Source organism: Synechococcus sp. J7-Johnson, from assembly GCF_024345795.1.
GTDB lineage: Bacteria > Cyanobacteriota > Cyanobacteriia > PCC-6307 > Cyanobiaceae > Regnicoccus_A.
This window is the reverse complement of sequence record NZ_JAGQBU010000016.1, coordinates 1-55234: the sequence shown is the minus strand read 5'-3', so window position 1 is coordinate 55234 and position 55234 is coordinate 1. Positions and strand designations below refer to the sequence as shown.

Annotated in this window: 58 protein-coding genes (1 of these 58 cut by a window edge); 34 read left to right on the top strand and 24 right to left on the bottom strand. The window is 65.0% G+C overall.

What is annotated here, in order from left to right:
• On the top strand, positions 1–103 hold the 3' end of the coding sequence (locus KBY93_RS09730) for a hypothetical protein (protein WP_255094147.1). Its footprint begins 305 nt before the window's first position; 103 of the gene's 408 nt are visible here — the last part of the coding sequence; its start codon lies beyond the left edge, outside the window; the stop codon is at positions 101–103.
• A 6-nt stretch (positions 104–109) separates the two neighbouring features.
• On the opposite strand, the gene KBY93_RS09725 is transcribed toward KBY93_RS09730, so the two are convergent.
• The 6 genes from KBY93_RS09725 to KBY93_RS09700 all read right to left on the bottom strand — a co-directional run bounded on the left by KBY93_RS09725 (position 110) and on the right by KBY93_RS09700 (position 5811).
• Entirely contained in the window at positions 110–505 is a 396-nt protein-coding gene (locus KBY93_RS09725) for a L,D-transpeptidase (protein WP_255094146.1), read from the bottom strand.
• A gap of 16 nt (positions 506–521) precedes the next feature.
• Positions 522–1865, bottom strand: coding sequence for a SufS family cysteine desulfurase (locus tag KBY93_RS09720; protein WP_255094144.1), 1344 nt, complete (start codon positions 1863–1865; stop codon positions 522–524).
• Positions 1866–1870: 5 nt separating this feature from the next.
• On the bottom strand, positions 1871–3112 hold the full coding sequence (locus KBY93_RS09715; RefSeq protein WP_255094143.1) for a SufD family Fe-S cluster assembly protein: 1242 nt from the start codon (positions 3110–3112) through the stop codon (positions 1871–1873).
• An 11-nt stretch (positions 3113–3123) separates the two neighbouring features.
• On the bottom strand, positions 3124–3912 hold the full coding sequence (gene sufC, locus KBY93_RS09710) for a Fe-S cluster assembly ATPase SufC (protein ID WP_255094142.1): 789 nt from the start codon (positions 3910–3912) through the stop codon (positions 3124–3126).
• A 79-nt stretch (positions 3913–3991) separates the two neighbouring features.
• Complete coding sequence (gene sufB / locus KBY93_RS09705; RefSeq protein WP_255094141.1) at positions 3992–5434, bottom strand: Fe-S cluster assembly protein SufB; 1443 nt, start codon at positions 5432–5434, stop codon at positions 3992–3994.
• Between the two features lie 5 nt (positions 5435–5439).
• Positions 5440–5811, bottom strand: a complete 372-nt coding sequence (locus KBY93_RS09700; RefSeq protein ID WP_255094140.1) for a ferredoxin-thioredoxin reductase catalytic domain-containing protein — start codon at positions 5809–5811, stop codon at positions 5440–5442.
• 306 nt (positions 5812–6117) lie between these two features.
• Here KBY93_RS09700 and sufR point away from each other — a divergent pair, with 306 nt between their 5' ends.
• A complete protein-coding gene (gene sufR / locus KBY93_RS09695) occupies positions 6118–6786 on the top strand; it encodes an iron-sulfur cluster biosynthesis transcriptional regulator SufR (protein ID WP_255094139.1) in 669 nt (222 codons plus the stop codon).
• Positions 6779–7168 (top strand): hypothetical protein, encoded by a 390-nt coding sequence (locus KBY93_RS09690; RefSeq protein ID WP_255094138.1) that lies wholly within the window; start codon positions 6779–6781, stop codon positions 7166–7168. Before sufR ends, KBY93_RS09690 begins: the two co-directional genes overlap by 8 nt.
• Here KBY93_RS09690 and KBY93_RS09685 read toward each other — a convergent pair.
• Positions 7134–8033 (bottom strand): DMT family transporter, encoded by a 900-nt coding sequence (locus KBY93_RS09685; protein WP_255094137.1) that lies wholly within the window; start codon positions 8031–8033, stop codon positions 7134–7136. The genes KBY93_RS09690 and KBY93_RS09685 overlap by 35 nt on opposite strands.
• Positions 8034–8088: 55 nt before the next feature.
• Here KBY93_RS09685 and KBY93_RS09680 point away from each other — a divergent pair, with 55 nt between their 5' ends.
• The 7 genes from KBY93_RS09680 to KBY93_RS09650 all read left to right on the top strand — a co-directional run bounded on the left by KBY93_RS09680 (position 8089) and on the right by KBY93_RS09650 (position 14333).
• Positions 8089–8715 carry a phycobiliprotein lyase gene (locus tag KBY93_RS09680; protein ID WP_255094136.1) on the top strand — a complete coding sequence of 209 codons (627 nt, stop codon included), beginning with the start codon at positions 8089–8091 and terminating at the stop codon, positions 8713–8715.
• 114 nt (positions 8716–8829) lie between these two features.
• Positions 8830–9591 (top strand): phycobilisome rod-core linker polypeptide, encoded by a 762-nt coding sequence (locus KBY93_RS09675; protein ID WP_255094135.1) that lies wholly within the window; start codon positions 8830–8832, stop codon positions 9589–9591.
• Positions 9592–9790: 199 nt separating this feature from the next.
• Positions 9791–10903, top strand: coding sequence for a DUF4912 domain-containing protein (locus KBY93_RS09670; protein ID WP_255094134.1), 1113 nt, complete (start codon positions 9791–9793; stop codon positions 10901–10903).
• Positions 10903–11076 (top strand): hypothetical protein, encoded by a 174-nt coding sequence (locus KBY93_RS09665; protein WP_094556404.1) that lies wholly within the window; start codon positions 10903–10905, stop codon positions 11074–11076. Before KBY93_RS09670 ends, KBY93_RS09665 begins: the two co-directional genes overlap by 1 nt.
• A 66-nt stretch (positions 11077–11142) precedes the next feature.
• Positions 11143–12594 carry a phosphatidylserine/phosphatidylglycerophosphate/cardiolipin synthase family protein gene (locus KBY93_RS09660; RefSeq protein WP_255094157.1) on the top strand — a complete coding sequence of 484 codons (1452 nt, stop codon included), beginning with the start codon at positions 11143–11145 and terminating at the stop codon, positions 12592–12594.
• The gene (locus tag KBY93_RS09655) at positions 12591–13808 is read left to right on the top strand and encodes an FAD-dependent oxidoreductase (protein ID WP_255094133.1); all 1218 of its coding nucleotides are present in this window, start codon (positions 12591–12593) and stop codon (positions 13806–13808) included. Before KBY93_RS09660 ends, KBY93_RS09655 begins: the two co-directional genes overlap by 4 nt.
• 39 nt (positions 13809–13847) lie before the next feature.
• Positions 13848–14333: a hypothetical protein gene (locus tag KBY93_RS09650; protein ID WP_255094132.1), complete on the top strand. Its 486-nt coding sequence runs from the start codon at positions 13848–13850 to the stop codon at positions 14331–14333.
• 32 nt (positions 14334–14365) lie between these two features.
• Here KBY93_RS09650 and KBY93_RS09645 read toward each other — a convergent pair whose 3' ends face one another.
• Positions 14366–14701 carry a hypothetical protein gene (locus tag KBY93_RS09645; RefSeq protein ID WP_255094130.1) on the bottom strand — a complete coding sequence of 112 codons (336 nt, stop codon included), beginning with the start codon at positions 14699–14701 and terminating at the stop codon, positions 14366–14368.
• Between the two features lie 181 nt (positions 14702–14882).
• Between KBY93_RS09645 and KBY93_RS09640 the strand changes: the two genes are divergently transcribed.
• Entirely contained in the window at positions 14883–16538 is a 1656-nt protein-coding gene (locus KBY93_RS09640; RefSeq protein WP_255094129.1) for an alpha-D-glucose phosphate-specific phosphoglucomutase, read from the top strand.
• 15 nt (positions 16539–16553) lie between these two features.
• Here KBY93_RS09640 and KBY93_RS09635 read toward each other — a convergent pair whose 3' ends face one another.
• The 6 genes from KBY93_RS09635 to KBY93_RS09610 all read right to left on the bottom strand — a co-directional run bounded on the left by KBY93_RS09635 (position 16554) and on the right by KBY93_RS09610 (position 26115).
• Positions 16554–16844, bottom strand: coding sequence for a hypothetical protein (locus tag KBY93_RS09635; RefSeq protein ID WP_255094128.1), 291 nt, complete (start codon positions 16842–16844; stop codon positions 16554–16556).
• A gap of 1 nt (position 16845) precedes the next feature.
• Entirely contained in the window at positions 16846–20121 is a 3276-nt protein-coding gene (locus KBY93_RS09630) for an efflux RND transporter permease subunit (protein ID WP_255094127.1), read from the bottom strand.
• A complete protein-coding gene (locus tag KBY93_RS09625; protein ID WP_255094126.1) occupies positions 20118–21242 on the bottom strand; it encodes an efflux RND transporter periplasmic adaptor subunit in 1125 nt (374 codons plus the stop codon). Before KBY93_RS09625 ends, KBY93_RS09630 begins: the two co-directional genes overlap by 4 nt.
• Before the next feature lie 76 nt (positions 21243–21318).
• Positions 21319–21603: a hypothetical protein gene (locus tag KBY93_RS09620; RefSeq protein WP_255094124.1), complete on the bottom strand. Its 285-nt coding sequence runs from the start codon at positions 21601–21603 to the stop codon at positions 21319–21321.
• Positions 21603–25010 carry an efflux RND transporter permease subunit gene (locus tag KBY93_RS09615; protein ID WP_255094123.1) on the bottom strand — a complete coding sequence of 1136 codons (3408 nt, stop codon included), beginning with the start codon at positions 25008–25010 and terminating at the stop codon, positions 21603–21605. Before KBY93_RS09615 ends, KBY93_RS09620 begins: the two co-directional genes overlap by 1 nt.
• A gap of 13 nt (positions 25011–25023) precedes the next feature.
• The gene (locus KBY93_RS09610; RefSeq protein ID WP_255094122.1) at positions 25024–26115 is read right to left on the bottom strand and encodes an efflux RND transporter periplasmic adaptor subunit; all 1092 of its coding nucleotides are present in this window, start codon (positions 26113–26115) and stop codon (positions 25024–25026) included.
• A gap of 98 nt (positions 26116–26213) precedes the next feature.
• Here KBY93_RS09610 and KBY93_RS09605 point away from each other — a divergent pair, with 98 nt between their 5' ends.
• A complete protein-coding gene (locus tag KBY93_RS09605) occupies positions 26214–28481 on the top strand; it encodes an AAA family ATPase (protein WP_255094121.1) in 2268 nt (755 codons plus the stop codon).
• Between the two features lie 62 nt (positions 28482–28543).
• On the opposite strand, the gene KBY93_RS09600 is transcribed toward KBY93_RS09605, so the two are convergent.
• Positions 28544–29233 carry an alpha/beta hydrolase gene (locus KBY93_RS09600; RefSeq protein ID WP_255094156.1) on the bottom strand — a complete coding sequence of 230 codons (690 nt, stop codon included), beginning with the start codon at positions 29231–29233 and terminating at the stop codon, positions 28544–28546.
• 84 nt (positions 29234–29317) lie between these two features.
• Positions 29318–29830 carry a hypothetical protein gene (locus KBY93_RS09595; RefSeq protein ID WP_255094119.1) on the bottom strand — a complete coding sequence of 171 codons (513 nt, stop codon included), beginning with the start codon at positions 29828–29830 and terminating at the stop codon, positions 29318–29320.
• 65 nt (positions 29831–29895) lie between these two features.
• On the opposite strand from KBY93_RS09595, the gene bcp reads away from it, so the two are divergent.
• Entirely contained in the window at positions 29896–30363 is a 468-nt protein-coding gene (bcp, locus tag KBY93_RS09590; protein WP_255094118.1) for a thioredoxin-dependent thiol peroxidase, read from the top strand.
• On the opposite strand, the gene KBY93_RS09585 is transcribed toward bcp, so the two are convergent.
• Together KBY93_RS09585 and KBY93_RS09580 are read right to left on the bottom strand one after the other, a co-directional pair.
• The gene (locus KBY93_RS09585; RefSeq protein ID WP_255094117.1) at positions 30311–31111 is read right to left on the bottom strand and encodes a type III pantothenate kinase; all 801 of its coding nucleotides are present in this window, start codon (positions 31109–31111) and stop codon (positions 30311–30313) included. The two genes, bcp and KBY93_RS09585, sit on opposite strands and share 53 nt — an antisense overlap.
• A gap of 3 nt (positions 31112–31114) precedes the next feature.
• Complete coding sequence (locus KBY93_RS09580; RefSeq protein WP_255094116.1) at positions 31115–31864, bottom strand: phosphoadenylyl-sulfate reductase; 750 nt, start codon at positions 31862–31864, stop codon at positions 31115–31117.
• A gap of 75 nt (positions 31865–31939) precedes the next feature.
• On the opposite strand from KBY93_RS09580, the gene KBY93_RS09575 reads away from it, so the two are divergent.
• The 7 genes from KBY93_RS09575 (at position 31940) to KBY93_RS09545 (ending at position 40084) form a co-directional block, all read left to right on the top strand.
• Positions 31940–33181 carry an NAD(P)/FAD-dependent oxidoreductase gene (locus KBY93_RS09575; RefSeq protein ID WP_255094115.1) on the top strand — a complete coding sequence of 414 codons (1242 nt, stop codon included), beginning with the start codon at positions 31940–31942 and terminating at the stop codon, positions 33179–33181.
• The gene (locus KBY93_RS09570) at positions 33178–33840 is read left to right on the top strand and encodes an HAD-IA family hydrolase (protein ID WP_255094113.1); all 663 of its coding nucleotides are present in this window, start codon (positions 33178–33180) and stop codon (positions 33838–33840) included. Before KBY93_RS09575 ends, KBY93_RS09570 begins: the two co-directional genes overlap by 4 nt.
• Entirely contained in the window at positions 33837–35483 is a 1647-nt protein-coding gene (gene hflX, locus KBY93_RS09565; RefSeq protein WP_255094112.1) for a GTPase HflX, read from the top strand. Before KBY93_RS09570 ends, hflX begins: the two co-directional genes overlap by 4 nt.
• 11 nt (positions 35484–35494) lie before the next feature.
• On the top strand, positions 35495–37309 hold the full coding sequence (locus KBY93_RS09560) for an SLC13 family permease (protein ID WP_255094111.1): 1815 nt from the start codon (positions 35495–35497) through the stop codon (positions 37307–37309).
• Between the two features lie 100 nt (positions 37310–37409).
• Positions 37410–38045, top strand: a complete 636-nt coding sequence (locus tag KBY93_RS09555) for a peroxiredoxin (RefSeq protein ID WP_255094110.1) — start codon at positions 37410–37412, stop codon at positions 38043–38045.
• Between the two features lie 165 nt (positions 38046–38210).
• Positions 38211–38915 carry a TrkA family potassium uptake protein gene (locus tag KBY93_RS09550; RefSeq protein ID WP_255094108.1) on the top strand — a complete coding sequence of 235 codons (705 nt, stop codon included), beginning with the start codon at positions 38211–38213 and terminating at the stop codon, positions 38913–38915.
• Between the two features lie 20 nt (positions 38916–38935).
• Positions 38936–40084, top strand: coding sequence for an anhydro-N-acetylmuramic acid kinase (locus KBY93_RS09545; protein ID WP_255094155.1), 1149 nt, complete (start codon positions 38936–38938; stop codon positions 40082–40084).
• 16 nt (positions 40085–40100) lie between these two features.
• On the opposite strand, the gene KBY93_RS09540 is transcribed toward KBY93_RS09545, so the two are convergent.
• Positions 40101–40430 (bottom strand): ribbon-helix-helix domain-containing protein, encoded by a 330-nt coding sequence (locus KBY93_RS09540; RefSeq protein WP_255094107.1) that lies wholly within the window; start codon positions 40428–40430, stop codon positions 40101–40103.
• A gap of 92 nt (positions 40431–40522) precedes the next feature.
• Between KBY93_RS09540 and KBY93_RS09535 the strand changes: the two genes are divergently transcribed.
• The 3 genes from KBY93_RS09535 to KBY93_RS09525 all read left to right on the top strand — a co-directional run bounded on the left by KBY93_RS09535 (position 40523) and on the right by KBY93_RS09525 (position 41637).
• Complete coding sequence (locus KBY93_RS09535) at positions 40523–40852, top strand: hypothetical protein (protein ID WP_255094105.1); 330 nt, start codon at positions 40523–40525, stop codon at positions 40850–40852.
• Positions 40853–40992: 140 nt separating this feature from the next.
• Complete coding sequence (locus tag KBY93_RS09530; protein WP_255094104.1) at positions 40993–41115, top strand: hypothetical protein; 123 nt, start codon at positions 40993–40995, stop codon at positions 41113–41115.
• A gap of 264 nt (positions 41116–41379) precedes the next feature.
• Entirely contained in the window at positions 41380–41637 is a 258-nt protein-coding gene (locus tag KBY93_RS09525; protein ID WP_255094103.1) for a hypothetical protein, read from the top strand.
• A gap of 27 nt (positions 41638–41664) precedes the next feature.
• Here KBY93_RS09525 and KBY93_RS09520 read toward each other — a convergent pair whose 3' ends face one another.
• On the bottom strand, positions 41665–41841 hold the full coding sequence (locus tag KBY93_RS09520; RefSeq protein WP_255094162.1) for a hypothetical protein: 177 nt from the start codon (positions 41839–41841) through the stop codon (positions 41665–41667).
• Positions 41842–41939: 98 nt separating this feature from the next.
• On the opposite strand from KBY93_RS09520, the gene KBY93_RS09515 reads away from it, so the two are divergent.
• From KBY93_RS09515 to KBY93_RS09505, 3 genes are all read left to right on the top strand, one after another.
• Positions 41940–43703 carry an ABC-F family ATP-binding cassette domain-containing protein gene (locus tag KBY93_RS09515; RefSeq protein ID WP_255094102.1) on the top strand — a complete coding sequence of 588 codons (1764 nt, stop codon included), beginning with the start codon at positions 41940–41942 and terminating at the stop codon, positions 43701–43703.
• Between the two features lie 158 nt (positions 43704–43861).
• Positions 43862–44077 (top strand): hypothetical protein, encoded by a 216-nt coding sequence (locus KBY93_RS09510; RefSeq protein WP_255094160.1) that lies wholly within the window; start codon positions 43862–43864, stop codon positions 44075–44077.
• Positions 44078–44209: 132 nt separating this feature from the next.
• A complete protein-coding gene (locus KBY93_RS09505) occupies positions 44210–44482 on the top strand; it encodes a hypothetical protein (protein ID WP_255094159.1) in 273 nt (90 codons plus the stop codon).
• 95 nt (positions 44483–44577) lie between these two features.
• On the opposite strand, the gene KBY93_RS09500 is transcribed toward KBY93_RS09505, so the two are convergent.
• Complete coding sequence (locus tag KBY93_RS09500) at positions 44578–45717, bottom strand: trypsin-like peptidase domain-containing protein (RefSeq protein ID WP_255094100.1); 1140 nt, start codon at positions 45715–45717, stop codon at positions 44578–44580.
• 297 nt (positions 45718–46014) lie between these two features.
• Here KBY93_RS09500 and KBY93_RS09495 point away from each other — a divergent pair, with 297 nt between their 5' ends.
• The 3 genes from KBY93_RS09495 (at position 46015) to hrpB (ending at position 49668) form a co-directional block, all read left to right on the top strand.
• Positions 46015–46323: a DUF2973 domain-containing protein gene (locus tag KBY93_RS09495; RefSeq protein ID WP_255094098.1), complete on the top strand. Its 309-nt coding sequence runs from the start codon at positions 46015–46017 to the stop codon at positions 46321–46323.
• Positions 46324–46404: 81 nt separating this feature from the next.
• Entirely contained in the window at positions 46405–46788 is a 384-nt protein-coding gene (locus tag KBY93_RS09490) for a hypothetical protein (protein WP_037979909.1), read from the top strand.
• Positions 46789–47073: 285 nt separating this feature from the next.
• Complete coding sequence (gene hrpB / locus KBY93_RS09485; protein WP_255094097.1) at positions 47074–49668, top strand: ATP-dependent helicase HrpB; 2595 nt, start codon at positions 47074–47076, stop codon at positions 49666–49668.
• 1 nt (position 49669) lies between these two features.
• Here hrpB and KBY93_RS09480 read toward each other — a convergent pair whose 3' ends face one another.
• A complete protein-coding gene (locus tag KBY93_RS09480) occupies positions 49670–50401 on the bottom strand; it encodes an HAD family hydrolase (RefSeq protein ID WP_255094096.1) in 732 nt (243 codons plus the stop codon).
• Positions 50402–50686: 285 nt separating this feature from the next.
• Between KBY93_RS09480 and KBY93_RS09475 the strand changes: the two genes are divergently transcribed.
• The 5 genes from KBY93_RS09475 to KBY93_RS09455 all read left to right on the top strand — a co-directional run bounded on the left by KBY93_RS09475 (position 50687) and on the right by KBY93_RS09455 (position 53099).
• Positions 50687–50833 (top strand): chlorophyll a/b-binding protein, encoded by a 147-nt coding sequence (locus KBY93_RS09475; protein ID WP_006172180.1) that lies wholly within the window; start codon positions 50687–50689, stop codon positions 50831–50833.
• Positions 50834–51020: 187 nt separating this feature from the next.
• A complete protein-coding gene (locus tag KBY93_RS09470; RefSeq protein WP_255094158.1) occupies positions 51021–51203 on the top strand; it encodes a hypothetical protein in 183 nt (60 codons plus the stop codon).
• Positions 51200–52402, top strand: a complete 1203-nt coding sequence (gene xseA, locus KBY93_RS09465; RefSeq protein WP_255094095.1) for an exodeoxyribonuclease VII large subunit — start codon at positions 51200–51202, stop codon at positions 52400–52402. The genes KBY93_RS09470 and xseA overlap by 4 nt, the downstream gene beginning before the upstream one ends.
• A complete protein-coding gene (xseB, locus tag KBY93_RS09460; RefSeq protein ID WP_255094094.1) occupies positions 52399–52659 on the top strand; it encodes an exodeoxyribonuclease VII small subunit in 261 nt (86 codons plus the stop codon). Before xseA ends, xseB begins: the two co-directional genes overlap by 4 nt.
• Before the next feature lie 77 nt (positions 52660–52736).
• Positions 52737–53099, top strand: coding sequence for a DUF2834 domain-containing protein (locus KBY93_RS09455; RefSeq protein ID WP_255094093.1), 363 nt, complete (start codon positions 52737–52739; stop codon positions 53097–53099).
• A gap of 544 nt (positions 53100–53643) precedes the next feature.
• On the opposite strand, the gene KBY93_RS09450 is transcribed toward KBY93_RS09455, so the two are convergent.
• Complete coding sequence (locus tag KBY93_RS09450; RefSeq protein ID WP_255094092.1) at positions 53644–53979, bottom strand: glypican; 336 nt, start codon at positions 53977–53979, stop codon at positions 53644–53646.
• The gene (locus KBY93_RS09445; protein ID WP_255094090.1) at positions 53963–54997 is read right to left on the bottom strand and encodes a YihY/virulence factor BrkB family protein; all 1035 of its coding nucleotides are present in this window, start codon (positions 54995–54997) and stop codon (positions 53963–53965) included. Before KBY93_RS09445 ends, KBY93_RS09450 begins: the two co-directional genes overlap by 17 nt.
• Between the last annotated feature and the right edge of the window lie 237 nt (positions 54998–55234).

Here is a 55234-nt window from a genome sequence, read left to right as displayed (position 1 = left end):
CCTCCTCTCCCCCGACCAGTCCACCCTCACCGACGTCACCTATGCCGGGTCGCCAGATCAGGACAAGCCGTTCGTCCGCAAACGTTGCCCTCCGCAACGCTGAATCCGTTCAGGGCCGGATCTCCACCGGTGTGCCCAAAGCCGTGCGCTGAAACAGCCAGCGGGCCGTGGCACCCGTGGTGCGGATGCATCCGTGGCTGCGGGCCACACCGAAGCACTGCCCGGCCCGCTCCTGCCAGGGGGCCGGATGGAGGCAGAGGCGATCGGGGGCGAGGCCGCCACCGCTGAGACACATCACGTTCGGCACGGCGGGGATGCGGTAATCGGCCCCCACCAGCGTCGTTTCGCTGTACTTGCTGCCGATCTGAAACCGTCCCGTGGGGGTTGACATACCAGGAAGCCCCGTCGAGACCAAGGCGGCATAGAGCAAGCGCTGCTGGTCGTCGTAGGCATAGAGCTTCTGCTCGGAGAGATCGACCAGCAGCGCCGCCACGAGTTCCAGCATCAATTGGGCCCGCCCCTCAGCTGTGCTCCCGCAGGAAGGCAACGCTGCTGGCCAGCTCTTCAGCGAAGCGATCGATCTCCGCGAGGGTGGTGGTGAAGCTGAGGCTGGCGCGGGCTGAACCACTGATTCCGTAGTGGCGATGCAGTGGCTGGGTGCAGTGATGGCCGCTGCGGATGCAGATGCCGCTGGCATCCAGCAAGGCTGAGATGTCATTGGCGTGCAATCCCTCCACCACGAAGGCGGCCAGGGCACCACGGTCGGGTTGCTGCTGGGGGGTGGGGCCAAGCACCCTGAGGCCTTCGATCGCCTGCAGCCGCTCGAACAGATGGGCGGTGAGCCGCTGCTCCCAGGCATGGATGCGATCAAGCCCGAGGGCATTGAGATAATCGATGGCGGCACCCATGCCCACGGCCTCACCGATCGCCGGTGTGCCGGCCTCGAACTTGTGGGGCAGATCAGCCCAGGTGCTGTAATCCAGGTACACGTCCTGAATCATTTCGCCACCGCCAAGGAAAGGTGGCATCGCCTCCAGCAGCGACTCCCGCGCCCAGAGGAAGCCCATGCCCGTGGGGCCGCAGATCTTGTGGGAAGAACCCACGAGAAAATCAGCGCCCAGGGTCTGAACATTCACCGGCAGATGGGGCAGGCTCTGGCAGGCATCCACCAGCAGCAGAGCTCCGGCTGAATGGGTGAGCTCGGCGATCGCGCCGATCGGGTTATGACAGCCCAGGGTGTTGCTGATCTGCACCACGCTTACAAGCCTGGTGCGCTCATTGATCTGATTGCGCAGATCCTCCAAGTCCAGTTCACCGCTGGCGGTGAGGCCGGCGTGGCGCAAACGGGCCCCCGTGCGCGCGGCCAGCTGCTGCCAGGGCACCAGGTTGCTGTGGTGCTCCATCACCGTGAGCACGATCTCATCGCCCGGTCGCAGGAAGGCATCGCCCCAGCTGCGAGCCACCAGGTTGATCGCCTCAGTGGCATTGCGGGTGAAGACGATCTCCCGGGGCGTGGCGGCGCCTACGAAGCGGGCGGTCTTGTCGCGGGCTCCCTCGAAGGCATCAGTGGCTCGTGCACTGAGCTGGTGGGCGCCGCGGTGCACGTTGGCGTTGTCATGGCGGTAGTAGCGCTGCAGAGCATCAAGCACCGCCCGGGGCTTCTGGCTGGTGGCGGCGTGATCGAGGTAGATCAGGGGCTGGCCAAGGCAGGCCTGATCCGCCAGCAGCGGGAAATCAGCTCGGGTGAGAGCGGCCAGATCCTCGGGGCCTGCTTCGGGGCCGGCTGCAGGGCCAGCCTCCAACTGAGGGCCGTCGACCACCTGCTCGGCGGGCGTGGACACAGGAGCGGAGGTGGTGTAGGGCATCGTGATCAGTCCTCCCCCAGCATTCGCTGCAGCGGCCTCCAGGCAGCCGCAGCGGCAGGCAGGGCCCGAAGCACCTCCTCGCAGAAGCCGCGCTTGAGCAGTCCGGCGGCCACCGCCGCCGAGAGCCCCCGACTCTGCAGATAGAAAAGTTCGTCGGTCTGGAGGCGGCTCACGGTGGCGCCATGGGCGCAGCGCACGTCGTCGGCCACGATCTCCAGCTCCGGCTTGGTGTCGATCCGAGCCTGGTTGGAGAGCAGCAGGTTGCGGCTGAGCTGGGATGCATTGGTGCGCTGGGCGGCCCGGGGCACCTTCACAGCCCCGTTGAACACGCTGCGGCCGCGGTCATCGGCAATGGCTTTGTGAAGCTGATCCAGCTGGCCCTCGGGGCCGCGGAATTCGACGCGGCTGTGGGTATCCACCAGCTGCTGGCCGTCGGCCAGCTGCAGGGCTTTGAGGGTGGTGGTGGCTTCACCATCCACCTGCACCACCCGGGGCTCGAAGCGCGAGAGCGCCCAGCCATGGCTGGCCCACACCGACTCAAGCTGACTACGAGGCTCCTGCTCCACCGCCAGGTGGCCCAGGAAACAGGCCTGACCCTCTCCCAGGGCCAGCAGGCCATGGCGCAGCTTGGATTCGCGGCCGAGATGGGCTTCCATCACCAGGCTCGAAAGACTGCAACCTGAGCCGAGCTGGATCTGCAGCACCTCCAGGCTGGCCTTCTCCTCCAGCAGCAGCAACACCCGGACAGGGCGCATCACACCGTCTTCGGCGGCCTGGCTCACCAGCTCCAGGGTTGGGGCCACCGCACCACTCACCCGCAGCGCCAGCACCCGGGTGGCGCTGGCCTGGTTCAACTCCACGGGCCAGTGCTGCTCACAGTTGCAGGCGGCCAGGGTGTGACCCAGAGCCTGCTGCACCTCATCAGAGCTCAGAAGCGAAAGGCCAGCTGGCAGGCTCTGGCCGTTCAGGAAATCATCTGGGGCATCAAGCCAGAGGCGGAACACATCGGTCGCAGGCGCAGGCCAGCCGACCTGGGCGCTGGAGGGCGAGGGGACCGGGGCCAGAGCCGTGAGCGGGGCGAGGTCGGTGAAGCGCCAGTCTTCCTGGCGGCGAGAAGGCAGCGGCTGGCGGGAGAGGGCTTCCCGGCCGCGCCATTGCACCGCTTCCAGCTCACCTGCAGGGGCAGGCAAACGCTCCAGGAAATTGGTAATCCAGGTGGAAGCGGTCACAGCCGCGGAGTTGGACATCGCAGCCACCATCAGGCAACCTCCAGCACGGCCAGCTCCTGATCAACCCAGTCATAGCCGCGATCTTCAAGCTCCAGCGCAAGCTCCTTGCCGCCAGTGCGCAGGATGCGGCCGCCCGCCATCACATGGACGTAGTCAGGGGTGATCACATCCAGCAGACGCTGGTAGTGGGTGATCAGCAAAGTGGCGTTATCGGGGCTGGCCAGGTGATTCACACCACCAGCCACGATCCGCAGGGCGTCGATGTCGAGGCCGGAATCGGTTTCATCGAGGATCGCCACCAGCGGATCGAGCAGAGCCATCTGCAGGATCTCGTTGCGCTTCTTCTCGCCGCCGGAGAAGCCCTCGTTGACGCTGCGTTCAAGAAAAGCCGGATCCATCTGCACCACCTGCAGTCGCTCACGCACCAGATCCTCAAAGGCGAAAGTGTCGAGCTCCTCCTCGCCTTTCTCCATGCGGCGGGCATTGGTGGACACCCGCAGGAACTCGAGATTGCTCACCCCCGGGATCTCCACGGGGTACTGAAATCCCAGGAACAGCCCCAGCCGGGCCCGCTGCTCCGGTTCGAGATCGAGCAGGTCGGCGCCGCGATAGCGCACGCTGCCGCCTGTGACGGTGTAAGCGGGGTGGCCGGCCAGCACCTTGGAGAGGGTGCTCTTGCCGCTGCCGTTGCGGCCCATCACCGCATGGATCTCTCCGGCTTTGATCGTGAGATTGACACCCTTGAGGATCGGCTTGTCCTCTACGCGGGCCTGCAGGTCAACGATCTCGAGGAGGGTATCGGCTTCGGGGCGAATCACGGCTGATGAAACAAGGGAAAAGACAAGGGAAGGAGCCACGCTCCAGGAGAACAAGATCTGTTGGACAAGGCCGGGGTGTTCAGCCCACCGACCCCTCCAGCTTGAGGGCAAGGAGCTTGTCGGCCTCAGCCGCGAATTCCATCGGCAGCTGGTTGAACACATCCCGGCAGAAGCCGCTCACCATCATCGACACGGCTTCCTCGAAGCCGATGCCCCGGCTCTGGAGGTAGAAGAGCTGATCGGCGGAGATGCGGCAGGTGCTGGCCTCATGCTCCACGCTGGCTTCGGGTTGCTGTGAGCGGATGTAGGGGTAGGTGTTGGCGGCCGCCTGATCGCCGATCAGCATCGAATCACACTGGCTGTAATTACGCGCACCCCGGGCCTTGGGACCAATCTGCACCAGACCTCGGTAGCTGTTGGAGGAATGGCCAGCGCTGATGCCTTTGCTCACGATGGTGGAGCGGGTGTGGGGGCCAACGTGGATCATCTTTGTGCCGGTGTCGGCCTGCTGGCGGTTGTTGGTGAGTGCCACAGAATAGAACTCGCCCACCGAATGTGCCCCCTGGAGCACACAACTGGGATATTTCCAGGTGATCGCCGAACCGGTTTCCACCTGGGTCCAGCTGATGTGACTGCGATCACCGCGACAATGACCGCGCTTGGTCACGAAATTGTAAATACCTCCCACACCATTCTCATCACCTGCATACCAGTTCTGGACGGTGGAATACTTGATCGAGGCATCGTCGAGGGCCACCAGCTCCACCACCGCAGCATGTAGCTGGTTGGTGTCGAACATCGGGGCAGTGCAGCCTTCCAGATAGCTCACAGAAGCGCCTTCCTCAGCCACGATCAAGGTGCGCTCGAACTGACCGGTATCGCCGGAGTTGATGCGGAAGTAGGTGGAAAGCTCCATCGGGCAATCCACACCCTTCGGGATGAACACGAAAGAACCGTCACTGAACACGGCGGAGTTGAGGGCCGCGAAAAAGTTGTCTTTGCTGGGCACCACAGTGCCGAGGTAACGCTCGATCAGCTCGGGGTGATCCTTGACAGCCTCACTGATCGAGCAGAAGATTACGCCGTGCTCGGCAAGCTTCTCGCGATAGGTGGTGGCGATCGAAACGCTGTCGAAGACAGCATCGACAGCCACATTGCTCAACCGCTTCTGTTCGCTGAGAGGAATACCTAGCTTATCGAAGGTTTCGAGCAGCTTGGGATCCACCTCATCCAGACTTGCCTTCTTCTCCTGCTGGCGAGGTGCAGCGTAATAGATCATCTCTTGATAGTCGATCACCGGATGCCCCACGGCCGCCCAGTTGGGCTCTTCCATGCGCAGCCACTGCTGATAAGCCCGCAGACGAAAATCGAGCAAAAACTGCGGTTCACCCTTCTTGGAAGAGATCAGCCGTACGACATCTTCACTGAGACCCTTATCGATCTTGTCAGTTTCAATGTCGGTGACAAACCCATATTTGTAGGGCTGGCTGACAAGATCGCCGACGCTGGTGGAGCTGCTCATGGCATTCAGGCGGCAGGGGGTTCGGTATGGGTCTTGATCTCCTCGAGACTGATGCTCTGCTGCTCGCCACGGAAGGGGTTGTCTTCGGTGAGAAAGAGCATGCAGTGGCACTCCTTGCGCTCCCTCATCGGCACGCAGGGGCAATTCCAGAACGCTTGCTCCGCCTCGGCCTGCTTGTCCTCGTAGTGGCGACAGGGACAGAGAGCAGCCCCCAGCTGCTCCTTGTGGCGGGCCAGCCCTTCGAGCACCACCGCCGTCACCCCGGGGTCACTGCAGAAATAGGTGTCGGTCCGCTTGGCGTAAGCCTCAGCGAAACGCCGGATCAACTCCAGGCTCTCGCTGCTGGGGGCGGCCGTGGCGGAGGGGGCGTCGGACATGAATTCAGAACAACGAGGGAGTCACCGAGGCCGGAGCGGAAGCCCCAGGCGGCGGGAGGATTGAGACAGAACCCGACAACAGCACGGCTGCGGGAGGCTGGCGGAATTCCCCAAGAGGGTCATCGCACCGGGCTGGCGGCACGATTGAATTACGAAACACAATCGTTTCGTTACCAACAACCCTAGGGCAGCCGAGCTGGCTATGGGGGCTGGCGCCATTCTGAACTGCCCGTTGCCACAACACCTGAAGGAGCGTGGCAATGTGTGGAGAAGGTTCGCGACCAGACGAGCCGGGCTGAGTGTCCGATGAGCGCTTCCACCCAGACACCAACCCGAGAAGCAGCCCTTGCCCTCCTTCTGCGCCAAGGAGAGGCCACGGCAGCTCAGCTCGCCGACCTTCTGGGTGTGTCGGTGCAGGTGATGCGCCGTCATCTGCGCAGCCTTGAAGACGATGGCCTGGTGGCCAGCAGCCCCAGCGGCGAAGGCCCTGGGCGCCCAAGCAATCACTGGCACCTCACCCCTGCAGGGCACGACCAGTTCCCCAACGGCAGCGAGCACTTTGCCCTTGGTCTGCTCACCTCCCTGGCCGACAGCCTTCCCGCCGACACCGTGCAGACCCTCCTGCGCCAGCAGGCCATTGCCAAAGCGCTCGACTACCGGCGGCAGATCGGCACAGGCTCCCTGCCGGAGCGGCTGGAGCGGCTGGTGGAGCTGCGCTGCAGCGAGGGCTACGTGAGCGACTGCCACCCCGAGCCCGACGGGCTCTCCTGGTGCATGAGCGAATTCCACTGCTCCGTTTCCCGCCTGGCTGAACAGTTCCCGGTGCTGTGCGACCAGGAATTGCAACAGATGCGCCACACCTTTCCCGACTGCAGCGTGGAGCGGGTGCACTGGCGTCTCGAAGCGGGCCATTCCTGCGGCTTCCGCATCACCCCTGACAACGGGGGATCTGCCCAGCTCTCCCAGGATGGCTGAGCCCCAGGCCGGCCCCCTCGCCAGCGACGACCTGGCCGCCATCGAGGCCACCCTGCTCCCCAGTCTCGAGCGCCACCACCTGCGCCTGCTGGCCCACTGCCTGCGCACCTTGCAGGAGGCCGCCGGCAGCCGCTTTGGACCCCTGCCTTCCCGCCCCGCCCTGCTCGCCTGGGTCGCCCGGCAGAGCGCCCTGGCCGCCGATCCCGACTTTCAGCAGGTGTTTCTCAACCAGCTGGAATCCGGCGCCCTGCAGTTGCAGGAGCTGGCGATCAGCCTGGAATGCGACCCCCTCGCCCTCGAGATCGGTGACCTGATCGCCTGGGCGGAGGTGGCAGCCAGAAACCGGCTCAGCCTCGCCACCCCAGTCCAACCACCAGGCTGACCCCGGCCAGGGCCAGCACCGCCGCCAGCAACCCACTCAGGCCTGGCCGGTCACCCTCCAGGCCCGCCAGGGGCAGGGCCAGCACCGGAGCGGTGGCCAGCAGGGCCACGGCCAGGCCGGCTGGCAGGTGCTGGAGAGCCGTCTGTTGCAGCACGATGCCGGCACTGGTGCCCAGCAAAGTGGCGAGCAGCACCAGGGGCCAGCGCAGCCGCAGCGTCCGCGGGCGCATGCCCGGGGGAGGCAGCCGCCGCAGCAACGGCAACATCACGATGGCCGCCGCCGCCAGGCGCAGGGTGGCCGACTGCAGCGGCGGCAGATCCGAATCACGCAGGGCCGCTCTTGAGAGCAGGGCACCGACACTGCCGCAGACCAGGGCGGCCAGGGCCAGCAGCAGGCCCAGGCGCTGCCCCCCCGGGGGCAAGGGCACGACGTCAGGCCCCCCGGACGGGGACGGCTGACGGGCCACCAGCGCCACCGAAAGGCAGATCAGCGCCACCCCAAGCCCCTGGGGCCAGCGGGGCCACTCGGCCAGAAACAGGGCCCCGCCCAGCAGCGACAGCGCCGGACCACCCGCCTCGAGGGTGAGGGTGCGGCGCGTCCCCAGCCGGCGCAGGGCCGCGAAGTAGAGGCTGTCCCCCAGGGCAATGCCGACCACGCCGCTGGCCAGGAGCAGCATCAGCGCCACGGGAGAGACCAGCCAGCCCCCCAGAAGCAGAGCCGGCAACTGGAGACCCACCGCAATCAGGTTCTTGACCAGGTTGAGCTGGGCGGCGCTCAAGGAAGTGGGCAACCGCCGCCAGAGGCTGCTGGAGAGCGCCCAGCAGAGGGCTGCGGCCAGGGCCGCCACGACTCCCGTTGTGGCCACCGGGCAACGGCTGGGGTGAGGGAGTTGCGATCATCGCTACAGCCGTGCTGCCCCCGTGAGCGTTCCCATCTCCGATGCCCTCAGTTTCTTCAGGCTCAGCTGCGGCCGCTGGCGCTCCCAGCGCACCAGCCATCACCTGTTGCACAGGCGCGCCGAGGCCGGCGGTTCTCTGATCGAAGTCACGGAGGTGGAGGCCAGCGACCCGCGCCTCCAGGCGATCGCCGAACTGCACGGCCAGGACCCGGCAGGGCTGGTGGGGGGCTGCCAGGTGCGCTGGAACGGCTCGATGGCCTGGGACAAGGCCGGTGAAGCGCACCAGGGGGAGTCGGTGTTCGGCCTGATCCCCACCGACGCCTCAGGGCGCGCGGGATTGCTCTTGCGCGACCGGGGCTACGCGGAGACCGCTCCGGTGGCGGGCCACTTCCGCATGGATGAGCGCGACGGCCTGCTGCTGACCACGGCCTACGAAACGATGAGCAGCCTGGAGCGCTTCTGGTTTCCCAACCCAAATCTGCGCCTGCGCACCAGCACGGTGGAGGGGCTCTCCAACACGGCCTCCTTCTGCATGGAAAGCCGCTGCCTGCCTATCGACGGCGAAAAGGAAACCAACGACTCAGACGATGGCGCCACAGTCGTATCGGAGCCCCCCCGCAGGCCATTGGTTTCGGCCTTCGGCTGGTGAGGAGCGTGCCCCTGCATGCCTGTCAAACATTACGGACTGTGAGCCCTGCCGCCCCTGGCGGGGTTCGATCGGGGCTGACTTCTACGATCCACAGCGACGGATGACGATGTTCGCGTGGCGATCCCGCTTCTGAAGTACGCACCCACCAGCCAGAACTCTCGAGTGAAGGCCTTCCGCGTGGGCTCCGACGAGGATCCGAAAGGCGTCTCGCTTGACAAGGCCTTTGATCGCAACGCTCAGAACGTGGTGATCGAATCGGCCTACCGTCAGATTTTCTTCCACGCTTTCAAGGTCGATCGCGACACGATTCTTGAATCGCAGCTGCGTGATGGTCAGATCACAGTGCGTGATTTCATCCGGGCTCTCTGCCTCTCGGATACCTTCACCCGCAGTTTCTACAACCTGAACAGCAACTACCGGGTGGCCCGCCACCTTGTGGAGAAACTGCTGGGCCGCCAGGTGTACGGAAAAGCCGAAGAAATCGCCTGGTCGGCTGTGATCATGACCAAGGGCGTGGCCGGCGCCGTGGATCAGATCCTCGACAGCGACGAGTATCTCGAGAACTTTGGCTACGACACCGTGCCTTACCACCGCAACCGGGTGGTTGGCTCCCGCGAAGTGGGCGAAACCCCCTTCAACATCACCTCGCCGCGCTACGAGGCCTACTACCGAAGCATCCTGGGATTCCCCCAGATTGTTTACACCGGCACCGTCAAGTCTCTGCCCACAAGAGCACGTCAACGTCGCGGTGGCTTCCCCGAGGACTACCTTCCCTGGGTGCGTTCCATGCCTGCCATGCGCACCGGAGCCGCATCGTCAGGCAACACCAGCATGGATTACCTCTCCAAGGTCCCCTATCGCAGTGTGGGCCGCTGAGTTCAGCGGTTTGCAACCCAAAACTCCCTCAGCAACGGCGGCTCACACCGCCGTTTTTTCATGGCCATCCAGCGGAGGCCCAGTCAGCTGTTGCTGACGGAGGGCGGCTGGATGGCCGAGATCAGCAGGATTCAGCCCAAACTGATCCCAAACGAAATCCGGAGAAACGGTGACTCAGGCTCTCTCGTCCTTGGCTCGCATGACCTTGCGCCAGCTCCGCCAGATCGCCAGTGACCTCGGTGTGAGCCTCTACAGCCGCAAAACCAAGGAGGAGCTGCTCAACGAGATCCAGAGCTCCAAGGGCGAAGGGGAACGATCTCGCAGCGAACCAGTGATGCCACCTGTCGCCTCCACGCCAAGCCTGGAGATCCTGGAGGCAGGCTTCACTCCAGCACCGCGGCCCGAGGTTGAAACCAAGGTTGTCTTCCTGCCGAGGGACCCCCAGTGGGCCTATGTCTTCTGGGAGATCGCCGAAGCCGAGCGCCTCAAGGCCATCGAGGCTGGTGCTGGCCAGCTCTGCCTTCGTGTCGCCGACGTGACCGGACTGCCCTCGGGCGCCGCTCACCCACACACGCTCCAGGAGGTTCCCGTCGACAGCCATGCCACCGAGTGGTACCTGCCCGTTCCACTGAGCGATCGCGATTACCGCGTTGAGCTGGGGTACCGCAAGCACGGTGGTGGCTGGCTCTCCCTGGGTTTCTCAGCCATAGCCCGGGTACCTTCCCTGCATCCCAGCGAGCAGATCCTCGATCAGTTCGTCCCCTTCTCTCTGGAAGCCGCACCCAGCGACACCACCCTGGCCACCTCCTATCCCCATAGCGGTCTCCACGCGGCCGGAGGAGTCGACAGCGGCCTGCATGAGCGCCTCTACCAAACCGCCACGGTGCGCTGGAAGCATTTTGGCCGCGGTTCCGAAGCCTTCCATGAGCTCGAAGACTCCGACTCCGCCGCAGGCCTGCGCAGTCTTCACGATTCGGGCATCGGCCTTTGGGCCAGTGGCCGCAACGAATCAGGCATCGGTGGTGTTGCTCCCCGTCAGCGTTCCTTCTGGCTTGTGGCCGATGCGGAGCTGATCGTCTACGGCGCCACCGATCCGACCGCCAAACTCACCATCGGCGATGAAGAAGTGCCCCTATCTCCCGACGGCACCTTCCGCGTGCAGGTGCCATTCCGCGACGGCCAGCAGCTCTATCCCATCCAGGCGGTGGCCGCCGATGGCGAGCAGAAGCGCAGCATCACCCTCAAGTTCGAGCGCACCACCCCTGAAGACAACAGCAATCCCTCCAACCAGGCCGTGGCTGAGTGGTTCTGATGCGCACCTTCGTCGCCCTCACACCCCTGGCCGGCACTCTTGCCCTGCCTTTCCTGGTGCCAGTGCTGATGGTCAAAGTGGGCATCGGCACGGCCGTGGGCATGGCCGTACTGGTGAGCACCCTCTGGTTCGTTGTGATGTTGCGCACCGCTGAGATGCCAGGTCACCACTGAGGCCAGACCAACTCCTCCACAGCGGGGAATGCTCAGGGCAGTCGCAACGCGCCGTCCGTGAGCCCCCTGTCAGACGTCCAAACCGCCAACCAAGCCCGGGCGGTCGCCCTGATCTCCTGCCTTTCCGCTCTCGGTCTTGGCGGTTGCTCCGCCACCGCCCGCATCCTGGGCTCACCCCCGGCGGATCTGCCCCTGCCGGCGGGGGTGGAGGTGGCCTTCAACCATCGCGCCGACCGCCACTACCGCAGTCCGATCAGCGGCGAGCGCCGCAGCGGCGACAACCTTGAGCAGTTCCTGCTCGAGACGATCGAGCGGGCCGAGAGCGACATCCTGGTGGCTGTGCAAGAAATCTCTCTGCCCAGGGTTGCCGAAGCCTTGGTGGAACGCAAGCGCCAGGGGTTGCGCGTACTCGTGATCCTCGAGAACACCTACAGCACTCCCTTCAGTGAGCAGCTGCCAGCGGGGCTGAGCTCTCACCAGCTCGGGCGCCACCGCCACCTGATGGCCCTGGCAGACACCGACCGCGACGGACACCTGAGCGCCAGCGAGCGCGACCGCGGCGATGCCGTCCGCATCCTGCAACGGGGCGGCATTCCCATGCTCGACGACACCGCCGACGGCAGTGCGGGCAGCAGTCTGATGCACCATAAATTCATGGTGGTGGACCAGCGCTGGGTGGTGACAGGCTCCACCAATTTCACCCCCTCCTGCATACACGGCGATCCCGACGACCGCCGCACCCGGGGCAACGTCAACCACCTACTGCGCTTCGACAGCCAGGACCTCGCCGCGCTGTTCAACAGGGAATTCAACCGGATGTGGGGGGATGGCCCCGGCGGCCTTCCTGACAGCCGGTTCGGCATCGCCAAGGAGGGAGGGCCGGTGCAGGCGGTGATGGTGGGGCCCACCCGAGTCGAGGTGCTCTTCGCTCCCCACCGCCGCAAGGATCCCAACCATGGCCTTCTGCTGCTCGATCAGCGCCTGGCCCGGGCCGAGCGACAGCTCGATCTGAACCTGTTCGTGCTCTCAGCCCAGGGACTGACCAACCGCCTCGCCGAGCTGCGGCAGCGGGGGGTGGCGATCCGGCTGCTGGCCGATCCCGGCTTCGCCAACCGCAGCTTTTCGGAGGTGCTTGATCTGCTGGGGGTCTCGATGCCGGATCGCTTCTGCAAACTGGAGCTGGGCAACAGCCCCTGGCAGCAGCCGATCACCGGAGTGGGTACGCCACGCCTGGCCCGCGGCGACAAGCTGCACCACAAATTCGCCGTGGTGGATCGAAAGACAGTGATCACCGGTTCGTTCAACTGGAGCCCATCCGCCGCCCACGGCAACGATGAAACCCTGATGGTCTTGGAGTCGCCCCAGCTGGCGGCCCACTTCAGCCGTGAGCAAGACCGGATGTGGCAGGGGGCGGAGCTGGGAATCACCTCTCGGCTGCGGCGCAAGCTGAAGCGGGTCCGCCAGACCTGCGGCCAAGGCACACCTCGGCCACTGGCCGCCACAGCGCAGCAGCCATGACCCCAGCCCCAGACTCCCAGCCCGTCGTGATCGTGGGGGCTGGCCCCGCGGGAGCGGCGCTGGCGATGCTGCTGGCTGAGCGGGGGGTGAAGGTGACCCTGGTGGAAGCAGCGCGGGATTTCCAACGCCAGTTCAGGGGCGAGGGGCTGATGCCATCGGGCCTGGCGGCTCTGGAGGCCATGGGTTGTGGCCCCTTACTGGCCCGCCTGCCCCAGCGGTCCCTGAGCGCCTGGTCGTTCCATCTGCACGGCCGGAAGCTGTTCAGGGTCGAGGAACCCATGGAGGGCCAGCGACCCTGCACGTTGATCTCCCAGCCGGCGCTGCTGGAGGCCCTGCTGGAGCGTGCCAGCCGGGACAGCGGCTTCCAATGGAGGCAGGGGCTTTCGGTGGTGGATGTGATCGAGGCCGAGGGCCGCGTCGCCGGGGTCGTGCTCAGTGATGGAAGTCGGCTTGCGGCATCCCTGGTGGTTGCCAGCGACGGCCGCTCCTCGCTGGTGCGGCAGCGCTCGGGCCTGGAGCTTGAGCGCCAGAACAGCCCCATCGACCTGCTCTGGTTCCGCCTTCCCAGCCACCCCCGCTTCGAGAGCGACAACGCCTTCACCATGCTGCTGGGTGAAGACGGAGCTGCCTGCAGCCTTTTCCATGGCGCCCAGCCTGGGGAGCTGCAGCTGGGCTGGGTGCTCAGCCCAGGCGAGCGGTTCGAGCGCAGCCCCCAGGCCTGGGGCGAAGTTTTTGCGGCCATGGCCCCCGATTGGCTGGCCTATCACCTTCGCCAGGTAGCCCCAGCGATCAGCGCACCGCTGAAGCTCTCGGTTCAGGTGGGCTGCTGCCGCCGCTGGCACCGCCCAGGCCTGCTGCTGCTGGGCGATGCCGCTCACCCGATGAGCCCGATCCGGGCCCAGGGGATCAACATGGCCCTGCGCGACGCGGTCGTGGCCGCCAACCTGCTCCTCGCTCCCCTGATGGCGGGCGATACCGCAGCCGTCGACACCAGCCTGGAGCAGATCCAGGCCGAGCGCTTGCCGGAGATCCAGCGAGCCCAGACCCTGCAGCAGCAGGAGGCCCGCCAGGCCCAGCTGCTGCGTCGATCGCCCCTGCTGCGCCGTGCTCTGGTGCAGCTGGCTCCATGGCTGGGGGAGCGAATCGGACACTCCTGGCGGCAGCGCCAGATTCCCCTGCGGCAGGGTCTGGCCACGGTTGAGATCACGGTATGAGCCGCCGCCATGATGAGACGTAGTTGCTGCCGTGCATCGATGGCCCGATCAAGCCTTGCCGCCTCGCTGTTGAGCGCCGTGATGCTCGCTGCGCCCGGACTCGGCTGGAGCCCGGCCGAGGCCAACGACAGCTTGGCCATCTACCCAAGCAGTGAGACCCTGCGCCGGGTGCAACTGGCCGCCCTCGACTGCGGCAGGGAGAACAGCGCCGCCACCTGTGATCGGGCCCGCAAGCTGGCGGATCCACTGATGGATCACCCCCTTCTCTCGGGCTTCTGCAAGGACGCCCTCTGGGGAGTGGTGCAGATCGCCGTGACAGGCCCCAGCAACAGCCTCACCCGGCGGGACGGCATCGATGCCGCTGCGGACCGGGTGGTCAGCAGCTGCCGGCCGGTGAGCAAGCCCGTTGCCAAGGATGGGTCCGGCCCTGGTGGGCCTGGATCCGCAGCCAGTGATGCGCCAGGGGGATCGGGTGGCGCTCGACCATCCGGTTCTGGCTTCGGATTTGGATCAGGCAGCCGCTGAGTGGCGGTCCAAGCCCGGTGGCCGGTAAAAGTTCAGGGAGTTGTGGCCACGGGCGTATCCGAGAGCTTCAGCAACTCCTGGGAGGTGCGTTCCATGAAATCCATCGACCAGCCGGTGGTCACCGCCGCCTGATTGGCCAACTCACAGATGGGAGAGCGATCGCCCACGGCCTCACAACTGGAGGAGAGGCTGAGCAGGGCATTGGTGAGCTTGCCGGTGAGGCAGCTTGAGGTGCCCGATTTCTCGAGAACGGCCGTGGCAGCCTGCCGGGTCACGCTGATGGCCTGGGCCATCGGCTTGGCCGGCGCAGCGCCCAGCATTCCGGCCTGGGCAGGAGCAAGACTGAGGGCCACCAGGGACAGCAGCATCACCTGGATCCTGCTCGACCGGGACGAGGGGGAAACCATCGGCGTGGAGATCATGCAATGAGCGCAAGCTAGCCAGTGGGCAGTGACCTGGCAGGTGGGGCCTGGGTCCAGGGCTAGCCTGGCTACTCCCAGGTTGGCACCAATGACCAGCAGCGCCTCCTCCGATGCTCCGGCCGCTGCCATGGCCACCTCTTCTCCATCACCATCGGTTCGTCAGGTGCTCCTGAGCGCCCCCTTCAGCGACCAGAAACCCGGCACCTCCGGCCTGCGCAAGAGCAGCCGACAGTTCGAGCAGCCCCACTACCTGGAGAGCTTCGTGGAGGCGGTGTTCCGGGTGGTGCCCGGAGTGGCGGGGGGCACGCTGATCCTTGGCGGCGATGGCCGCTACGGCAATCGCCGCGCCATCGATGTGATCACGCGCATGGCCGCCGCCCATGGGGTGGCCCGACTGATCACCACCACCGGCGGGATCCTCTCAACCCCCGCCGCCTCGAACCTGATCCGCAAGCACCAGGCCATCGGCGGCATCATCCTCTCGGCCAGCCACAATCCCGGCGGCCCCGAGGGCGATTTCGGCGTCAAGGTGAACGGCGCCAATGGCGGGCCGGCCCCTGAATCGATCACCGATGCCATCTACAGCGCCACCACCCAGCTGGAGGGCTACCGGATCGTTGACGCCGAAACGCCATCCCTGGAAGCGCCGGGGGCCTACGCCCTGGGCGGGCTGAGCATCGAGGTGATCGACGGAGTCGACGACTACGTGTCTCTGCTGCAGGGCCTGTTCGATTTCGACGCGATCAGCCAGATGCTGCGGGGCGACTTCCCGATCGCCTTCGATGCCATGCATGCCGTCACCGGTCCCTACGCCAGCCGCCTGCTGGAGGGGCTGCTCGGAGCACCGGCCGGCACGGTACGCAATGGCATTCCCCTGGAGGATTTCGGCGGGGGCCACCCGGACCCCAACCTCACCTATGCCCATGAGCTGGCCGAGCTGCTGATGGGCTCTGACGCCTACCGCTTCGGGGCCGCCTGCGACGGCGACGGCGACCGCAACATGATCCTGGGCCAGCGCTGCTTCGTGAACCCCAGCGACAGCCTGGCGGTGCTCACCGCCAATGCTGGTCTGGCTCCCGGCTACGTGGGCGGGCTCGCCGGAGTGGCCCGCTCCATGCCCACCAGCGCGGCGGTGGATGTGGTGGCCAGGGAGTTGGCCATTCCCTGTTTCGAAACGCCCACGGGCTGGAAGTTCTTCGGCAACCTGCTCGATGCCGGCCGGATCACCCTCTGCGGGGAGGAGAGCTTCGGCACCGGCAGCGACCACATCCGCGAGAAAGATGGTCTCTGGGCGGTGCTGTTCTGGCTGCAGATCCTGGCCACCCGCCGCTGCTCGGTGGCCGAGGTGATGGCAGGTCACTGGAGCCGCTTCGGCCGCCACTACTATTCCCGCCACGACTACGAAGCGATCGCCAGCGACAGGGCCCATGGTCTCTACGACCGCCTGAAGGGCCTGCTGCCCTCCCTGGTGGGGACCGGCTTCGCCGGCCGCAGCATCGCCACTGCCGACGACTTCAGCTACACCGACCCGGTGGACGGCTCCCTCACCAGCGGCCAGGGTCTGCGCCTGCTCCTGGATGACGGCAGTCGGGTGGTGTTCCGCCTCTCCGGCACCGGCACCCAGGGGGCCACCCTGCGCCTCTACCTGGAGAGTTACGTGGAGTCCGGCGGCAACCTGGATCAGGATCCCCAGCAGGCCCTCGCCGATCTGATCACCGCCGCCGACCAGCTTGCCGAGATCCGCAGCCGCACCGGCATGGAGCGGCCCACTGTGATCACCTGAGCTGCCGCCCCTGTCTCAGTCGCTCCGCTCATCGAGCGGGGCACCGGGCTCGCCGCGGCGGGTGAGGCTGATCTGACGCAGGCTCTCGCCCCAGACACCGCAGAACGCCGCCATCCCCGCCACCACCACCCAGAAGCGGGGATGAATCGGTGGCAGCAATTCACCGGGCGTTCGAGACACCCGGTGGGCCAGGGTCAGCAGCACCAATGCCGCGGCCAGATTGATCATCCCCGCCAGCACGATGCGGCGACGATCGACCCGCAACTGGCGCCTCGGTTGATATCCAGATGGCCGGGGCAGGGGCATCTCAGGGGACAGGTCCCGCCGGCAGCACCGGCTCAGTGGCCTGGCTGGCCGGGAACCAGGCCGCCTCCAGTTGCTTCATCAGCACATAGAAGGACGGCACCACGAACAGACTGAGGCCTGTGGCCACAAGCAGACCGCCGAAGATCACCGCCCCCAGGGACTGCTGACTGAGGGCACCGGCTCCGCTGGCCACCAGCAGGGGAAAGAAACCGGCCAGGGCAGCCATCGCCGTCATCAGGATCGGTCGCAGCCGTGAGCAGGCGGCCGCCATCGCCGCTTCCGCCGCCGTCATGCCCTGCTCCATGCGCTGGTTGGCCAGATCCACGATCAGGATGCCGTTCTTTGCCGCCAGGCCGATCAGGGTCACCAGGCCCACCTGGGCATACACGTTGTTCACCTGGCCGCGCAGCACCAGGAACATGAGCGCCCCGAGCATGGCCAGGGGCACCGTCATCAGAATGATCAGCGGATCGATGTAGCTTCCGTACTGGGCGGAGAGCACCAGGTACACCACCACGATCCCCAGAGCGAACACCAGAATCGCCAGGGCGCCTGCCTGCACCTCGGATCGGGTCAGGGCCGACCAGGCCGAGCCGATGTTGGCGAAATTGAAGCGACGGAACACCTCGGAGATGGTGTCGATCGCCTGGCCGCTGCTCTTGCCGGCGGCCTCCACCCCCTGGATCAGCACCGTGCGGTAGAGGTCGAAGTGGCTGATGATCGGCGGGGCACTGTCCAGGCGGGCCTTCACCACATTGGAGAGCGGCACCAGCTGGCCGGCGCGGTTGCTGATGTTGAGGTTGTTCAGGTCCTGGATCATGCCGCGATGGCTGGCATCCGCCTGGACAACCACCTGCCGGTACTGCTGCTGTTCGTAGGTCTGATTCACGAAGCTGCCGCCGGTGAGGGTACCCAGAGCCTCCATCGCGGCGCTGTAATCGATGTCGAGCGAGGCCATGCGGTCGCGGTCCACATCCAGCCGCCAGACCGGGGCATCGCTCACGAACTGGGTGTAGAGATTGCCGAAAATGCCGGTGGAGCGGGCCTTGGCGATCAGCTCCCGCGCCAGGCCGGACAGTTCGGTGGGGCTGTAGCCGCCATTGCTGAGGTCGTTGAACTGGAAGGACAGCCCCCCCTGGGCGCCGAAGCCAGGCACGGCGGCCGGCGCCTGGGCCAGCACGATCGCACCTGGGATCTCAGAGAAGGCCTTGTTCAAGCGCTTGATGATCGCGTCGGCGGATTGCTCAGGCCTGGTGCGCTCCTCGATGGGCTTGAGGCCGAAAAAGAAGATGCCCTGATTGAGTGAGCCGCCGTTGAAGCCGGCTCCACCCACCATCTCCCCAGACACCACATCGGTTTCCTTGGCAATGACCTTTCGGGCCTGATCCGCCACCTCCATCGTGGCCTCGATCGAAGCCTGGGCAGGCAACTGAATGATGCCCAGGCCGTAGCCCTGGTCTTCGGTGGGCACGAAGCCGGTGGGAATGAGCACGAAGGCGGCACCGGTGACCAGAACCCCTCCCAGCAGCGCCACGGCCACAACCGTTCTCAGGCGAATCACCTGATGGAGCAGGGCGGCGTAGCCGCGGGCCACCTGCTCGAAGGCCTTGTTGAACGCCGTGAAGATGGGCATCAGGAAGCTGCCCACCACCGCACCCGCCACCCCGAGCACCAGGGCCAGCAACCAGCCACCGGCCAGGGTGCCGTACAAGGCTCCAAGGGCACCGCCGATGGCGGTCCAGCGCCAGCCGCGGGGTTCGGTTTTGCCACCGCCGAGCAGCAGTGCCGACTGCAGGGGCTTGCCGGTGATCGCGTTGAACGTGGACACCAGGATCGAGAACACGATCGTGAGCGCGAACTGGCGATAGATCACCCCGGTGGCGCCGGGGAAGAAGGCCACAGGCACGAACACCGCCAGGAGCACGAGGGCGGTGGCGAGGATCGCGCCGGTGAGCTCCTTCATGGCATTGGAGGCGGCCAGGAACGGAGGCTCTCCAGCCTCGATCCGGGCCGAGACAGCCTCCACCACCACGATGGCGTCGTCCACCACCAGGCCCGTGGCCAGGATGATTCCGAGCAGGGTGAGTTCATTGATCGAGAAGTCGAAGGACTTCACGAACACCATCGCTCCAAGCAGCGCAATCGGCAGTGCCAGGGCAGGCACGGCCGTGGCCTTCCAGTCCTGCAGAAACAGAAAAATGATCAGCAGCACCAGCACCACTGCATCGCGCAGGGCATCGAGGGCCCCTTCGATCGACGCATTGATGAAGTCGGTCTGGTCGAACACCTTCTCCAGAACCACGCCAGGGGGCAAAGTGTTGCGGAACTGGCTGAGCACCTGATCAACGGCCTTGGCGGTGGTGATGGCATTGCTTCCCGGCAGCTGGATCACACCGAAGCCGACGGAAGGGTGGCCACTGATGGCATTCACGGCCGCCTGATTGAAATTCTGAAAGGCATACTCAGCCCGCCCCACATCCCCAAGCCGGATCAGTCCGCCATCGGGTCCTTTCGCCAGGATGAGTTGCTCAAACTCAGCCACTGTCTTGAGATTACCATTCACCAGAATCGGGAATGTGCTGCGGTTGCTCGGCAGGGACGGTGGGCCACCGATGCTGCCAGCTATCACCACCACGTTCTGCGACTTCAGCGCATTCACCACGTCGGTGACGGCGAGGTTGAAGCGGGAAAGTCGGAGCGGGTCCACCCAGAGCCGAAAGGCTGGATCACTGGCACCGAAGATGTTCACCTGGCCGACTCCATCGGCTCGGGTGAGCGGGAACAGCAAGTTGAGCTGCACCAGTCCGTTCAGGTAGTTCCGATCGAACTGGCCTTCGCTGGAGGTGATATTGTAAACAAGTAGATAACTGCCTGAAGTCTGTTGAACCGTCACACCCTGGGCATTCACCTGGGGGGGCAGCTGGGGAGTGGCTGTCTGTACCCGGTTGAGCACATTCACCTGATCGATATCAGGATTTGTGCCCGGCTTGAAATAGACATTGATCTGGCTGCTGCCCTCACCCGTGCTGGTGGAGGTGATGTAATCCATCCCCGGCGCGCCGTTGATCTGCTCCTCCAGCGGACCAGTCACGGCACTCTCCACCGTGAGTGCATCGGCACCCGGCAGGTTGGCGTTCACCTGGATCGTGGGCGGGGCAATGTTGGGAAGGTTCTCGATCGGCAGCAGAGGCAGGCTGATCACCCCCGCCAACAGAATCAGCACGCTGCACACCGTGCTGAGCACTGGGCGGCGAATGAAGGTATCCGACAGGCTCATGGACGAGTCTGGGGAGGCGGAGCGCCAGTGGCCCTTCGTACCGCCAGGCCACTGCGCAGCTGGGCCAGGTTGCCGAGGATCACCGCATCGCTGGTCTGCAGTCCCGCTTCAACCGGGTAGACACCGACCTGGAGCGTTCCCAGGGTCACGGGCACCTGCACGGCCACCAGGGAACCTGCCGGCGGCGGCGGCTCAATCTCCCGCCCCAGGCGCTGACGCGCCTCCTGGGGACTCAGAGCCAGGAAAACGAATGTCTTGCCTGCCTGCAGCAGCACCGCCTGGGCTGGGATGGCCAGAGAACCGGTCTGGTCGAACACCAGGGTGGCATTCACCCGCTGGTTGTTGCGCAGGGAGCCCTGATCATTGGCGAAGGTGGCCTTGACCAGCAGAGTCTGACGTTCCTTATCAAGCGAGGGGGCGACGAAACTCACGGCGCCCCTGGCAACCAACTCGGACCGCCCCGGCACCCGCAGCAGCACCGGCAATCCCTGGCGCACCCGGTAAGCATCTTCGCCGGCCACATCGAGGCGGACCCACAGGATCGAGTTGTCGATCACGCTGGTGACCACACCGCCGGCGCGCACCACGTCGCCGAGCTTGGCATTGATGCTGCCAACCTGACCGGGAATCGGCGCAACCACATTCTTGTAGCCAAGGGTGGCTTGGGTGGAGCGCAGTTGGTCGCGACTCTGCAGGGCCTGGGTGATGTAGAAGTCGCGTTCCTTGGTGGAGACCGCTCCCTGATCATTCAGAAAGATGTAGCGCTCGGCGTTGAGCACATCCTTGCGGGCTTCCGAGGCTGCGGCATCGGTGGAGGCCTGCTGCTGCACCTGATCCAGCCGGAACAGCAATTGCCCGGGACTGACTCGCTGACCTTCCTGCATCGGCATCGCCACGATGCGCCCATCGATTTCGGCGGCGAGCTTCACCTCACGGATGGCCTCGAGGGTGCTCTGGTAGTCGGCGGAATCCTCGAACAGCTGGGAACGCGGTGAAATCAGCTTGACTGCAGGCGGTGGGGGAGCCGCTGGTTCAGGCCGACCGCAGCCTGCCAGGGACACCAGAACGACAAGTGTGGTGATCGCCAGAAGGCTCAGGCGGGGCCGCAAGAGGCTGGTCACGAGATGATCCAAGGCTGACGCAGCTCGGACTCTCTGTCCATCGCCTCAGTTGAATCGGTTGAAGGGAGCACACCTGTCACGGGCGTTCCCGAGGATGCCCGCCGCGCAAAACGGGTTTGCGGTAAGCAGGGTCCGGATTGGTGACCTGCAGCTGTCGCACAGTTTCGATCGCCATGCCCGCCATGGTGCCGAAGGCACCCAGCAGCAGCCGGAACCAGAACATGGCATAGGAGCTCACCGTGACAGTCGTGTTGGCCACGATCGCCTGAAGGAAAAAGCTGACGGCCAGGCCAAACAGACCTCCGACCACACCTATGAGCACGATGCGGCGTCCATTGAGGGGCTCCGGTGCGCTGGCCATCAGGAGGAAGCGACGGCGGGGGGGCGTGTCTTGTCGTTGCCGGACGCACCCAGCTGCTTGATCACGACATAGAACACCGGGACCACGAACAACGAGAGCACCGTGGCCACCATCAGACCACCGAACACCACGGTGCCTAGGGACGCCTGGCTGCGAGCACCGGCCCCACTGGCCAGCACCAGGGGCAGGAAGCCGAACAGGGAAGAGATCGCCGTCATCAGGATCGGCCGCAGGCGGGATTCAGCCGCTTCCTTCGCCGCCTGATACGGAGTGGCTCCCGCGGCCATGCGCTGGTTGGCGAGATCGACGATCAGAATCCCGTTCTTGGCGGCCAGACCGATGAGCATCACCAGGCCCACCTGGGCATAGATGTTGAGCACCTCCCCTCGCGCCGCGAGGAAGGCCAACGCTCCGAGCATCGCGGTGGGAACAGTCATCAGGATGATCAGCGGGTCAACGTAGCTCTCGTATTGAGCCGCGAGAACCAGATACACCACGAGGATGCCGAAGGCGAAAATCACCACCGCCAGGGCACCGGCCTTCACTTCCTCCCGCGAGAGGCCGGTCCAGTCGAAGCCGAGGCCGTTGGTACCAAGCTCGGCAAAGGTGTCGACCATCCCCTTGATGGCCTGACCGGAGCTGCGGCCAGGGGCAGCTGATCCGTCGATCTTGATGGAGCGGAAAAGATTGAAGTGAGGAATCACAGCGGGTCCGGTTGTGGTCTCCACCATGAACACCTCGGCCAGGGGCACCGGCTCCCCAAGGCGATTGTTCACGAACAGCGATTTGAGCTGCTGAGGCGTAGCCCTGAAGGGGGCATCCGATTGAACAAACACCCGACGTATCCTGCCCTCCTGGAACGTGTCATTGATGTAGGCGCCACCGAAGTAAAAGCTGAAAGCCTGCATCGCCTGCCCGTAATCCACGTTCAAGGCCGCCAGTTGCTCACGATTCACGCTCACTCTGAGCTGGGGCGATTCAGGCGTGAACTGGGTGAAGACCCGGCTGAACAGACCCGTCGGCAGGGCCTTGGCGATCAGCTGATTGGCGTTGGAGAAGAACTCTGGGAGAGTGAGCGCACCACCGCTCTGATCCAGCATCTGGAATTCGAAACCCCCGGAAGTTCCATAGCCGGGTATGGCCGGCGGCTCCACCACAAAGATCCTGGCCCCATCGATCACGGAGAGCTTGCGGTTCAGCCGCTCCACGATCTGATCCATGAACTGATCAGGATTGGGGCGATCATCCCAGTTCTTGGACCCAACGAAGAAGAGACCCCGGTTGGGCGCGTTGCCATCCAGACTGAAGCCACTGATGATCACGGCTGTGGAGATCTCTGGCTCGGTGCGGATGATCTCCGCCACCCGGGCATTGATCCTGCGTGTGTTCTGCTCAGAGCCTCCATCAGGGGCCTGAACGAAACCGATGGCATAGCCCTGATCCTCCACCGGCACGAAACCAGAGGGGATTGAGGTGAAGGCCACACCCGTCAGAGCGATGCCTCCCACAAGCACACCCATCATCAGGGTGCGGTGGGCGAGCACCCAGGCCAAGGCACGCTGATACCAGCCTTCACCGGCTGAGTAAAAGCTGTTGAAGCGGTTGAAGATCGGGGTCAGAAAGGCCCCCAGCAGCAGACCGATCAGGCTGAACACCCCCACCGCAACAGGGTTCGATACTCTCCCCAGCAGCAATCCAAGCACCGCTGCCGTGATCGTGATGGGAAGCCGCAGGGGCAAGCGGGTGATTAACCCGAGCAGATAACCCAGCAGCAATCCTCCCACTACCCAGGCAAGTACCACAAGGGCGCCACCGCCACTCACCAGCAGGCCATAGACGAAGCCGATCGAGGTTCCGGCGATGGCATAGGCACGGCGAGTGGGTGATGCCCCTTCGCGTGCCAGGAGCAAGGCCGAGAGCATCGGCGAGAAAGTGAGTGCATTAAAAGTTGAAATGGCCACTGAAAAGATGATCGTGGCGGCAAACTGCTGATAAATTGTTCCGGTGGCGCCTGGGAAGAAGAGAACCGGCAGAAACACGGCGAACAGCACCAGCGAAGTGGCGATCACTGCACCGAAGAGCTCATTCATGGTGCTTTTGGCCGCATCGAGCGCCGAGAGTCCCTGAGCTTTTTTGGTGGAGGTGTCCTCGATCACGGTGATGGCGTCATCCACCACCAGGCCCGTGGCCAGCACCAAACCAAAGAGCGTGAGCTGGTTGAGCGAGAAGCCCGCCACCTTCACGAACAGGAAAGTACCCACCAGGGCCACGGGAATGGCGATGCCGGGCACGAGTGTGGCCTTCCAGTTCTGAAGGAACAGAAACAGGATCAGCACAACCAAGACCACCGCATCACGCAGGGAACTGGTCACGCCCTGGATCGACGCGTTGATGAAATCAGTGTTGTCGTAGATCTTCTCCACCTTCATGCCGGGAGGCATGCTGAGACTGAATTCCTTGAGGACGTCTTCGACGCCCCGTGACACCTCCAGAGCGTTGCTTCCACTCAACTGATACACCAGCAGGCCCACCGACGGAACCGCTTTCAGATCGGTGGCGTTGGCGGCATAGGTTTCAGCGCCCAGCTCCACCCGGCCCACGTCCCTGAGGCGCACCAGCCCCCCATCGTCAGTGCTGCGCAGAATCAGGTTGGAGAACTCTTCGGAGCTGCGCAACCGCCCCTGCAATTGCACGGTGAAGGTGAACTGCTGACCATCAGGGGCAGGCTCTCCGCCCACCTGGCCGGCGGGCACCAGGCGGCTCTGACTGCGCAGGGCATTCACCACATCGGATGAATTCAGCTTGTTAGCCGCCAGGCGGTCGGGGTCGAGCCAGAGGCGGAAAGCCAGCTGGCGGTTGCCAGCATAGGCAATGTTACCCACACCCTTGACCCGTTTGATCCTGTCGGTGAGGTTCTGATCGAGCAGACCACTGATGAATTCAGTGCTGTAGGGGTTGCTGGCATCTTCGCTACCAAAATTATAGACAAGCAGAATCGAGTTTGACGCTTTATTGACTATCACCCCGGATTGTCTCACCTCCTCGGGCAACTGAGGCTGGGCCAGGGCCACCCGGTTCTGAACATTCACCTGATTGATGTCACCGTCGGTGCCACTGGCGAATGACACGGTGATCGCACTGCTGCCATCGGCAGCACTGGAAGAGGTGATGAAGTCCATGTTCTCCACCCCGTTGATCTGCTGCTCCAGCACATTGGTGACCCCCTCCTCCACCGACACCGCGTCGGCGCCGTTGTATCGGGAGTTCACCGTCACCGTGGGTGGGGCGATGTCAGGCAGGTTTTCGATCGGCAGCAGAGGTATGGCGATCAGGCCGCCGATCACGAGCAGGAGGCTGCAGACCGTGGTCAGAACCGGCCGGGTGATGAAATTGTCGGAAGCGGACATCTGGCTGCAGCTCCTACTGCGCCGTCACGGGCGTGCCGTGACGCAGGGTGAGCAGATTGGTGGTGATCACACGTTCACCCGCTGTCACACCGCGCAGGACCGCATAACGGTTGTTCTGCAGGGGTCCGAGTTGCACCGGGCGCTGCAGGGCGAAGCTGCTGCCTGGGGGCAACTGACGCAACTGGTCCAGGGGGGCCTTGCCTGGGTTCTTCTCCAGATCCTGCAGGGTGCCGAGGGCGAAGACGAAGCTCTGGCCAGCCGTCTGGGTGACGGCGGCGAAAGGCACCGACGGCAGATCGGCCGCATCGAGCTGGACCCGGGTGCGCAGCCGCAGGCCGGTGCGCAGAGCACCATTGGGATTGTCGAATTCGGCCTTCACCAGCAGGGACTGGTTGCCGGCATTCACGACCGGATCCACGGAGCTCACCACGCCACGGGCCAGTTCCCTCGGCGACTGGGGCTCCTGCAACGTCACCGGCAAACCGGGCCTCACTCGGGCGGTGAGCACGCCGGGAACGTCGATGCGGGCGGTGAGGCGATCGTTGCGCACCACTTTGGTGAAGGGATCCCCGGCCCTGATCACATCGCCCACTTTCACCTGCAGATCACTGATCACCCCATCGCTGGGGGAGCGCAGGTCGCGGAAAGCCAGATCGGCCTCACGAGCCCTCAGGGCCTCCCTCGACTGCACGAACTGGGCGCGGAACTGGTCGCGCTGAAGGGCACTGGCTGCCCCCTGGCGCACCAGAAACTCGAAGCGTTTGTAGTTGAGCTCGTCCTTCTCCAGCTGTGCGCGCAGACTGGCCACATCGGCACCCACCTGCACCTGATCGAGCACCAGCAGCAGCTGGCCCTGGCGCACCACATCCCCCTGACGCACCAGCAGGCGCTCGATACGGCCGCCTGCCTGGGCTGCCAACTGCACCACGCTGAGAGCCTCAAGGGTGCTGATCGTGTCGACGTCATCGCTGAAGCGAGCCAGGGCGACCGGTTCGGTCCTGACCTGGACCTGTCTGGGCGGCGGCTTGGGGGGATCGCCGCAGCCACTGAGACCAGTCGCCAGCAGACCGATTGCGGCCGGAATCACCAGACAGGAACGCTTCACGCACGGTGACAAGAGTTGCCCGATTCTGCAGGCCCGTGTCTTGAGCTGCAGGCCCTGAGGGTTGATCCCAGGATTGTCCTCATCACGCCACACGCGTCTTGAGCGATCTGTTCAGCCACCAGGGGGAGATCAACCGCCGGGCTCTCGCCCCCCTGGCCGATCGTCTGCGCCCCCGCAGTCTCGAGGAATTCGTGGGCCAGGAGGAGATCCTTGGCCCCGGGAGGTTGCTGCGGCGGGCGATCCACGCCGATCGGGTGGGGAACCTGATCCTGCATGGCCCGCCGGGAGTGGGCAAGACCACCCTGGCGCGGATCATCGCCAGCAGCACCCGTGCCCACTTCACCAGTCTCAATGCGGTGCTGGCCGGGGTCAAGGACCTGCGCATGGAGGTGGAAGCGGCACGCCAGCGGCTGGAGCGCCACGGCCTGCGCACCCTGCTGTTCATCGACGAGGTGCATCGCTTCAACGTGGCCCAGCAGGACGCCCTGCTGCCCTGGGTGGAGAACGGCACCGTGACTCTGATCGGAGCCACCACCGAAAACCCCTACTTCGAGGTGAACAAGGCCCTGGTGAGCCGCTCGCGGCTGTTCCGCCTGCAGTCGCTTGAGCCCCGTGATCTGCGAGTGCTGCTGGAGCGGGCCCTCACCGACAGAGAGCGCGGCTATGGCGGCCGGTCGGTGGAGCTGAGCCCCGAGGCCGCTGATCACCTGCTCGATGTGGCGGGCGGTGACGCCCGCAGCCTGCTCAACGCCCTGGAGCTGGCTGTGGAGAGCAGCGCCGCCGATGACACCGGGGTGGTCCGGATCGACCTGGAAATCGCTGAACAATCGATCCAGCAGCGGGCCGTGCACTACGACAAGCAGGGGGATGCCCATTTCGACACGATCAGCGCCTTCATCAAGTCGCTGCGGGGATCCGACCCCGACGCCGCCCTGTTCTGGCTGGCGCGGATGGTGGAGGCCGGTGAGAACCCGCGCTTCATCTTCCGGCGCATGCTGATCTCCGCCGGTGAAGACATCGGTCTGGCCGACCCCCAGGCGATCGTGGTGGTGGAAGCCTGCGCGGCGGCATTCGAGCGGGTGGGCTTGCCGGAAGGGCTCTATCCCCTGGCCCAGGCAGCCCTCTACCTGGCCGGTGCCGAGAAGAGCAACAGCCTGCTGGGGTTCTTTGACGCCCTGAAGAGCGTGCGGGCCACCAACCGCCAGGAGGTGCCCTCCCACCTGCGCGACGCCAACCGCGATGGGACGGCCTTCGGCGACGGGGTGGGTTATCGCTACCCCCATGCCTACGCCGAGCACTGGGTCGCCCAGACCTACCTCCCGGCCGCCCTGCAGGGGGAGGTGTTCTGGTTGCCGGGTCAGCTCGGTTGGGAGGGAGGCTTGCAGAGCCGGCTGCAGCGGCGCCGTGCCGCCCAGCTGGCTGCCGCGGCCGAGAGCAGCGCCAACTCCGGCCCTCTGCTCAGCAGCGGCCCAGGCGACGCGGAGCTGGAGCGCTGGCTGCAACGCCAGGCAGCAGCGGAGGGCGAGCGGCTCGATCAGCTGCGCCAGCGGTTCTGGCAGGGAGCCGACTGGAAGCGGCAGGACCGAACCCTGATCCTGGGGGCTCGCTCCCTGCTCTGGGCCCTGGATCCCCTGGAGAGCTGTCCGGAGGGGGGGGTAGTGATCAGCGTGGATACCGCAGCTGATCAACAGCGCCTGCAGGCCCATAGCCAGCTGCTCGACAGCCTGCGCAGCCCCCGGCTGCTGCTGCTGGAGCCCACAAGGCCCGAGAGCCTGAGCGAAGTGATGGAACCAGGCGAGCGCTTCGAGTGGCTGGTGGGGCGTTCGCCCTTCCAGGAACAGGAGGCTGCGGTTTGGCACCCGTGGCTGGAGGAGCTGGATCGGCTGGCCAGCCCCAGGGCGCAGTGGCGTCTGCTGCTGAGCCGGCCGTTGCTGGGTCCCGCCGGGGCGCTGGCGGAACTGCTGACCAGGCCTGGGGGCTCAGGTGCTGCCCTGGCCGACGCGACTTTGCCTGAACTGCTGCAGCGGGTCAGCCTCGAAGAAGAAGCCTGGCTCTCGCCAGCGCCAGGCTCAGCCGAGTTGACGGCAGCTCTGGAGGCGCTGCACTGGCTGGTGGAGCTCGAGAGCTGGCAGGAGTCGCTGACCCTGGAGCTGAGCGAGAGCACCTGCCAGCGTTGGTTCGGCCCGGGTGCGGCCTACCGAAGCCGGCTTGAGGCCGTGATTAACGGTGCGGAAATCGCCAGGATTGAAGCTGGGTTTCGAAGTCAGATCAGGGTGTTGCTGCCCCAGCGGCTGCGCCACCAGCGCCTGATCGCCCGCCGCTCGAAATCTCAGCCGACGGAGCCACCAGCCAAAGCCGGCCCATGAAAAAACCCCGGCATTGCCGGGGTTGAGATCAACAATTCCTGGCCGGAACCAGGAAGTGATTGTCACCAGAGGCCGCGGATGGGCTCGGCCTCAGGGGTAAAGGTCGGCGCGGGGGCGGTGCGCACCTGAGCCACGGGATCCAGCATCTGGTTGGCCTGGATGCAAGCCGGCAGGAAGACGTACCAGGACAGCAGGGAGGTGCACTGGGCTTCGCCCTGGCACTTGCCTTCTGCACAGATGTTCTGCTTGCCGTCGTAGGTGCCGCAGGTATCAGCCAGACGGAAGTCGGTGGGCAGGGCAGCCATGATGCCGGCCGAGGAGATGGAGCCGTCGGCAGCGTCGGCGATGATCGCGCCACGCAGACCCTGAACTGCGTAGGTCGACATCGACCAGTAGGGGAAGTAGCTGCGGGTCTGGTTCTTGAGGAACTTGACGCCAGCATCGGAGTACAGGAAGCGGGTCACACCCACCACATCGACGCTGTAGCTCTTGGCCAGACCGGTGCGGAGTTCGCTGGCCGTCCAGCCGGAGCGGGAAATTCCGCCGGCGAGACCGCGATCGACCACATCACCGTCTTCGATGAACGTTTTGAACGCATCCAGATTGGTGGACCACACGGCACCGCCGGTGTTCCAGCGCACAGGTAGGTCGTTGTCCACAGCTGCCGAAGCGGGCAGAGCTGTGGCTGAGAAAGCGGCTCCAGCAAGGAGACCGGCGGCAAGACGCTTCAGCACGGGATAGCGAAGACACATCTCCATCAACCTAGACAGCCGAGTTGCACTTGCCAACAACTTGCTGTGCCAATGAAGACAGACCTTCGGCTGGCCCACTCCTCACTACCCCTCAGGGTTGGGGCGAAGGCGCCTGAGGCTGCCGAGCGGGCGCCATCCCGGCGGGCAACCGAGACGGTCGGACGTAAAGGGAAAGGCTCCCGGCTTGGCCTCTCCGCGGCAGACCACCCCACGCGGCACGCTTTCGATGGCCTCCACGCGCGCCACATAGGTCTCCTTGCCCGTTCGCGGGGTGAGCCTCAGCTGGGCGCTCTGGTCCTCCACCTTCAGATCTGCCTTCATATCCTGGGGGACTTCAAGGCCCAGCACATCGAGATAGCCGCTGAAGCCCCCCCAGAAGTAACGGGTGATCTGGGCTCCCACGAAGCGGTTCAGCAGCAGGGCCGCTTGCTGACGTTGATCCAGCAGGGCCTCCTGGGCCTCGAGATCGGCCAACACAACGGACGCTGAAGTCCCCGGGCGGCTGGCCAGGGGCGGATGCAGGGTCAGCTGGACCAGACCGGCGACGCCAATCAGCGCCAGCAGGGTGGAGACGCCGAGGCGAAGAGCGAGGGCCATCTGGCTTCGGGAGATCGTCCGACCCTACCGGCGACCTAAGTTCAATTCTCGAAATCGTCGACCCAATGACGCTGCATATCGGTGACTCGGCCCCCACATTCACCCTTCCCGACCAGAACGGCACATCCGTGTCGCTGGCCGACCTTCGTGGACAGCGGGTGGTTCTCTACTTCTATCCCAAGGACGACACACCGGGCTGCACCAAGGAAGCCTGTAGTTTTCGCGACCAGTGGGCAAGCTTCGAGCAGCACGGCATCAAGGTGCTGGGCATCAGCAAGGACGCAGCCGGCAGCCACACCAAGTTCATCGCCAAGTACCAGCTGCCCTTCACCCTGCTCAGTGATCCCGAGCCCTGTGAGGTGGCCGCGGCCTACAACAGCTACGGGCTCAAGAAGTTCATGGGACGCGAATTCATGGGGATGATGCGCCACACCTTCGTGATCGACCCTGAAGGGAAGCTGGAGCGCATCTACTGGAAGGTCAAGGCAGAGGAGATGGCCCAACAGATCCTCTCGGATCTGGGCCTGAGCTGAGGGCCACCAGTGCCTTCATCGCCAGCTCCGGTGCCAGCTCGAAGGGAACCTGCTCCTGCTGCAGCAGCGGGGCTAGCCCCGGGGCGTCCCCCCCGGTGAGCCAGAGCGAGGTGGGCTCCAGCCTCTGCAAGTCGCGCCAGGCCTGGGCCACAGCCGCCGCCAATCCCAGCAGGCATCCCACCCGCATCGCCTGCTCCGTTTCGATCGGCCAGGGGTCCATCACCTCGACAAGAGGTCCCAACCCGTCAGGGCTTGGTACCAGCAGCGGCAGCAGCGCCGTCGTCCGCCCCAGAGAGCTGATCTGGGTGCTCACTCCAGGCTGAAGCCGCCCTCCCGCGAAGTTGCCGGTCGCCCCGACCCGGGTGAGGCTGAGGGCCGTGCCCGCATCGGCCACCAGCACGGCCCCTCCCCCCCGCTGGACCTGGCACCGCCAGGCCTGCCAGCCCACCAGAGCGCGGTCGATGCCCAACCAGGGAGGCAGCTGCTGCAGGGGCACCCGCTCGAGCAGCAGGCGCCGGCTCGCCAGTCGCTCGAGCCGACGGCTGCCTTCCTCCCCCTGAATGGGCAGCGGGCCTACAGCTGCCCAGGCCCGCAGCCGATTCCACTGCACTACAGCCAGATCAGGTGGGGGCGGGCCATGGCTGAACTGCAGTGCAGCCGTCCCAGGTTCGGCGGCGGTCTCGGCCAGGGCCTCAGCCCAGTGCCAACGGCTGTTGCCGATCAACAACCAGAGATCACCGGCGCCCACGGCTCAGATGCCCTCTCCCATCACGCCCGGCAGATGAATGCCGCATTCCTGCTTCAGCCCTCCGAAACGACTGGAGCGGCCGTCACCATCGTCAGGGCGACTGGAGTGCCAGTCGCCCACGCTGGAGTAACCCTGCTCAAACAGCGGGTGCTGAGGCAACGCATGGTTCTCCATGTAATAGAAGACCTCTCGCGGACCCCAGGAGAGCAAGGGTCGAAGCGACCAGCGCCCACGCACCCCACCAAGCGGGGCCATGGCACCGCGATGATCGGTCTGGCCACCGCGCACCCCACTGGCCCAGCAGTGAACCCCCAGCTCCTGGAAGAGTCGATCAAGGGGTTCCACCTTGCGTAACCGGTGGTAGGTATGCAGGTCCTCCACCCGACCGGTTTCCCAGAGGCGGCCGTAGAGCGCCTCCATCCGGGCCGGGGAGAGATCCGACTGCGCCACCTTCAGATTCAGGTTGAGGGCAGTACAGAGCCTGTCGGCATAGAGATAGGTTTCGTTCGGCAGGTAGCCAGTGTCCACCCAGAGCACGGGAATCCGCTCACTGAGGCGAGTGGCCATGTGCAGGAGCACAGCCGACTGGATCCCGAAACTGGTGGTGAGCGCAAACCCCTCGCCGAAGGTTTCATACCCCCAGGCCAACTGCCCAGCAGCATCCAGGGGCTCCAGATGGCGGCGTGCCGGTTCCGGCTCGATGGTCCGGCCCAGCCGATCCGTCGGCAACGGGGTCGTGGTGAGGCTGGTCATGGCACCCATCATCTCCTCCGGGGCAACATCGCTGGTTAGGGTTCGAACAACCCGAGACGGCAAGGCCTTTCGCCCATGGAAGAGCCCAGCAGGAGCCAGGCCAACCCTTCCCAACAGGCGCCCGGCTCCACCCGGCCGGTGCTGATTGCCGGTGGTGGCTTCGGCGGGCTCTATACCGCCCTGGCCTTGGCTTCCCACCGTCATCACCCGCCAATCCTGCTGGTCGAGCCCCAGGAGCGTTTCCTGTTCCTGCCCTTGCTTTACGAACTTCTCTCCGAGGAATTGCGCGGCTGGGAAGTAGCCCCCCGCTACGACACCCTGCTGGCCAGCCGCGGAGTGGCCTGGCTGCGGGACGGGATCAGCCGGATTGATGCCAGCGCCAGCTGTGTGATCACCGAGCAAGGCCGAACTCTGCCCTATTCCCGCCTGGTGATCGCCACCGGCAGCCGCGGCACCAGCTACGGCATCCCCGGGGTGGAGGAGCTGGCCATCCCCTTCCGCAGCATGGCCGACGTGGAGCGCCTGCAGGATCTGGTGCAACATCTGCTCGGCCACCCCAGGCCCCTGCAGCGGCTGGCGCTGGTGGGGGCAGGACCGAGCGGGGTCGAGCTGGCCTGCAAGCTGGCCGATCTGCTCCGGGGCAGCACAGTGATCGAACTGATCGAGCAGGGCGCCGATCTGCTGCCCCAGGCCCGTGCCTTCAACCGCGAGCAAGCTCGATCGGCGCTGCTGCGCCGTGACATCCGTCTGCGCACCCACACCAAGGTGCTGGCCCTGGAGCCCGGCCGCCTGGAGTTGAGCCTCACGGCGGCAGAGGAGGGCAACAGCCGCGAAACCCTTCTGGTGGATGGCGTGATCTGGACCGCTGGGGTGACGGTGGCCCCCCCCCCGATCGAGCCTGCCGCCAACCTCGATGATCGGGGGCGTCTGCTCTGTGAACCGACCCTGGAGCTCCAGAACAACCCCGGAGTCTTTGCGATCGGGGATGTGGCCCACGTCGCTGATGCCGATGGAGCGCCCTTGGCGGCCACGGCCCAGGTGGCCTTCCAGCAGGCCGACTGCCTGGCGGAGAATCTGCTGCGCTCAATCGAAGGTGAGCCGTTGCAGCCGTTCCTCTGGAAGGATCTGGGCGAGATGATCAGCCTGGGCATCGGCGAGGCCAGCCTCACGGGCCTGGGCCTGACGCTGGCGGGACCTGCCGCCTACAGGATCCGCCAGCTCACCTACCTCTCGAGGCTGCCGGGCCTGCCGCACCAGCTCAGGGTGGCGGCAGGCTGGTTGAGCGATCTCGGCCGCCCTCTGATCGCGCCTCGATGAGGCACCCCCTGATCACGGGCGCCCCCGCCGCACTGCTGCTGGATGCGATGGGAACGCTGATCGGCCTGCGCAGCTCGGTGGGCCACACCTACGCGGATGTGGCCCGGCAGCACGGCGTGATCGTGGATCCAGCAGCGATCGATCGGGCCTTACCCGCCGTGCTGCGCCTGGCTCCCCCCCTGGCGTTTCCTGGCCTGGAGGGCTCGGAGCTGCTGGCGGCCGAGCGGCAATGGTGGGCCAGGCGGATCGAGGACACCTTTCACGCAACCGGTGGCAACCTGGCCGAGATTGAATTGGCCCCGGAGCTGGCTCTCGAGCTGTTCGATCGCTTCGCCGAACCTGATCTCTGGCAGGTGTACCCCGATGTGATCGGCCCCATGCGCAGCTGGCACCGGGCCGGTCTGCGCCTGGCCGTGGTGAGCAACTTCGACCAGCGGCTTCATGGTCTGCTGGAGGCCCTCGGTCTGGCGGATCTGCTGGAGCTGGTGGTGGTCTCGAGTGCGGCCGGTGCCGCCAAACCAAGTCCAAAGCCCTTCCAGCTGGCCCTTGACAGCCTCGGGATCAGGCCCGACCAAGCCTGGCATGTGGGCGACAGTCCCGAGGATGTGGAGGGTGCCCGGGCGGCTGGAATTACCTGCCTGCGGATCCAGCGTCATTGAAACAGTCCGTCCTCGCCGGCCGCGTCACAGGGCTGCGGCCAGCCCAGAAACGGCGGTTGGAGCGCCTCGCCCAGCGCCGCCACCCGGAGCAGGGGGGCGCCGACCTGCTGGGACTGCAGCGGCTGGCGGCCGAGGCCCGCGAGCTGGAGCTGCCCCTCAGCCTGGTGGTGGATGGCCGCGGCCTCTGCCGCTTGCTGTGGGTGGGTCCCCTGGAGCAATCCGGCCGGCTGATCGAGCGCCTGCCCGGCTCCGAGCGGCGTCAGGGCCAGGATCTACGGCTGCTCAGCTGCATCGGCCGAGGTCAGTCGCTGGAGCCCCTGGGCAGCGAAGCCCTCGTGGGCATGGATCTGCAACCCCTGTTCTGGTTGCGGTTCAGCGACCGTGCCCGCGCCGGTGGACGCTGGCCCGCTGCCGTTTACGGGCTCAGCCACGAGGAGGCCCAGCCCTGGAGCTGCCGGCTGGAAGGCGAGCTCCCCGACCTCTGTGATCCCGCCATCAACCCTGCCGACACCAGCGACCTGGACGGGGCTGGGGCGATCAAGCAGACGCAGCAGGGGCCGGAGCGGGTGATGCTGCTGACGCTGGTGAGCGGCGAGGAGAGCGAGAGCCAGCGTGACATCGCCGAACTCGAAGGGCTGGTGCGCAGCGCTGGTGGATTGCCGGTGGGAGTGGTGCGCCAGAAGCGCCAGCAAGCTGCCCCCCAAACCCTCTGGGGCGAAGGCAAGCTGAGGGAAGCGGCACTGGAGGCCCGCCGGCTGGAGGCCAGCCTGGTGGTGACCGACCGGGAGCTGACGCCGGTGCAGGCCCGCAACCTAGAGCGCCTGCTGGACCTGCCCGTCAGTGACCGCAGCGAGCTGATCCTCGATATTTTCGCCCAGCGGGCCGCCAGCAGCGCCGGGCGCCTGCAGGTGGAACTGGCCCAGCTGCGCTATCGGTTGCCCCGGCTGAGCGGACGCGGCCTGAGCCTCTCGCGTCAGGGGGGCGGCATTGGCACCCGCGGGCCGGGCGAAACCCAGCTGGAGAAGGACCGCCGCACCATTGCCCGCCGGATCGAGCGTCTTCAACGCGACGTGGAGCGGCTTGGGGAGCACCGTGCTCGCCTGCGCCAGGGCCGGGGTGGACTGCAGCGGCTGGCGCTGGTGGGGTACACCAATGCGGGCAAGAGCTCGCTGCTCAACGCCCTGACCCAGCCAGCGGCCGGGGAGGAGGTGCTGGCAGAGAACAAGCTGTTCGCCACCCTGGATCCCACGACCCGCCGGCTGGAGCTGGCAGATGGGAGTGGAGCGGTGCGGCGCCTCCTGCTCACTGACACGGTGGGATTCATCCGCGAATTGCCGCCGCCCCTGGTTGAAGCCTTCCGCTCCACCCTGGAGGAAACACTCGAGGCCGACGGGTTGCTGATTGTGGTGGATCTGTCCGATCCGGCCTGGCCCGTGCAGCTCAGGACCGTTCACACCATCCTCGATTCCCTCGGCTGCCAGGCCCCCCGCCGCCTGGTGGCCAACCAGATTGATCGCTGCCCTGCCGGCGCCCTGGAGCAGGCCCGATCGTTCGACGCTGATGTGATGTTCATTTCCGCAACAGCAGGGCTGGGATTGCAGCACTTGCGCGATGTGCTGCAAGATTGGCCGCATTCAACATAGGGATTACGTCCATGGACGACCTGCTTCAGGCCGCCCTCCAGCCCCAGGCCCTGATCACCCTGATGGTGCTGGCCCTGGCGATCGTGCTGTTCATCACCGGCTGGCTTGCCCCAGAAGTCACGGGTCTTCTGGTCGCCGGTCTGTTGATGGCCACAGGAGTGCTCAAACCCGCTGAAGCCCTGGAGGGATTCGGCAGTCCTGCTCTGCTCACCGTGCTGGGCCTGTTCGCGCTCTCGGCGGGTCTGTTTCGCTCCGGCGGCCTTGATCGACTGCGAGGGATGATCGGCTCCGATTCGGTGCGAACCCCAAAGCGGATGATCGTGCTGCTTACCACCTTGGTGGCACCGGTCTCCGCCTTCGTGCCGAACACCCCGATCGTGGCCTCCTTGCTGCCCGTGGTCGAGGGCTGGTGCCATCGCCGCGGAATCTCGCCTTCGAAGGTGCTGCTGCCGCTCTCGTTCGCCACGGTTCTGGGCGGCACGCTGACGCTGATCGGCAGTTCGGTGAACCTGCTGGCCAGCGAAGTCAGCAGCAAGCTGGGTTACGGCGCTTTCGACCTGTTCAGCTTCACACCGATCGGAATCGGGGTGTGGCTGGTGGGCAGCCTGGTGATGGTGCTGCTCTCCGACCGCTTTCTGCCGGATCGCGGCAGCGACGATCGCGACCTGGCGCGCAGCTTCAGCAGCAGCGGATACCTCACCGAAGTGATGATCCCCGCGCGCTCCGAGCTGGTGGGGAAATCCCTGCATGGCACGCGCCTGCAGCGGCGTTTCGACGTCGACGTGCTCGAAATCCATCGGAATGCGGAGCGCTTCACCCCACCGCTGGCCGACCGCAGCTTGCTGGAGGGGGATCGCCTGGTGCTGCGTTGCACCCGGGACGACCTGCTCAGGCTGCAGCAGGACCACACCATTGTTCTTGCTCCTGTTCCTGAATCCGAAGAAGCCGAATTGGCGTCCCAGTCCTTGGCCAATCTGCGGATGGTCGAGGTGCTCCTGCCCGCCGGCTCGACCCTGGCCGGGGAAAGCCTGCGCGATCTGCGCTTCCGCCAGCGTTACAACACCACCGTTCTGGCCCTGCGCCGCGGCAATGAGGTACTGCGCGAGCGGCTTGGCAGGGCAACCCTGAGGGAGGGCGACGTGCTGCTGCTGCAAGGACCCCAGGACGCCATCCGCGGTCTTCAGGCCAACAATGACCTGGTGGTCCTCGAGCAGATCGAAGACGATCTGCCCACCGTGAGCCGCAAGGGCATCGCCATGGTCATCGCCGTCCTGGTGATCGTGTTGCCCACCTTGAAGCTGCTGCCCCTGGTGGCGGCGGTGCTGCTGGGCACCGTGGCGATGGTGGCCACCGGTTGCCTCCGCACCGGGGAACTGCTGCGCTCGATCCGGCTGGATGTGATCCTTCTGCTCGGATCGCTGGGCAGCTTCAGTGTTGCACTGGAGAAGACCGGTCTGGCCGAAGCGATGGCCAAGTCCCTGCTGATCGGCCTGAAGAATTGGCCGATCTTCTGGGCCCTCGCCGGGGTGTTCCTGTTCACCACCCTGCTCACGGAGGTGATGAGCAACGCGGCCACAGTGGCAATGGTGATTCCGATTGCGGCCAAAGTCGCCATCGGCCTCGGCCTGCCGCCAATGGCCTTCATCTTCACGGTGCTGTTCGGCGCCAGCCAGAGCTTCCTCAGCCCGGTGGGCTATCAGACCAACCTGATGGTGTTCGGACCGGGCCGCTATCGCTTCCTCGATGTGGCCCGCTACGGATTCCCCCTCACCGTGGTGATGACCCTTCTGGTCCCCTGGCTGGTCTGCAGACAGTTCGGGATCTAGGCCCTCCGGTGCCTAACCTGTACCAGGCAGGGATGCGGCCGCGGCAGCGCGCCCCTTCCCGCACAATCCTTTTCCTCTCCCTCCCAACAAGCTTTTTCCCATGACGCTGCAACTCGGCGACACAGTGCCCGATTTCACCCAGGAGTCCCAACTGGGTCCGATCAACCTCTACGACTTCGCCGGCGACAGCTGGGTCGTGCTCTTCTCCCATCCGGCCGATTACACCCCGGTGTGCACCACCGAGCTGGGCGAGGTGTCACGCCTGCGCCCCGAGTGGGAGAAGCGCAACGTCAAAACGATCGCCCTGAGCGTGGATTCGGCCGAAAGCCACAAGGGCTGGATCGCCGACATCAACGAAACCCAGTGCACCGTCGTTGATTACCCGATCCTGGCCGATTCCGACAAGACGGTCAGCGATCTCTACGGCATGATCCACCCGAACGCCCTCAATAATCTGACGGTGCGCTCGGTCTTCATCATCGATCCCAGCAAGAAGCTGCGCCTGCAGATCACCTACCCCGCCAGCACCGGTCGGAATTTCACTGAAATCCTGCGGGTGATCGATTCGCTGCAGCTCACCGACCACCACCAGGTGGCCACACCGGTGAACTGGAAAGATGGTGAGGACTGCGTGGTGGTGCCCTCGATCGCCACCGAGGACGCCCGCGTCAAGTTCCCCAAGGGAGTCACCGAGATCAAGCCCTACCTGCGCATGACCCCCCAGCCGAACAAGTGATAATCAGCCAGCCTGAGTGGCCACGGCCTGCCAGCTGGCTTTTCGCACCCCCCTCTCTCCCGCCTGCGGCGGGATTTTTTTTTGGCCAGTCGCAGGCAGATGTCAGGCCGAGCGGCGACCGGTGGGCATGGGCCACAGAATGGCGCCGCACACAGATGAGCCTTGATGACCAACTGGTGGCGCTGGCAAGGAGCCGGAACGGCCGCACCGGACAGTTTCGCGGTGATCGGGGTAGGGCGTTTCGGCACAGCCGTCTGCAAGGAGCTGGTGCGCTGCGGCGCCGAGGTGCTGGCGATCGACAGGGATCAGCGCGCCATTGACGCTCTGCGGCAGGTCGATCCAGCCATCGAGGCCCGCGCCCTCGACTGCACCGATGAAGAGGCCCTGCGGGAAGCGGGCGTTCTCGACCTCACCACTGTGGTGGTGGGCATCAGCGAGCCGATCGCTGCCAGCATCACAGCCACCTTGATCGTCAAAGACAGTGAGGGCAGCAAGGTGAAGCAGGTGATCGCCCGGGCCACCAGCGATCTGCACGAGAAGATGCTGCGCCGGGTGGGGGCCGACAAGGTGGTGTTCCCCTCGCGCATGCAGGGGGAGCAGCTGGCCCGTCAGCTGGTGCGCCCCAACCTGCTGGAGCGGCTCAGGCTCGACGATCGCAACAGCATTGAGGAGATCAAGGTGCCCCAGGCCTTCATCGGTCGCTCCCTGCGCGATCTGAACCTGCGCAAGAACTATGAGGTGAGCGTTCTGGCCGCCGGTCCGGAGAACCGGCTCTCGGTGAATCCACCGGCCTCGCACGTGCTCAGCGAAGGGGATCTGCTGGTGGTGATGGGAACTGTTCAGGCGCTCGAAGGCCTGCCCCAGCTGTGAGGGTCCCTGGGCGGCCCAGCCTGGTGCTCGGGCTGATGAGCGGCACCAGCGCCGATGGGGTGGACGCGGTGCTCGCCAGTTTCCAGCCCCCTCTGGCGCGCCCCCGTTGGCGTGTGCTCAACCAGTACTTCTATCCCTACCCCAGCGATCTGCGGGCCCAGCTGATCGCGGTGGGGCAGGGTCAGCCATTGGCGGCGTCCGCGCTGCTGGATCTGGCCGAAGCCGTCAGCGAAGCGCAGGCCGAGTGTGCCCGCCGCTGTGATCCAGACGGCCGCGCCGAGCTGGTGGGCTGCCATGGCCAGACCATCTGGCACCGGGCACCCCAGGGGGGACGGCGTGGTGCCAGCTGGCAGTTGCTGCAGGGGCCACTGCTGGCCCAGCTGCTGGAGCGGCCGGTGGTGTTCGATCTGCGCGCATCCGACCTGGCCTTGGGGGGCCACGGTGCTCCGCTGGTGCCAGCGGCGGATGACGCCCTGCTGCCACCGATCGGAGGCTGGCGCGCTGTGCTCAATCTCGGAGGGATCGCCAATCTCTCCTTGCTGCCGCCAGCCCAGGGACCGGAGCGCCACCAGCCGGTACGCGGCTGGGACTGCGGCCCGGCCAACAGCCTGATTGATCTGGCAGTGAGCCGCTTCAGCCATGGCAACCTCAGCTACGACAAAGGGGGAGCCTGGGCCAGTCGGGGCACGGTGCAGGAGGAGCTGATCCAGTCGTGGTTGAGGGAGCCCTTCTTCCAGCTACCGCCGCCGAAATCCACCGGCCGGGAAGATTTCGGCCTGCCGGATCTGGATCGGCGCCTCGTGGAGCTTGAGCTGCGGGCGGTGGCCGCTGGAGCCCCCCTCGAGCCCGCCGATGCTCTGGCCACCCTCACAGCCTTCAGCGCAGCGGTGGTAGCAGCCGATCTGCGCCATGGGCCGCGGCCGCTGGAGCTGGTGGTGGCCGGAGGCGGAGCCCGCAACGGGATGCTGATGGATCAGCTCAGGCGGCGCTGCCGGGGACTGTGGGTACGCCCGCTGGCGGAGCTGGGCCTTGATGAGGCCGCCCGTGAGGCCCTTGGCTTTGCCCTGTTCGCCTGGTGGCACCAGCATCGGCATGCCGGGGCCCTGCCCTCGGTGACTGGGGCCAGTCGGGCAGCGGTGATGGGAGTCAGGGCCGATCCCAGCCTTTGAACTGCTGGGAGAGCATTCAGGCGCTGGAGCGGGGCAACCGCAGACTCCGCGGCAGCCCCCGCAGCCGGCGGGGCTGCCTGCTCTCCTGGCGTTCCAGGACCTCGCGGAAGCGTTCGGTGGGCCTGCCGGTGCCGCTGGCGCGCTCGCCCATCCCCGGGGAGGGCGGAGCCACTGCCTGCTCAAGGCTGTCGAGTCCCCGCTGGATCAGCACCTTGGCCATGTTGCTGACGGTGCGGGACTCGGCCTCGGCCGCTGCGGTGAGGCGGTCACAGAGCCCCTCAGGCAGCACCACCTGAATACGGGGGGACTTGGGGCGGCCACTCGTGGAGGTCTGGCGAGTGGCCACAGCGGATCAGATCCCACGCGTTACACACCAGTGTACAGAGATCCCAACGGATAGTATCCGGCACTAAGATTGAGACGCTCCGAGCACGAGCCATGCCCAACAGCGCGCTCACGTCGGCGGCGGGACAGACCCCGAAGCCGCGTCGCACAAAGGAGCGTCAAGGCTCCCCAGGGACCCCCAGCGCGCGCGCGGCCGGCTCCAGCAATGTCGAAGTTTCGGCGGTGATCAGCACCTACCTGCTCACCCATCTGCATCACGTGCTGCAACGCGCCGAGTTCAACGCCCTTCAGGAGGGGCGCCAGCCCCTGGCCGCCAATTACGCCCAGTTGCGCCAGCTGCTCTGCCTGGAGGCCCGAAGCCTGGAGAGCCCCGCCGCCGGTCCCGAATCGAGCGAATCAGTGAAGCCGCCGCAGGCTGCCTGAACGCCCTTCGAGCTGGGTACTCCCATTGGCCAATGGGTCAGCGGCAGCATGCCAAGACCAGGACAGGGGGCCATCCCCCAAGGCAGTCATGGTGAGCTACGACAGCCTCCAGGCACTGGGCATCCTCCTGCTGGTCCGTCATGTCTGGCGACGGCTCCGGGGACAACACCCTGGCGAGCCTGGCCTACGGCTTCGACAGCGAGGGACGACTGCGCCGATCCAGGAATCATTCCAGCCTGCGGCTGCTCCTCTTGGAGCACTGAGGCAAAGGGGATTCGATCAACAAAGGCCTTGTCGTCAGCGAGGTCGAGGTTGTGCTGATCCTCGATGCCGACACCGAATTGCCCCAATGATCAATTCCGGAGCCTGCCCAGCCAGCTCTGGGGTTATTCCAGCAGCCTGAGTCGGCGCCGGTCGTGGTGACACCTCCAACAACCAACAACAGCCAACAAATGCTCGCTACCACTGAAGAGCCGCCATAAGGTGCCAATCAGACAGCTCCGGCAGCCACCGCCAGGCCCGCACCCATGACCGAGCACCCGCCCGAACCGGCCGCCGCGGCCAATGCCGCCGCGCTCTACGAGCGGATTCGCTCCGATGAGGCCCTCACCCAGTCCCTGTTCCGCCAGGCACTGCAGGACCCCAAAGGCACGATCGAGCGGATCATCGCCATGGGAGCCGACTTCGATCTCCCCGTCACCGAGGCGTCGGTTCGGGAGCATCTGGCCTCCCTCGACGATCTGGACAGCAAACAGTGGCTGATCAAGGCCCGCGGCGGGCTCTAATCCAAGGAGGGTCGTCCCTCGCTCTGCTCAGGGCAGCCGCCGGCCGCCGGGGGCGGCTGGCTCCGCCTGGATGGCAGGAACCTGACGAGGTGTCTGGCGCAGCTCACGGCCACCCTGGGCCCAGCTGAAGAACAGCCAGTAGCTCACGATCGCCAGTCCAGCTGCCACCACAAGCGCCGCCACCTGCTCAAGACGTTTCACCATCAAGTGAGGTGGGGGGATGGGTTTGTCAGTCTGCCCCGCAGCCGATCGGATCCGCCCTTTGGGGATGGATCAAGCCACCGCGATCGGGCCGAGCGGAGATGATGACGTTTCACAGCCGATCCGCCCAAACCGTGCTCCGTCTGGAACGTGTCTCAAAGATCTACCCCACCGGCGAGGTGCTGCGGGATGTCACATGGGAGGTCAAGTCCGGGGACCGGGTCGGTCTGGTGGGGGTGAATGGGGCAGGTAAATCCACCCAGCTGCGACTGATCGCCGGCCTGGAGGAACCCAGCACGGGCCAGGTGGTGCGCCAGGGAAATCCCCGCATCGCTTACCTGCGCCAGGAGTTTGACGTGGATCTGGAGCGCAGCGTTCGTGAGGAGCTGTTCCAGGCCTTCGGCGAGGCTGCCGACGTGTTGATCCGCCAGCATCAGGTGGAGCACGAGATGGCCAGCGATCAGGCGGCGAGCGATCCCCACCACCTCGATGAGCTGATCCATGAACTGGGCAGGCTTCACAGCCGCTTCGAAGCACTGCACGGCTATGAGCTCGATGCTCGCATCGACAAACTGCTGCCCACCCTCGGCTTCACCCCCGAGGGGGCCGAAGAGGCGGTGGGGGCATATTCCGGCGGCTGGCAGATGCGCATCGCCCTGGGCAAGATCCTGCTGCAGGATCCGGACCTGCTGTTGCTGGATGAGCCCACGAACCACCTGGACGTGGAGACCATCCAGTGGCTGGAAGGGTATCTGCTTGAGCAGGAGGTCCCCATGGTGGTAGTCAGCCATGACCGAGCCTTCCTCGATCGGGTCTGCAATCTGATCGTCGAAACGGAGCGGGGCGTCTCGCGCACCTACCTGGGCAACTACAGCCAGCACCTGGAGCAGAAGGCCCTGGAGCGGGAAGCCAGTCAGGCCGCCTTCGATCGCCAGCAGAAGGAACTGGCCAGCCAGCAGGCCTACATCGACCGCTTCCGCGCCAGCGCCACCCGCAGCACCCAGGCCAAGAGCCGCGAGAAGCTGCTGGAGAAGGTGGAGCGGATCGAGGCCCCGCTCGAGGGACTCTCAGGCCCCCGCTTTCAGTTCCCGCCAGCACCTCGCTCGGGGCGCCAGGTGGCCCTGATCGAGGACCTCACCCACAGCTACGGGGAGAAGATCCTCTTTCTGGGCGCCGATCTGGAGGTGGAGCGGGGGGATCGCATCGCCTTCGTCGGTCCGAACGGGGCGGGCAAATCCACCCTGCTGCGCCTGGTGATGGGGCTGGAAGCCCCTGACGGGGGCCGGGCCGGCCTGGGTGAGCACAACGTGGTGGCGGGGTACTTCGAGCAGAACCAGGCCGAAGCCCTCAATCTCGAGCGCACTGTCGTCGACACCCTCTTCGAGGCCGTGCCCGACTGGACCCAGACCCAGGTGCGCTCGCTTCTGGGCAATTTCGGCTTCAGCAACGACGACGTGTTCAAGGAAGTGGGCCAGCTCAGCGGCGGTGAGAAGGCCCGTCTGGCCCTGGCGCTGATGCTGCTGACCCCCTCCAACCTGCTGGTGCTGGATGAACCCACCAACCATCTCGACATTCCCGCCAAACAGATGCTGGAGTCAGCTCTGCAGGACTACGAAGGGGCCGCGCTGATCGTCTCCCACGACCGCTACTTCATCTCCCAGGTGGCCAATCGCATTGTGGAAGTGCGGGACGGCGAACTGGTGCTGTACCGCGGCGATTACCCCTATTACCTTGAGAAAAAAGCTGAAGAGGCCGAAGCCGAAAACCGCGCCCAGCAGGACCGGGTGAAACAGGCCCGCCAGGAGGCCAACCGGCAGAAGCAGAAAGACAAGAGCCAGGGGCGCCGCGCCCGCTCCGGCAGCTGAACGGATCGGCCAAGAGCAGCCTTCAGCCTTGAATCAGCAGAATCTCTAAAGCAAGCACAAACAACTTCATCCTTCAGTAGGTAAGAAGACTCAATTATCTGGACCCACCGGAATGATCTCCATATCCTGACCATATCCCCATTCCCCAGGTCCGGCGCATGACCAATTCCTTCGGCCATCCCTTTGCCAGCCCAGGCGGAACAGGCTCTCTGCAACCTGCTGCAGGCCTGATGATGACAACCACTGCCGCCAGCTTCGGCCACGATGAAGGCGGTGATTCGGTGGAGAGCTACTTCGAGTGCATCACCACCTGCTCCCTCGACGATGGCGAGTGCATCACCCACTGCGTGGAGCAGCTTCGGGAGCACCACTGAGGCTTTCCGCCAGCGCCTGCCCCATGGGCAGACGCTGACAAAAAACCGGTAACTCTGTACCGGTCGATACGCGAGCACCCGAAACACTTCGTAGCATTGGTGTGGCTTCACTGCCCCGTCGCGATGCCTCGTATGTCCGAACCGCTCGCCCTCAGCCTCGGCCAACAATTTGAGCTGGAGCGCATGACCCGCATGATCGATTCCACTGGGGACCCCCAGTCGCTGCGGGGTCTGGCCAAGCAGTTACTGCAGGCCTGGCATACCCAGAAAGCTGCTACGGAATGGATCATGCGCCAGCAGCTGGGAAACCCGGGTCACTTCGGAGGGATGGCAAAGTCCGCTGCCGGAACCTCCGTCGACAGCTCCTCCCAGACGAAAGTCAACGGCTCAATGGATGTGCTCTGAACCGGAGCGAGGGTTTCGTCCCGATTCAGTGCAGAGGAGGGGAGTCCATGGGCCCCATGGTCATCCCCTCGTTTGCGTGGGCTTCACGCTGGTGCTTACCTGGCTTGGCCTCCCCCACTCTGCATGCCGGTAGGCACCACCTCCAGCTGAACCGGGGTCCCGCCACGCATCACCCTGAGCGCCATCGGCCGTCCCACACCATTGGCCTCCACCGCTTCCACCATCTGAGACGGACCGTTCACCGGCTTGCCTGCCGCCGCAACGATCACGTCTCCACTGCGCAGACCGGCTCTTGAGGCCGGGCCTCCGGGCATCACTGAACGCACCAGCGCACCCCCATTGAGACTGCGCTTCATTTCGGGGGGAAGATTATCGAGCCCGACTCCGATCATCGGGTGGCTGACCCGGCCTGTGGCCAGAAGTTGAGTGGCGATCTCTCGAGCCCGGTTGATCGGGATGGCAAAGCCCAGGCCTGCCCCCGGACCAGAGCGCACCAGCGTGTTGATCCCCACCACTTCACCGTCGGCGTTGAGCAGGGGGCCACCGGAATTGCCCGGATTGATCGCCGCATCCGTCTGAATCAGATCCAGCCGCTTGTCGGTGATGCCCAGCTTGGCCACGTTGCGGTTGAGGTTGCTGATGATGCCCATCGTCACCGTGTTGTCGAGGCCAAAGGGGTTCCCTACCGCAATCGCCCAGTCACCCACCTGAAGAGCATCGGAATTGCCCAGAGGGGCGACCGGCCACGGGCCTGGCTCCATCAGCCGCACCAGAGCCAGATCGGTGACGTTGTCCAGGCCGATCACCTTCCCCTCCGTGCGCCGGCCATCTTTGAGCCCTACATAGACCCTGTCGGTTTTCTCCACCACATGGGCGTTGGTGAGGATCAGCCCATCGGACTGGAAGATCACGCCGCTGCCCTGGCCACGCTCCGTGCGCTGACTCGGCTGCTGGGCCTGGGGGAAGAAGCGCCTGAAGAATGGATCGAGCATCATTCCAGGCGGTAGTCCGCCGCTGCCCGGGCGAACCACGGTGCGCTCGGTGTCGATCGTGACCACCGCGGGCCCTGAGCGGCGCACGGCATCCGCCACGAACGACTGGCGAGACAGGGACGCCGCAGCCGCAGGCCTGGCCTGGGCGAGGAGGGGAGCGACCGGTAGCAGCGGGGTTCCCAGCAGCAGGGCCAAGGGCAGTACAGGACGCAGGGACCGATGCCAGAAGAAGTTCTTCGTCATCACGTCAGGAGTGCTCTCGTTTTTTGGACCGTAACGGCAATGGCGGGCTGCACGAAAGGCCGGTCAGCCGCCAAGGTGTGACGAAGTGCAGCGGGTCAATCCACCCAGAGGGCCTGGCAACCACCTAGAGTTTACAAAGATTTACAGAAATCCATGGATACCAGTTCGTTTCTGCTGATTTTTCTTGCCTTCGGTGCCGCTTGCAGCAGCCTTTGGGCCTGGAAGATCGCTCAGGGAGCCACATCCAGGCAATGATGAGGGTGTGAACGGGATTCCCCCAGCACCGCCGAGCCGCCGATGGCACAGTTGTTGTCTCAGATCTTTCCGATCCTCTACGGCGCCTGCGTGCTGCTGCTGCTCTGGCAAGCCTTCAAGGTGATGGCCAGGGGCTTTTCAGCTGTGCCTCGCCCGGGTGATACAGCTTCATCCGCACCCATGGGTCCACTCCCGGCTGACGATCCTGAAGCGAATGGAGACCGCACCGGCAGGCTCACCATCCACCCCGAGCTGCTTGATGCCGATGGGCAGATCACATCCGAGGATCTGCTCACAGTGCGCTTCGGTGGCGACAACGACTCCACCAGGCTTCCGGCCCAGTCCGACTGATCCGGCCCCTTCATATCTTGGAGCGACCCGTCCGGCTGGTACAACCGGTTGGCGAACCCGAGTTCTGGCGGAGGCCGAGAATTGGATCAGAAAACACGCATCGTGGCGGCTGTGCTGCGTGGCCTGAAGCTGCCGCCCCGCTTCCGCCTTCACCTGATCAAGGACGATCCGATTCGTCTGGAACTGAGCCTGACTCCTGCCTACGGCAAGGACCCGATCCTGGTGGGGCTGGTGGAGTCGCAGGATCTGGTAGCCCGTCGCGACCGGGAAGGTCGAATCCCCCGCGACCTGCAGGGCACCTGGGACTGGACCGTCCGCCACGGCAAAGTGAGCACAGGTGGCTGGAACCCGTATCTCAAGGAGGCCCTGCAAACCATGTTCGAAACAGGTCTGCCGGCGATTGTCTACGAGGAAACCACCGGAGAGGCATACCACCCGGTGGATGGGGCCCGTCACGTGCGCTGATCGGCGGCGCTTCGGATCTGTGGTCATTCCAACGTGTGGCGACGAAACGTGGCCATCAACACCAACCACCCCACCGGGCGGCGTTAAAACTGCAGTATCCACTTCTTCCGATTTTCTTCATGTCCTCTCTGGGCCTGTCCGTCGGGCCGCTTGTGCGCTTGCTGGCCTCCCTGGGATTGCTCAGCACCGCCCTGCTGGCCATCGTTCTGCGGCTCCTCGGCTGAGCTGTCAAGAAACTCTCGAGATGGCTTCGCCGGCGGGAGCCATCTCCCCCCGCTGAACTCCATGGGCTTCCCCTGCAGCCGCCACGGGGAAGCGTTGCCGATCGACCCGCTTCTGCCGGAGATCCTGCACCAACTTCCCCCCGGCGGCACCCTTCTTCTTCAGGCCCCGCCCGGGGCTGGCAAAACCACCCGCGTCCCGCTGGCCCTGTTGCAGCACCTGGCCTCAGACAACGGCGAGGTGGGAATCATTTTGATGCTCGAGCCGCGTCGGCTTGCAGCCAAAGCCGCAGCAACCCGCCTGGCTGATGCCCTCGACGAGCCGGTGGGCGCCACGGTCGGATATCGCGTGCGGCTGGAGCAGCGCTGCTCCAAAACCACCCTCCTGGAGGTGCTCACCGACGGACTGTTTCTGCGCCGCCTTCAGGACGACCCGGCCCTCAGCGGCGTGGTGGCGGTGATCTTCGATGAGTTCCACGAGCGCCGCACCGACGCCGATCTCGCCCTGGCCCTGCTGCGGGAGGCCCGTGCCCTGCTTAATCCCCAGCTGCGCCTGCTGGTGATGTCGGCCACACTCAACCTCGAACCCCTCAGCCAGCAGCTGCCGGAGGCGGTGGTGCTCAGCAGCGAGGGACGCAGCCATCCCGTGGAGCTGCACCACCAACCGCCGCGGGAGCGGGAGCCTCTGGACCGCCAGGTGGTGCGTGCCCTGGAGAGCCACTGGCTGCAGGACGAAGGCGAGGCCGGTACGGCCCTGGTGTTTCTGCCGGGCCAACGGGAGATCCAGCAGGCGCTGCGGGCGATCGAATCCACCAGTTGGGGCCAGCGGGCAGAGCTCCACGCCCTGCACGGTGGACTGTCCCTGGCGGCCCAGAGCCGTGCCATCGGCGCCAGCCATCACCTGGGCGGCAAGGTGGTTCTCACCACCTCCATCGCCGAAAGCTCCCTCACGATCGAGGGGGTTCGCCTGGTGGTCGACAGTGGCCTGAGTCGGCGCAGCCGCTTCGATCCCCGCACCGGCATGGACGGGCTGGTCACCCTGCCCGCCAGCCTGGCCAGCGCCGAGCAGCGCAGGGGACGGGCCGGTCGCCTGGGACCCGGCCGCTGCGTGAGGCTCTGGTCGGCCGCGGAACAGCAACAGCGGCCGGCCTACGACCCGCCCGAGTTACTGGAGGCCGACCCCTTGCCGCTGGTGCTGCAGCTTGCCCGCTGGGGGGCCGGCCTCGGGGAAACGTTGACGTGGCTGGACCCGCCGCCGCAGGCCACCCTGCGTCAGGGTCTGGAGGTGCTCACGCAGCTGGGTGCCGTCGACCTGCAGGGGATCCTCACCGCCCATGGCCGTGCCATGGCCCAGCTGGGACTCCATCCCCGCCTGGCTCACATGCTGCTGGAGGGCCAGCGCCTGGGGAGGGCGCAGCTGGCTTGCGAGCTGGCAACGCTGCTCAATGAACGCGACCCTCTGGCGGGCCAGGGGGCAGGCGCCGATCTGATGGCCCGCCTCGACTGGCTCCGCCAGGACCGCCCAGACCCCCGGCGCGGCACAATCAGGCAGCTCTGCCGGCAGCTCCAGCAACAGTTGCAGGGGAATCGCGGGCCTGACCGCGCAGGAGCATCAGCCGCCACCACACCCCGAGCAATCGTCTCCTCTCCGGCAGAGGCTGAGACAGCGGCGTTGCTGCTGAGCTGTGCCTATCCAGAGCGGATCGCCCTTGCACGCCTCGAGGGGCAGGGTCGCTTCCTCATGCGCAGTGGCCGGGGCGCCCAACTGCCGACCCACGACCCCCTGGCGAGCCACACCGTGCTGGCGGTGGCCGCGGTGGACAACAGCGGCAGCGACGTGCGCATCCTGCAGGCCTTGCCCCTGTCGCGCCAGATCCTGGAGGCACTCCAGGCCGAGCAGGGCTGCCAGCTGCCGCTGGTGAATTGGCAGCCAGCCGAGCGCAGGGTGAGGACCGTCATCGAGCGGCGACTCGGGGCCCTGGTGCTGGAGCGTCGCCCCTGGGACAATCCACCCGAAGCGGCTGTGCTGGCGGCAATGCTGGAAGGCATCCGTTCGCTCGGTCTGGGGGTGCTGCCCTGGGACAGGGACAGCCGTGAACTGCAACACCGGCTCAACCTGGCCCATGCTCGCCGGGGTGCGCCCTGGCCCGATCGCAGCGAGCTCGCACTGGAACGAGATCTGGAGCAGTGGCTGGGGGATCAGCTGAGCGGCCTGCGTGCCCTGGACGAGCTTCGTCAGCTCGACCTGAAGGAGGGACTCTGGAGAGGGTTGGCCTGGGAGCAACGCCAGGAGCTGGAGCGCCTGCTCCCCAATCAGGTCATGCTTCCTACCGGACGCTGGGCCCGACTGGAATACGGCAGTGGCGAGCCTGTGCTCGCCGTGAAACTTCAGGGACTGTTCGGTCTCAGCGAAGGGCCCAGAGTTCTGGAGGGTGAGCTGCCGGTGAGCCTGCATCTGCTCTCCCCAGCCAGACGGCCGGTGCAGATCACCCAGGACCTGGGAGGTTTCTGGCGGGGAAGCTACGCCCAGGTGCGCCGGGAGCTGCGGGGGCGCTACCCCAGACATCCCTGGCCCGATGATCCGGCTCAGGCGGTGCCCACTGCCGCCACAAGCCGGGCCCAGGCCCGCAGCACTAAGGGGTCGACCGGTGGGCCATGAGTCAGTCGAAGAGATGGGCGAAACCGAAGTGGTGGAGCCCCTCGACGATGCCATCGCAGCCATGGCCAGCCGCGGCGAAGGTGGCTGGCAAGGCGGGCAGATGGCGACGCAGGGCTGGCTCGGCATTGCCCACCATGATCCCGGCAAGGCCGGTCTGAAACATGGCCAGATCATTGAGGCTGTCCCCGGCTGTCACCACCCGCCGCGGGTCAAACTCCAGCCAGTTCAACAGCTCCAGCATGGTGGAGCCCTTGTTGACCCCGGCTGGCAGAACATCGAAGTAGCGACCGCCGGAGAGCAGACAGTCGACACCCTCGGCCTCCAGACGGGGCACCAAACCATGGTCAAAACTCCCAGGGTCATAGTCGTAGGCGAGACGTCGATCGACACTGATGGGCTGGGGACTCAGGCCTGGCTGCCCGCGCAGCAGGGGCTCGAGCCGCTGCTGCAGCCCCTGCCAGCGACGCTCGATCGGATCGACCGCCAGTGGCACGAGCTCGAGGCTGGCGCCGCAGGCCACCGTGCAGCCCACATCACTGATCACCAGGTGGGGAGCCCCGAGCCCCAGCCGCGGTTCCTGCCTCAGCAAGCGGGCCACCGAGCCAAGGTCACGGCCCGTACAGAACACATGCAGGACCTGCTCCCGGCGCGATCCCAGCCAGTCGTAGAGCTTCAGGCGACCGGCAATGGTCCCCTCCAGCAGCGTGCCATCGAGATCCGTGACCAGGACCAAGTCCGGGCTGCTGGGTAGTGGAGCGGACAACTGCCGTTGCAGACGCCGTCGTCGTGTGCCGACGGGAACGCTGGTCATTGGAGCTTCCACAGCCAAACAGGGTCGGCGCTCCCACAAGGCGGCGGCTGCCTGCCCTTCGCCAAGCAAGCGATCAGGGACGGGAAAGAGCCTGCCTGGAAGCCGGCCGATCCATAGGCGGGAAATCCGAACACCGTCATTGACTTCGGCCAGGCGTCAAGACAGCTCCAAGATTCGTTACGATCTGACGGTCCACTGGATACACCCATGTCTGACGCCACCCAACCCCGCTTTGGTTTCGTCAACTTTGCTGAAACCTGGAACGGCCGCCTGGCCATGCTCGGTTTCGTGATCGGCCTGGCCACCGAACTGCTCACCGGCCAAGGCATTCTCTCTCAGATCGGTCTGGGTTGAACCGCCGGGATCCAACTCGGCTTTCAGCTTTGGTTCGCTCAGGCAACCCCATCGTCTCCGTCAGGTGGAGGCGGTGGGGTTTTCAGTGGCTGGGGCCATCTCGGTTCCTGTTGTCGCTGAAGGCACAGACTCCATGCCATGGATCGTCTGAGCCGTCAGCCAGACTTATCGATTCCCTCGACAGATCGTGCCTTTGGCTCCGTTCTTCGTCAAGAACAGGCGTGATGGCTCACGCCTGTTGAGCACGGCCCTGGTGATCGCCACTACGGGGCTGATTCGTTTCGACCACCCGATCGGCCGCCTGCTCTTTCTGACGGCCTCGGCGATCAGCCTTTACTGGGGCTACTGCTACGGACGGCTGGAGCATTGACCCGTGTGACTTCCACCGGTGCCCCAGAGCTGGCAGCTGACACCAGTGGCCAGCCCCTGCCTCGTTACAGCGTCACTGACCTGAACCGCTCGATCGGCACCCTGCTGGAGCGAGGCTTCGCCCCCCGCTTTCTTCTGGAGGCCACAGTGTCGCGCCCGCAGCTGAAGAAAGGCCACCTCTGGATGACGCTGCTGGATGAGACCGCCTCGATTTCGGCAGTGGTCTGGGCGTCACAGCTGCCGCGCCTGACCTTCACACCAGCCGATGGTGATGGGGTGATCGTCGTAGGCAAGCTCAATTTCTGGGGGGCACGCGCCAGTCTCTGCGTCCAGGCCATCGACATACGTCCCAGCCTTAGCAGCGTCCTCCGCCAATTCGAGCGTGTCAGGGAACGCCTCGAGAGCAGCGGCCTCTTTGATCCATCCCGCAAGCGGCCCCTGCCTGAATGCCCTGCGGTGATCGCACTTCTCACCAGCAGCCCCAGCTCCGCCCTGGCCGACATGCTGCGTACCGCCGCCGAACGCTGGCCAGCCACGAAGGTCCTGGTGATACCGATCCCCGTACAGGGCGCCGTTGAGGCCAGCATCTGCACGGCCCTCGAGCTGGTAGCCCAGGCTGCCAAGCGCCTCGGCATCGAAGCGGTGGTATTGGCTCGAGGCGGCGGCAGCCGCGAAGACCTCGCCGTGTTCGACAGCGAAGAGGTGGCTCTGGCCCTGGCGGCCATGACCCTGCCGGTAGTCACCGGCCTTGGCCACGAAGACGACACCACGATCGCCGATTTGGTGGCTGATTACCGGGCCGCTACACCCACGGCGGCAATCGTGGCACTGCTCCCCGACCAGCGCACTCTGCGCCAGGAGCTACGGCAACGGCAGCAGCAGGTGCGACAGACCCTGCGCTGGCGAGTGGAGCGCGAACAACAAAAGCTGGCCGCGCAGGTCATGCTGCTGAAGCAACTTCACCCCCAGGCGGTATTGCAGCTGCAGCAAGCACATCTGCAGCAACGCCTGCAGCTACTGGAGGCTCTCTCACCCAGACAATTGCTCAAGCGTGGATTCTGTCTGGTCCGCGGAGAAGCCGGCCAGCTGCTGCGCTCAATCGAGCAGGTGGAAATAGGCCAGAGCCTGCGGGTTCAGTGGTTGGATGGAACCGCAGATGCCCGCGTCACCGAGCGTCGTCACGAGCACCGAGAACCATGAGCAACCGCAAGCGTCAGCCGCCGTCCCAGGATCCGATCGAAGACAACTGGCTGAAGGAGACACAGCAATTGACGTTTGCCCAGAGCCGCACGGCCCTTGATCTCACCCTGGCAGCACTGCAATCGGAAGAACTGGAAGTGGAGGCAATGGCCGGGCTTTACAGACAAGCCGTGGCCTACGCCGATCGCTGTGAGCAGGTCCTCCAGCAAGTGCAACAGCAGGTTGAGGAGCTAGACCTGATTTCCTTGGAATCCTGAGCATGACGCCAACGAACCATCAAGACAGCTCCATGTCCAGCGACAAAGCCACTGTTACTGATGGGCTCAACACGTCCATGATGCACACACCCTGGCTGCAGTGGATCTACCTCTCCCTGGCAGTGTTTGGTGCCATCTTCCCCTGGCTGGCCAACGTTCAATTCATTCGCGACTACGGCGATGCCTTCAACCTGGCTCAGTTCATCGAGTTGGCCAACGCCAACCCCGCGGCCCGATCTCTGTCTCGAGATCTGCTGATCGGAGCGACTGCCGTAACGATCTGGATCGTCAGCGAAACACGCCGATTGAAAATGCGCGGACTCTGGCTCGTATTGCTTAGCAGCGTAACGATCGCCTTCGCCTTTGCGGCTCCATTCTTTTTGTTTCTGAGGGAACGACGCCTATTGGAGATCAGCCGAGGCATCTCGACCAAGAGCTGATCAATCCGATATCCACTGAGCCCTCATCAACAGGCCGCCAATCAGGCTGAAGACCAGAGCCTGCTAAATTGGAGTTGGCTAATTTCATCTGGGTCTGCCAACTCTCAGCGAGAGTCAACATCTTTCGACTCAACATCAATAGTAACATCGCTCACATCAAGATTATCATAACTGGAGGCCTCTTCAGAGGGCACTACACCTTCTGGCCATAACCAACTCGTAAAGACCTTAGGCAGCGCTTGATCAACCGGACCAGACTGGGTGTTGTGGGTTCTAGAGGAGGCGTCAGCACTCGGAAGTGGGGCACCACAAGCGGGGCAGGTGGTCGTGGCCATGCTGCTGAGACCGCAGACCGTACAAGTGCGCACCCGCCGTCTCAGGAGCTGAAAGGCAAGGGCACCAGCTCCAGCCAGAAGCAAGGGCAGAAGCAGGACAGCCAGGGTCAGTCCGCCCAGCAGGTCGAGCAACAGCCGACTCAGCGGGGTGGGAGCAACCAGCAGCAGACCAGCCAACAGGATCAAGAACCAGGGCAACTGCCGGTTCATCAGCGTTGAAAGCGAGAATCACGCTCCAACCAGCGCTCAAGAGCAGCAAGCGCCTCTACTCCAGCCCAGGCACAGACAAGGGCGCCAACCAGAAAAGCAGCGATGAGGCCAGCCGCCATGAGCACTGGAACCAAAGTCAGGGTGAAGAACGTCCCCACGACACAGGCGCCAACACCAGCGCACAAAAGCAGGAGTGCTGTGGGGAGTGGACGCAAGGCAAGGCTTGATTTGGTCACCGCAGGATCAACACACTCCATCATCGTCGCCCATTCACGCCCATTGTTGAATGAGAGGCGGGTGCGGATCTCCGTAGATGCATCAAGTTGGCAGGTCATTGGGATTCTCCTCAGGAGGAGGTTCCTGAATGAGGCCAAGGCGAAGCCCAAAGCTTTCGGCCGTCATTGGACCTGCGGTTGCTAACACCACGCTGTAGGCCACGCCAAAATAGTAAATCAGCCCCAACAGCCACACCCATAGAGTCAGCACCAGTACCCCACCGATCAATCCATACGCCTGAAAGCGGGTGCCCAGAGAAACGATACTTCGCCCAACGGCAATATTCAGCAAGGTATACGCAGATCCAACAAGCATTGAGCCTGGCAGGAGCAAGTGCCAAGTGATCCGCCGGGAAGGCAATAACCGCAGCAGACCAAGAGACACCAATGAAGCAATCAGCAAAGACACCAGCAAATCAGCCAGCGCCGATACTGGGAACAGGTAGCGGTACACCCACGCAAGCGGTGCGGCCGTTAATCCACGCCAGGTTTCAAAGCCCATCAAGCGAAGGTTGACGGTCAACTGATCCATCACGAACAAGCTGCCGACGGCCAGCAAGAACATCGTGGCCTTTACCCGCAGCATCAGGAACCGCCTGGCCACGACCAAAATGTTCTGAACAACGGGCAGGGATGCCATCGCTCCCCGGGCACGAGAATCCCTTTCAAAGCGCAGGGACCAGAGATGATCAGTGCCGCGCTGCAGGCTGAGGTAGGCATTGCTGGCGGTAATCAACAACACAACCACACCTAGGAAGCCCGCCCCACCACGTTGCCTGTAAAGCTGTACCAAGGTCGATTGCACAACCCGCTGAGCGGAATCCGGTAATAGCTGGGATGTCCAATCGAGGATTTGGCCAGTCAATCCTTCGTCTCGCCCTAAGACCCAACTTGCAAGCGAAAGAATAATCAGAAGGACCGGAAAGAAGGATTGAAGGGTGTGATAAGCAAAAGCAGCACTTAGATCAACGCAGCCAAAGTGATTCCAGAGTCGACAAGACCACCAAATGCGACGCATGAACAGTTTCATCCACCACCCAGCACGCCCTACACTTTGATCGGCTTCCGAAGCATCCAAGTCTTGCCAAGCAGGTAAGCACCATTTTCAGCCTAAACGGTCCCTACCAGCCTGTCAGCGGCATGAGCCGAGGAGCGCAGGCACCAGCCCCCAGCGCTAGCCCAAACCCGAGCGCTACCTGACGCTACGCACAAAAAAAGCCACCCCAAGGTGGCTTTTGAACAAAACTGATCTCAGCAGCGCTGAAATCAGATGTAGAGCGTTCAGATTATTTTATCCTGGCATTGAGCTATTTTT

What these genes read in the sequence shown, in the direction of transcription:
- KBY93_RS09645 (WP_255094130.1), bottom strand. Translation starts at nt 14,701, where the DNA reads ATGCTGCTGTCCCTGGTGGCCCTCAGTCTTGCTCCTGCCCAGGCCGGA.
- KBY93_RS09700 (WP_255094140.1), bottom strand. Translation starts at nt 5,811, where the DNA reads ATGTCCGACGCCCCCTCCGCCACGGCCGCCCCCAGCAGCGAGAGCCTG.
- KBY93_RS09620 (WP_255094124.1), bottom strand. Translation starts at nt 21,603, where the DNA reads ATGGCCAGCGCACCGGAGCCCCTCAATGGACGCCGCATCGTGCTCATA.
- KBY93_RS09515 (WP_255094102.1), top strand. Translation starts at nt 41,940, where the DNA reads ATGATGACGTTTCACAGCCGATCCGCCCAAACCGTGCTCCGTCTGGAA.
- KBY93_RS09535 (WP_255094105.1), top strand. Translation starts at nt 40,523, where the DNA reads ATGCCCAACAGCGCGCTCACGTCGGCGGCGGGACAGACCCCGAAGCCG.
- KBY93_RS09455 (WP_255094093.1), top strand. Translation starts at nt 52,737, where the DNA reads ATGATGCACACACCCTGGCTGCAGTGGATCTACCTCTCCCTGGCAGTG.
- KBY93_RS09570 (WP_255094113.1), top strand. Translation starts at nt 33,178, where the DNA reads ATGAGGCACCCCCTGATCACGGGCGCCCCCGCCGCACTGCTGCTGGAT.
- KBY93_RS09690 (WP_255094138.1), top strand. Translation starts at nt 6,779, where the DNA reads ATGGCTGAGCCCCAGGCCGGCCCCCTCGCCAGCGACGACCTGGCCGCC.
- KBY93_RS09725 (WP_255094146.1), bottom strand. Translation starts at nt 505, where the DNA reads ATGCTGGAACTCGTGGCGGCGCTGCTGGTCGATCTCTCCGAGCAGAAG.
- KBY93_RS09615 (WP_255094123.1), bottom strand. Translation starts at nt 25,010, where the DNA reads ATGTCCGCTTCCGACAATTTCATCACCCGGCCGGTTCTGACCACGGTC.
- KBY93_RS09510 (WP_255094160.1), top strand. Translation starts at nt 43,862, where the DNA reads ATGACCAATTCCTTCGGCCATCCCTTTGCCAGCCCAGGCGGAACAGGC.
- KBY93_RS09560 (WP_255094111.1), top strand. Translation starts at nt 35,495, where the DNA reads ATGGACGACCTGCTTCAGGCCGCCCTCCAGCCCCAGGCCCTGATCACC.
- sufB (WP_255094141.1), bottom strand. Translation starts at nt 5,434, where the DNA reads ATGAGCAGCTCCACCAGCGTCGGCGATCTTGTCAGCCAGCCCTACAAA.
- sufR (WP_255094139.1), top strand. Translation starts at nt 6,118, where the DNA reads ATGAGCGCTTCCACCCAGACACCAACCCGAGAAGCAGCCCTTGCCCTC.
- KBY93_RS09630 (WP_255094127.1), bottom strand. Translation starts at nt 20,121, where the DNA reads ATGAGCCTGTCGGATACCTTCATTCGCCGCCCAGTGCTCAGCACGGTG.
- KBY93_RS09670 (WP_255094134.1), top strand. Translation starts at nt 9,791, where the DNA reads ATGACCTTGCGCCAGCTCCGCCAGATCGCCAGTGACCTCGGTGTGAGC.
- KBY93_RS09580 (WP_255094116.1), bottom strand. Translation starts at nt 31,864, where the DNA reads ATGACCAGCCTCACCACGACCCCGTTGCCGACGGATCGGCTGGGCCGG.
- KBY93_RS09720 (WP_255094144.1), bottom strand. Translation starts at nt 1,865, where the DNA reads ATGCCCTACACCACCTCCGCTCCTGTGTCCACGCCCGCCGAGCAGGTG.
- KBY93_RS09450 (WP_255094092.1), bottom strand. Translation starts at nt 53,979, where the DNA reads ATGACCTGCCAACTTGATGCATCTACGGAGATCCGCACCCGCCTCTCA.
- KBY93_RS09640 (WP_255094129.1), top strand. Translation starts at nt 14,883, where the DNA reads ATGGCCACCTCTTCTCCATCACCATCGGTTCGTCAGGTGCTCCTGAGC.
- KBY93_RS09635 (WP_255094128.1), bottom strand. Translation starts at nt 16,844, where the DNA reads ATGCCCCTGCCCCGGCCATCTGGATATCAACCGAGGCGCCAGTTGCGG.
- KBY93_RS09505 (WP_255094159.1), top strand. Translation starts at nt 44,210, where the DNA reads ATGTCCGAACCGCTCGCCCTCAGCCTCGGCCAACAATTTGAGCTGGAG.
- KBY93_RS09650 (WP_255094132.1), top strand. Translation starts at nt 13,848, where the DNA reads ATGGCCCGATCAAGCCTTGCCGCCTCGCTGTTGAGCGCCGTGATGCTC.
- KBY93_RS09595 (WP_255094119.1), bottom strand. Translation starts at nt 29,830, where the DNA reads ATGGCCCTCGCTCTTCGCCTCGGCGTCTCCACCCTGCTGGCGCTGATT.
- KBY93_RS09550 (WP_255094108.1), top strand. Translation starts at nt 38,211, where the DNA reads ATGACCAACTGGTGGCGCTGGCAAGGAGCCGGAACGGCCGCACCGGAC.
- KBY93_RS09600 (WP_255094156.1), bottom strand. Translation starts at nt 29,233, where the DNA reads ATGTGTCTTCGCTATCCCGTGCTGAAGCGTCTTGCCGCCGGTCTCCTT.
- xseB (WP_255094094.1), top strand. Translation starts at nt 52,399, where the DNA reads ATGAGCAACCGCAAGCGTCAGCCGCCGTCCCAGGATCCGATCGAAGAC.
- KBY93_RS09655 (WP_255094133.1), top strand. Translation starts at nt 12,591, where the DNA reads ATGACCCCAGCCCCAGACTCCCAGCCCGTCGTGATCGTGGGGGCTGGC.
- KBY93_RS09575 (WP_255094115.1), top strand. Translation starts at nt 31,940, where the DNA reads ATGGAAGAGCCCAGCAGGAGCCAGGCCAACCCTTCCCAACAGGCGCCC.
- KBY93_RS09525 (WP_255094103.1), top strand. Translation starts at nt 41,380, where the DNA reads ATGACCGAGCACCCGCCCGAACCGGCCGCCGCGGCCAATGCCGCCGCG.
- KBY93_RS09715 (WP_255094143.1), bottom strand. Translation starts at nt 3,112, where the DNA reads ATGTCCAACTCCGCGGCTGTGACCGCTTCCACCTGGATTACCAATTTC.
- KBY93_RS09520 (WP_255094162.1), bottom strand. Translation starts at nt 41,841, where the DNA reads ATGGTGAAACGTCTTGAGCAGGTGGCGGCGCTTGTGGTGGCAGCTGGA.
- hrpB (WP_255094097.1), top strand. Translation starts at nt 47,074, where the DNA reads ATGGGCTTCCCCTGCAGCCGCCACGGGGAAGCGTTGCCGATCGACCCG.
- KBY93_RS09665 (WP_094556404.1), top strand. Translation starts at nt 10,903, where the DNA reads ATGCGCACCTTCGTCGCCCTCACACCCCTGGCCGGCACTCTTGCCCTG.
- bcp (WP_255094118.1), top strand. Translation starts at nt 29,896, where the DNA reads ATGACGCTGCATATCGGTGACTCGGCCCCCACATTCACCCTTCCCGAC.
- KBY93_RS09555 (WP_255094110.1), top strand. Translation starts at nt 37,410, where the DNA reads ATGACGCTGCAACTCGGCGACACAGTGCCCGATTTCACCCAGGAGTCC.
- KBY93_RS09495 (WP_255094098.1), top strand. Translation starts at nt 46,015, where the DNA reads ATGGCACAGTTGTTGTCTCAGATCTTTCCGATCCTCTACGGCGCCTGC.
- KBY93_RS09500 (WP_255094100.1), bottom strand. Translation starts at nt 45,717, where the DNA reads ATGACGAAGAACTTCTTCTGGCATCGGTCCCTGCGTCCTGTACTGCCC.
- KBY93_RS09530 (WP_255094104.1), top strand. Translation starts at nt 40,993, where the DNA reads ATGTCTGGCGACGGCTCCGGGGACAACACCCTGGCGAGCCTGGCCTAC.
- KBY93_RS09475 (WP_006172180.1), top strand. Translation starts at nt 50,687, where the DNA reads ATGTCTGACGCCACCCAACCCCGCTTTGGTTTCGTCAACTTTGCTGAA.